Here is a 57,077-nt window from a genome sequence, read left to right as displayed (position 1 = left end):
CGTCGTAGACGATCTGGTCGTAGATCTCGTCGGCGAGGACCATCAGGCCGTGGCGCCGGGCGAGTTCGAAGATGCCGTCCAGGATCTCCTTCGGGTAGACGGCGCCGGTCGGGTTGTTCGGGTTGATGACGACGACGGCCTTGGTGCGGTCGGTGATCTTCGACGCCATGTCGTCGAGGTCCGGGTACCAGTCGGCGGCCTCGTCGCACAGGTAGTGCACGGGCTTGCCGCCGGCGAGCGTGACCACCGCCGTCCACAGCGGGTAGTCGGGGGCGGGTACGAGGACCTCGTCGCCGTCCTCGAGGAGGGCCTGGACGGCCATCGAGATCAGCTCGGACACGCCGTTGCCGAGGAAGACGTCGTCGACGTCCACGTCGGACAGGCCCATGGACTGGTAGCGCTGGGCGACCGCGCGGCGGGCGGAGAGGATGCCTCGGGAGTCGGTGTAGCCGTGGGCCTTCGGGAGCATCCGGATCATGTCCTGGACGATCTCCTCGGGCGCCTCGAAGCCGAAGAGCGCCGGGTTGCCGGTGTTGAGGCGCAGGACGCTGTGGCCCGCCTCCTCCAGCGCGTTGGCGTGCTCGATCACCGGGCCGCGGATCTCGTAGCAGACCTCGCTCAGCTTGCTCGACTGCCGGAACTCCATGTCCGACCTCCCCAGGTCCCCGAAATCAGTGTTGCTTGGTTTTACCAAGTTCGAGCTTGGAAAGTCCAACAACATGTCTAGACTGCGTCGCATGCCACGTCAGCCACGCCGCCGCAGCTACGACCAGCACTGCGCCGCAGCGCGCGCCCTCGACCTCGTCGGCGACCGCTGGACCCTGCTCGTCGTCCGCGAACTCCTCGCCGGGCCGCGCCGCTACACCGACCTCCACGCCGATCTCCCGGGCGTCAGCACCGACATGCTCGCCGGGCGCCTCAAGGACATGGAGGGTGCCGAGCTCGTCACCCGCCGCCGACTGCCGCCGCCCGCCTCGGCGTTCGTGTACGAACTCACCCCCCGCGGCCGGGACCTGCTGCCCGTGCTGCGCTCGCTCGCCGCGTGGGGGGCGCCCGAGCTGGGCGAACCGCGGCCGACCGACGCCGTCCGCGCGCACTGGTACGCGATCCCGCTCCTGGGACCGCTCGCGGAACTGGGCCCGGGGGTCGTGCAGGTGAGCCTGGACGAGGGGGAGTTCCACGTGCGGATCGGCGGCGAGGGCGGTGCGGAGTACGGCGACGGGGTCTACGGCGGGTCGTACGACGGCGGTACGGCCGCCGGTCCCGACGTCCTGCTGCGGACCGACGCGGCGACCTGCCGGGCCCTCGCGGAAGGCGAGTTGACGCTCGCGGCGGCGGTCGGTTCGGGGCGCGCCGTCGTCACGTCGGGCGCGGCCTCGGCGTCCCCCGCGTGACCTGACCGCTGCCCGAGGGGGCGCCGGCCGGGACGGGCGACACATCGGGGTACGACTCCGCCAGGGCCGCCGCGAGCCGGTTCCGGGCCTCCGTCTGCGCCGCGATCCGCGCGTCGAGGACGGCCAGCCGCTCGCGGGCGATCTCCAGCCCTCGGGCGGACGGCGCGGCCGACGCGACGTCCCCGTCCAGGCACGAGCGGAAGGCGGACACGTCGTCGAGAGTGAGTCCGGCGGCCAGCAGGTGCCGGATGTTCGCGACGCGCGCGACGGCACCCTCCCCGTACACCCGGTACCCGTTGTCCGCCCGGGCGGACGCGATCAGGCCCGCCTGCTCGTAGTGGCGCAGCGCGCGCGGCGACACCCCTGTCCGCCGGGCCAGTTCACCGATGCGCAAGGACGCCACCTCCGGACGCAGTCGTATCACGTGACCAGTCCACCCCCGTCGACGGGCAGGACGGCGCCGGTCACGAACGCGGCGTCGGGCGCGGCCAGCGAGGTGATCACCCGAGCGACCTCCTCGGGCCTGCCGAGGCGGCCCAGCGGGGTGTGCGCGAGCTGCCACGCCCGCAGCGCCGCCAAGCGGTCGGGGGACAGGCCCATGTGCTCGGCGATCGGGGTGTCGATGGCGCCGGGCGCGACGGCCACCACGCGGACCCCGGCGGGCGCGAGCTCCAGCGCCCAGCACCCGGTCAGGGTCTCCAAAGCGCTCTTGGTCGCCGGATACACGGAGTTGGCGGGCCAGCCGCGCTGCCCGACCGCCGTCGACACGTTCACCACCACGCCCCGGGACTCCTTGAGCGCGGGCACGGCGGCCTGGGTGAGGAGGACGGGGGCGACGAGGTTCGTCTCCAGGAGCGGGGTGATCACCGAGCGGTCGAGCGTGCCGAGCGGGCCTCCGGAGGCGATCCCGGCGTTGTTGACGAGGACGTCGAGGCGCCCGTGGACGGTCACGGCCGCCGCGACGATCTCCTCGGCGGCGCCCTCCGCCGTCACGTCCGCGACGAACGGACGGATCCCGGGGTGCCCCTCGGCGGCCTCTCGCAGCGGCTCCTCCCTGCGTCCGACGGCGACGACCGTCGCCCCCTGCCGGGCGAAGGCGCGCGCGGCGGCCCGGCCGATGCCGGTGCCCGCGCCGGTGACGACGACAATCCTGGTGTCTGTGGTGTCCATGAATCCGATGGTCGAACAGTGACGCCAGTGACAAGGTCAAGCCGTGACGGCGCGGAATGCGCCGGGACGCGGGGGAACGGCGGGCAGGATGAGTGGGATGCGATACGAGGCGATCACCTGGGAACGGCTGGCCGGCACGCTCGCCGGGCACCTGGACGCGGCCACGCCCGGTGACGGCGGGCCGTGGCTCAAGGTCGGCATCGACGGGCCGCCGGCCGCACCCGGCGGCGAGCTGGCCGGGCTCCTCACCGAGGCGCTCCGGGCGCGCGGCCGGGCCGTGCACGTCGCCGGGACCGGCGGCTTCCTGCGTCCGGCCTCACTCCGGTACGAGTACGGGAAGCAGGACCCCGACGCGTACTACGACGGGTGGACCGACGTCGGGGCCCTCTGGCGCGAGGTGTTCACGCCGCTGGAGCCCGGCGGCACCGGACGCGTGCTGCCCGACCTGTGGGACCCGGCCACGGACCGGGCGACCCGCAGCCCGTACGTCACGCTGCCGCCCGGCGGTGTGCTGCTGCTCCACGGGCCGTTCCTCCTCGGCCACTGGTTCCCCTTCGACCTCACCGTCCACCTGCGCCTCTCGGTCGGCGCCCTGGCCCGGCGCACCGAGGAGTCCTGGACGCTGCCCGCCTTCGCGCGGTACGAGACGGAGGTCGACCCCACCGCGACCGCCGATGTGGTCGTCCGCGCCGACGACCCGCGCCACCCGGCCTGGACCGGGCTGGGCGGCGGCGACGGGGAGTGACGCCGGTCGACGCGGGGACGGGCGCGGGCGGCCGGGCCTGAACGAGCAGGCGGGGCAGGGCGGCGCCCAGGGCGTGTTGCGAAAGTCCCGCCTGCCCGACGGCGTCTGGCACGCACGCTCGCCGCGTTGTCGGGATCACCCTGATACATCCAGTATCGGGGTGACCCTCCGCCTTGCGATCGCACGCACCAGACGCCGTCGGGCCCGCCCTTCGGGCGGCCGGCGCTACTTTCGCAACACGCCCTAAGAAGACTCCGAAGGTCGGCCTCCCACGAGGCCGACGGCCTCCGCGCCCGCGCGGCAGCCGGCCTCGGCCGCCTTCGCGGCGTCCGCGCCGGCGAGCCGGGCCGCCAGGAACGCCCCGGTGAACGCGTCGCCCGCGCCCGTCGAGTCCACCCGCAGCGCCGCGGGGACCGGGGGCGCCGCCACGCGTGCCGTGACCGCGCCGTCCTCGGCGATCAGCGCGCCCGCAGCGCCGAGGGTGACCACGACCAGGGGATGACGTCGGCTCAGCTCCGCGGCCGCCGCCTCCGGTTCACGGCCCCCGGCCAGCAGCCGGGCCTCGTCGGCGTTGGGCAGGAGCACGTCGGCGCCCGCGGCCGCCGTCAGGAACTCCTCCACCCCCAGCTCCGCGAGGAACCCCGCCGAGGCCGGGTCCACGCTCACCGGGACGCCCGCCTCCCGCGCGTCCCGCAGCGCCCTCCGGGCCGTCTCGCGGCTCGTCGGGGCGAAGAACAGGTAGCCCGACAGGTGCAGTGCGGCCACGCCGTCGAGCAGGCCGGCCGTCCAGTCGGCGGGGGAGAGGCGCAGGGCGGCGCCGCTGTCGGTGAGGAAGGTCCGCTCGGCCGAGGCGTCGACGAGCGCGATCACGGTGGCCGTCGCCGCCTCCGGGTCCTGGACGAGCAGCGGGCGCACCCCGGCACGTCTCAGCGCCCGCTCGTGCCAGTCCGCCGCGTCCGTCCCGACCCGGCCGAGCAGCCGCACGTCCGGGCAGCCGGAACGCACCGCCCAGCAGGCGGCGTTGGCGCCGGCGCCGCCCGGGAGGGTCCTGATCTCCGCCGCCGTGTCGGTCGCGGCTGCGAGGGGTGTCCGGTGCCGGGCGACGACGTCCGTCACCACGTCCCCGACGACCAGCAGCGCGCGCCCCGGCGGCCTCACCGGCCGCCCGCGACGCCGGGCGCTCCCGGTCCGGGCGCCCCCGCGTCCGGTGACCCCTCGTCTCGTGCCCCCGCGTCCGGTGACCCCTCGTCCCGTGCCTCCGCGTCCGGTGACCCTGCCTTCCGTGCTCCCCCTCCCGGTGTCCCCGCGCCGTACGCCTTCGCGATCCGGGCCGCGAGCCGGACGTTGCCCCGGACCGCCGCGAGGTTCGCCTCCAGGGACGCGCCCTCCGTGTGCACCGTCAGGTATTCGAGCAGGAACGGCGTCACCGCCTGGCCCGTGATCGCCTTCTCCTTCGCCGTCGCGAGCCCTCTCGCGAGGACCCGGTCGTGGAGCGCGGGGTCCAGCTGCTCCGCCTCCGGCACCGGGTTGGCCACGACGAGCGCGGACTGCCGTCCGCCGAGCGCGTCCTGGGCGCGTATGACCGCCGCCACCTCCTCGGGGCTCCGCAGGGTCCAGTCGACGGGCTCGCCCGAGGAGGTCAGGTAGAACCCGGGGAAGTGCTCCGTGCCGTACCCGACGACCGTGACCCCCAGCGTCTCCAGGCGCTGCAGCGTCGCCGGCACGTCGAGGATCGACTTCACCCCGGCGCACACCACGGTGATCCCGACCTCGGCGAGCAGCCGCAGGTCGGCCGATTCGTCCTGCGTCTCGCCCCACTCGCGGTGCACACCGCCGAGGCCGCCGGTCGCGAACACCCGTATGCCCGCCGAGTCCGCGAGCCACGCCGTCGCCGAGACCGTCGTCGCGCCCGTCACCCCGGTCGCCAGGGCGGGGGCCAGATCGCGGTGGCCCAGCTTCCGTACCGACGGGTCTTCCGCGATCCGGACCAGTGCCGCGTGCTCCAGGCCCACCCGGGCGGTGCCGTCGATCACGGCGACGGTGGCCGGGACGGCGCCCCCGGCCCGTACGAGCCCCTCCAGCTCCAGGGCGACGGCGAGGTTGCGCGGGCGGGGCAGACCGTGGGCGATGATCGTCGATTCCAGCGCGACGACGGGACGGCCCTCGTGGAGCGCCTCCCGTACCTCTTCGGACACCTGTGTGGACATGTCCCATTCCTGGCGCGACCACGGGCCCCGCAAACCTCGGTGGCGAGCTCCTGCCACACACCGCACCACCGTCGGCCACGGCTGCGGAATCCGTCACGGCGGCTCCGCTCCGGCGGCCGGGCACCGGCGAGGCGCCCCGGCACGCCTCGCCGGGGGCGTGGTGCGGAATTCGTCGCCGTCGTCGCATTCGGGTAAGTCGCCTGGTAGGAGCCGAAGCGGAGTGATCTGTTCCATCCGGTCCCGGTCCCTGAGCGGCTCCGGACCCCCGCTACAGTCACCGCCCATGACGACACATGACGCGCCTTCCTTCGCCGTGCACATCCCCGACGCGGAGCTCGAGGCGGACCCGCTCGACCCCGCCCAGATCGTCTCCGGCACGCCCGAGGTGACGGGCAAGGTGCTGTGGGAGTCCGCCGACGGAAAGCAGGTGCGGGGCATCTGGCAGATCACGCCCGGCGTCGTCACCGACACCGAGGCCAACGAGCTCTTCGTGGTGGTCAGCGGCCGGGCGACCGTCGCCGTCGAGGGCGGGGAGACGCTGGAGATCGGCCCCGGTGACGCGTGCGTGCTCCGCGAGGGCGACCGGACGACCTGGACCGTGCACGAGACCCTCCGCAAGGCGTACCACATCAGCCTCTGAGGACTCCCGGGGTGCCGGCGGAGGGGGCTCCGACGCCCGTGGGCGGCAGGGCAGTTCGAGGTCTGGTAGGAAACCTTCCTATCCGCTAGCATCCCGGCCAGCGGCTTGGCGCGGCGCCCGACCACACGGGCGTGACGCGCTCAGCGAGAGCTCTGACCCGGCCGCCGAGCACCACCCTGCCGCCCGGCGCCCGAATCGCCGCGCGGCAGGGCCCTCGTGCTCCGCACCGGTGTCCAGCTCTCGCCGACCCCTCAGGCCAGGGAGCCCAGGAATGCGCCTGCCCGCCTCCACACCACCGCGCAGCACCCCCGCCACCACCCTCACGCCCCCGCTCACCACCACCCGGCTGACCTTCGTCCTCACCGCCGTCCTGCTGCTCGTCGGCGGACTCCTGCTCGCCCTCCCGGACCGGGCCGGCGCCGCCGCCGACACCCTGATCTCCCAGGGCCGACCGGCCACCTCCTCCTCCGTCGAGGACAGCACGTTCGGCCCGGAGAAGGCCTTCGACGGCGTGTCCACCACCCGCTGGGCCAGCGCCGAGGGCGTCGACCCGCAGTGGATCCGCGTCGACCTCGGCGCCGGGGCCACCGTCTCCCGCGTCAAGCTCGTCTGGGAGGCCGCCTACGCCAAGGCCTACCGCGTCGAGATCTCCGCCGACGGCACCACCTGGACCCGCCTCGCCACCGAGACCGCCGGGAACGGCGGCACGGACGACTGGACCGGACTCACCGGCCAGGGCCGTCACCTGCGCGTCTACGGGACCGCCCGCGGCACCTCGTACGGCTACTCCCTCTTCACGGTCGAGGTCTACGGCACGACCAGCACCACGCCCCCGCCCGCCGGCGCCTTCACCGTCGTCGCGGCCGGGGACATCGCCGCCCAGTGCACGGCCTCCAGCAGCTCCTGCGCCCACCCCAAAACGGCGGCCCTGGCGCAGCGGATCGCCCCGTCCTTCTACCTGACCATGGGCGACAACCAGTACGACGACGCCCTGCTCTCCGACTTCCGCGCCTACTACGACAAGACCTGGGGCGCCTTCAAGGCGAAGACCCGGCCCGTGCCCGGCAACCACGAGACCTACGACCCGGCCGGCCCGCTCGCCGGCTACAAGTCGTACTTCGGGTCGATCGCCTACCCCCAGGGCAAGCCCTACTACAGCTACGACCAGGGCAACTGGCACTTCGTCGCCCTCGACTCCAACTCCTTCGACGACCCCGCGCAGATCCAGTGGCTCAAGGACGACCTCGCACGGAACACCAAGGGCTGCCTCGCCGCCTACTTCCACCACCCGCTGTACTCCTCCGGCGGCCACGGCAACGACCCGGTCTCCAAGCCTGTCTGGAAGATCCTCTACGGCGCCAAGGCCGACCTCGTGCTCAACGGCCACGACCACCACTACGAGCGCTTCGCCCCGCAGGACCCCGAAGGGCGGGCCACCGCCGACGGCATCGTCGAGATCGTCGGCGGCATGGGCGGGGCCGAGCCCTACGACATCGAGACGGTCCAGCCGAACAGCCAGAAGCGCATCAGCGGCCCGTACGGCGTCCTGAAGCTGGACCTCACCGACACCACCTACACCTGGCAGTACGTCGGCACCGACAACCAGGTGAAGGACTCCGGCCCGACCTACACCTGCCACTGATGTACCTCGCGACCACCGGTCGCCGCGACGCGCCGCCCGCCCCCTCGCGGGGCGGTCGGCGCGTCCCGGGCACCGTCCTCGCCCTCGGCGCGGTCAGCCTGGTCACCGACGTCTCCTCGGAGATGGTGACCGCCGTGCTGCCGCTCTACCTCGTCGTCGGACTCGGCCTCTCCCCGCTCCAGTTCGGCCTGCTCGACGGCCTCTCCACCGGCGCCACCGCGCTCGTACGGATCCTCGGCGGCGCCACCGCCGACCGCGGAGGACGCCACAAGCAGGTCGGCGGGGTCGGCTACGCCCTCTCGGCCTGCTCCCGCCTCGGCCTCCTCCTCGCGGGCGGCACGGCCGGCGGGATCGCCGCGGCCATCACCGCCGACCTGCTCGGCAAGGGCGTCCGCACGGCCCCGCGCGACGCGCTCATCACCCTGCACAGCCCACCCGAGGAGCTGGGCCGGGCCTTCGGCACCCACCGGGCCATGGACACCACCGGGGCCCTCCTGGGCCCGTTGGCCGCCTTCGCCCTGCTGTGGGCCACGGCGGAGGCGTACGAGGCGGTCTTCGCCGTCAGCTTCTGCGTCGGGCTGCTCGGCGTCCTGCTGTGGGTGCTGTTCGTCCCGGGGCGCCGGCGGACCCCGAAGGCGCCGCAACGGCCGACCGTGTCGGAACGGCCGACCTTGCGGGGGCGGCCGACCGTGCCGCAACGGCCGACCGCGCCGGGCCGGTCCGACGCGCCGGCGCCGCCGTCGGCCGTGCCGGGTCCCCGCCCCACCGCCGAACCGGCGCCACGCGCGCGGGGAGGGGTCTTCACCGCGCTGCGCTCGCCCGCGTTCCGCCGGATCCTCCTCTGCGCCGCCCTCCTCGGCGCGACCACGATCGGCGACGCGTTCCTCTACCTGCTGCTCCAGCAGCGGCTCGAACTCGACGCCACCTGGTTCCCGTTCCTGCCGCTCGGCGCCGCCGTCGTCTACCTGCTGCTCGCCGTCCCGGCGGGCCGCCTCGCCGACCGGGTCGGCCGCCGCAGGCCGTTCCTGTACGGGCACGGGGCCCTGCTCCTCGCGTACGGGCTGCTCCTCGCCCCCGTGACGGACGCCCTCCTCCTCGGAGGGGTCCTCGTGCTCATCGGCACCTTCTACGCGGCCACCGACGGCGTCCTGATGGCCCTGACCGGCCCCTTTCTCACCGAGGGGCGCCAGGCGGGCGGGCTCGCGCTCGTGCAGACCGCACAGGCGCTGGCCCGACTCGGCGCCGCCGTCGCGTTCGGCGCCGTCTGGACGGCGAGCGGGCCGCGCACGGCCCTCGTGGCGGCGGTCCTGGCCCTCGCCGCGGCCCTGTGCTGCGCCGCCAGGTTCCTTCCCACGAGCGGACCGCCGGCCCCGGGTCCGCGGCAGACCGCGAGCGGCCCGCCGGCCCCGCGGCCCCGGCAGACCGCGAGCCCGCCCGCCGCACCCACGCCCCTCCGAGAGGACTGACCCATGCACGCCGAGACCGATGACGTCCGCCTGTCCCGCCACGCGCGCGTGTGGATCCTCGCCCTCGCGCTCGTGCTGCTGGGCGGCGGCGCGACCGCCTACACCCTCCGCGCGGCCTCCGGGCGGCAGGCGGCGGCCACCGTCGTCCCGGAGGCGGGCTTCACCCTCGACGGGGGCCGCCCCGGCGCGCTCCACGTCCGGGACACCGCGACCGGGCGCGTCGCGCGCGTGGACCCGTCCGCGCCCGGCGGCCGGGTCACCGGCGGGCCGGCCTGCGACCGCTTCCACGCGGCCGGGCCCACCGCGCTCTGCCTCGTGCGCCGGCCGGGCGTCCCGGCCCGCTCGTACGCCCTGGTGCTCGACGACCGGCTGCGCGAGACGCGCCGGATCGCGCTCCCGGGCATCCCGAGCCGGGCGCGCGTCTCCGCCTCGGGGCGGATGCTCGCCTGGACGATGTTCGCGACCGGCGACTCCTACGCGCGCTCGTCCTTCTCCACCCGCACCTCGGTCCTCGACCTGCGCACGGGATACCTGGTGAAGAACATCGAGCAGATTCCGCTGACCCTCGACGGGCGCCGGTACCACGCCCCCGACGTCAACTACTGGGGCGTCTCCTTCGCCGCCGACGACAACCGCTTCTACGCCACCGTCTCGACGGGCGGGCGCACGCGTCTCGTCGAGGGAGACATGGCGAACTGGTCGGCCCGGACCCTGCGGGAGAACGTCGAATGCCCGTCGCTCTCCCCGGACGGGACCCGTCTCGCCTTCAAGAAGCGGGTCTCCGCAGGCCCGCGCGAGCCGTGGCGGCTGTACGTGTACGACCTGCGCTCCGGGCGGGAGCATCCCGTCGCCGAGCGGCGCGGCATCGACGACCAGGCCCTGTGGACGGATTCGGGGACCCTCGCGTACGCCTACGGGGGAGCGGTCTGGTCCGTACCGGCCGACGGCACGGGGGAGCCACGGCGGCTGGCGAGCGGGGCCTCGTCACCGGCGGTGCCGCGCTGACCGGGTGTGCCCGGCCCGGTCCCGGTGCCGACCCCGGTCACGGCTTCGGCTTCGGTTCAGGCCCTGCGGAGGGCGCCGCGGACCGCCAGCGCCGCCATCGGCAGCAGCAGGCACGCGGCGATCGCGTTGAGCGGCCCGTAACCGGCCTGCGAGACGATCAGGCCCGCCACGAGCCCGCCGAGTCCGGCTGCCGTGTTCATCACGAAGTCGGAGAGCCCCTGGACGGCCGCCCGCGCGGCCTGCGGCACCGAGTCGGTGAGCAGCGCCGAGCCGGAGACCAGACCGGCGGACCAGCCGAGGCCCAGGACGAACAGCCCCAGGGCCGTCCGGCCGTGGCTCGGTCCCGCCGTGCCCGCGATGAGCGCCGCCAGGGAGATCAGCCCGACGGCGAGCCCGATCACCGAGAGCCGGCCCAGCCGGTCGGACAGCCAGCCCATCAGGGGCGAGAAGGCGTACATGCCCGCGATGTGCCCGCTGATGACGAGACCGATCAGCTGGATGTCGGCGCCGTGGTGGGTCAGCGCGACCGGCGTCATCGACATGATCGAGACCATTGCGGTGTGCGAGCCGGCGACGGTGACCAGGGCGAGCCGGGCCTGCGGCGACTCCCGCACCGCCCGCAGCCCGGCGCGCAGGGAGCGGTCCTCCGGCCGCTCGCCCACTCCGGGATCCGCGAGCGCCCGGGCGGTGAGCAGCGGGTCCGGCCGCAGGAGGACGGCGACGACCGCCGCCGAGACGACGAAGACGCCGGCGGCCCAGACGAAGGGGCCCGCCGTCGCGGGGATGCCCAGACCGGAGACGCTCTTCCCGGCGGGCGCGGCGATGTTCGGCCCGAGCACCGCCCCGATCGTGGTCGCCCACACCACGGTGGAGATGGCCCGGGCCCGGTGGTCGGGCTCGGCGAGGTCGGCGGCGGCGAAGCGGGCCGCCAGGTTGGCCGAGGAGCCGGCACCGAAGCCGACGAGTCCGAGCAGGAGCACCGGGAAGCTCCCGACGGCCGCGCCGAGCACCACCACCACGGCGCCGAGCGCCCCGAGCAGGTAGGCGAGGACGAGCCCCGCGCGTCGCCCTCGCGAGGCCATCAGTGCGGCCAGCGGCATGGCGAGCAGCGCGGGACCGGCCACGGTCGCCGTGGAGGCGAGCCCGGACAGCGCCTCCGTGCCGCTGACGTCCTTGGCCAGGACGGCGGCGAGCGCGACGCCGATGGCGATCCCGAGGCCACCGAGGATCTGGGTGGCGATGAGGACGGCCTGAACCCGTCGGCGCAGCGCGGGAAGTTCGGCCGCGGTCACGGGGGCGGATATCCCGTCGGGCACGGTGACGTCAGGAGCGTCGGGCGAGTTGGTCACTTACGTGAGTGTGCCAGCCGTCCCATCCGATGGGAACGTCCGCCTCAGAACAGCGGCGCGGGCAGCACGCCCTCCAGCGCCAGCAGCTGCCGCTTCGTCTCCAGACCGCCCCCGAACCCCCCGAGCCCGCCGTCGCTCCCCACCACACGGTGGCACGGCACCACCACGGGCAGCGGATTGGCGCCCATCGCCGCTCCGACCGCCTGCGCCGCTCCCGGCTGCCCCACGCGCCGCGCCAGCTCCCCGTACCCCACGACCGTGCCGTACGGGACGCCGGTCGCCAGCTCGCGCAGCACCTGCCGGTTGAAGCCGGACGTCAGGCTCCAGTCCAGCGGCAGGTCGAAGGCGCGCGGGTCGCCCGCGAAGTACGCGTCCAGCCGGCGGCTCGCCTCGGCGAGCCGCCCCGAGGCGCACTCCACCGGCTCCGCGCCGAACCGCGCGCCCAGCCGGTCGAGCATCCGCGCCCGCCGCTCCGCGTCGGCGTGGAACTCGACCCGCACCAGACCCCGCCCGGTCGCGGCGAGGAAGAGCGGACCGATGTCGCTCTCCACGACCGTCCACTCCACCGCGACGGACGGCTCGCCGCCCGTCGGCTCCGCTTCGATGTCCATGCCGCCACGGTACGACCCGCCACCGACAACCGACCGGAGCAGGCCAAAACGGCGACGGAGCGGACTCCGGCCCGCCATGAAGATCACGGACCGGTCTCGCTCCGGTCTCACGAGTGGAAATTCCCCGGTCACATGGTCGCGAGGCCCCCGGCGCGCCATAATCTCGCCCCGGTAGTACTACCCAGCGGTACCGACTGTTTTCGGACGACGTGGCACCAGGGGTGGAGGACACACGCTCATGCAGGGCACGGTCGACGGATTCAGCTACGGGCTCGTCACTCCGGTGGCCGCTTTCATCATGGCCTGCCTCGGCGGCGCCCTCGGTCTGAGGTGCACCACGAGGTCGCTCCGCCACCGCGACACCTTCAAGGCGGGCTGGCTCGCCCTCGGCGCCACCTCCATCGGCACCGGCATCTGGACGATGCACTTCATCGCGATGATGGGCTTCTCGGTCCAGCAGGCGCCGATCAGCTACGACCGCCCCATCACCTTCGCCAGCCTGGGCGTCGCCGTCCTCATGGTCGGCATCGGGATCTTCATCGTCGGGTACCGCGGGGCGACCGCCCTCACCCTCGTCACCGGCGGCACGATCACCGGACTCGGCGTCGCGACCATGCACTACCTCGGCATGGCCGGGATGCGCCTGCACGGCCGCATCGAGTACGACACGCCCACCGTCGCCCTCTCCGTGGTCATCGCCGTCGTGGCCGCCACCGCGGCCCTCTGGGCGGCCGTCTCCGTCCATGGATTTCTGGCCAGCCTCGGCGCGAGCCTGGTGATGGGCGGAGCCGTCAGTGGCATGCACTACACGGCCATGGCGGCCGTCAGCGTCCACGTCCAGGGCGCCGAGCGGCCCGCCGGCACCGGCGACACCGCGACCTCGCTGCTCCTGCCGATGCTGATCGGCCCCGCGGTCTTCCTGATCCTGGCCGCCGTCGTCGTCATGTTCGACCCGCTCCTCGTGATGGGCGACCCGGACTGGCAGCGGCCCGCCGCCCAGAGCGTCCACCGCCCCGGCGTGCCCGCCCCGCGCCACGTGCCCTCCTACGGGGAGCCCGCCAACTGGTCGGCGCGCCCCGTCGGCCGAGCCGCCCGCAGGAGCGTCCCCCGCGGCGGCCACCGCTCCCAGGACTGGTGACGGGACACCCCCGGGACGGGCGGTGAGCCGATCACCGCCCGAGTGTCAGTGCCGGGTCGTACGGTGGTTGCATGCGGCCCGTTTCCAAGATCGAACGTTCGGTGGCGCCCTTCGAGGTCGTCAGCTCCTACCAGCCCAGCGGCGACCAGCCGACGGCCATCGCCGACCTCGAGCGGCGCATCCGCGCGGGCGAGAAGGACGTCGTGCTCCTCGGCGCCACCGGCACCGGCAAGTCGGCCACCACCGCGTGGATGATCGAGAAGCTCCAGCGCCCCACCCTGGTGATGGCGCCGAACAAGACCCTGGCCGCCCAGCTGGCGAACGAGTTCCGCGAGCTCCTGCCGAACAACGCGGTCGAGTACTTCGTCTCGTACTACGACTACTACCAGCCCGAGGCGTACGTCCCCCAGTCGGACACGTACATCGAGAAGGACTCCTCGATCAACGAGGAGGTGGAGCGGCTCCGCCACTCCGCGACGAACTCCCTGCTCACCCGCAGGGACGTCGTCGTGGTCGCCTCCGTCTCCTGCATCTACGGCCTCGGCACGCCCCAGGAGTACGTGGACCGGATGGTCCCGCTCAAGGTCGGCGAGGAGATGGACCGCGACCAGCTGCTCCGCCGCTTCGTCGACATCCAGTACACGCGGAACGACCTGGCGTTCACCCGGGGCACCTTCCGGGTCCGCGGCGACACCATCGAGATCTTCCCGGTCTACGAGGAGCTGGCCGTCCGCATCGAGATGTTCGGCGACGAGATCGAGGCGCTCTCCACCCTCCACCCGCTCACCGGCGAGGTCATCAGCGAGGACCGCGAGCTGTACGTCTTCCCCGCCAGCCACTACGTCGCGGGCCCCGAGCGCATGGAGCGCGCGGTCAACGACATCGAGCGCGAGCTGGAGGTCCGCCTCGCCGAACTCGACAAGCAGGGAAAGCACCTGGAGTCCCAGCGCCTGCGCATGCGGACCACGTACGACATCGAGATGATGCGCCAGATCGGCTCCTGCTCCGGCATCGAGAACTACTCGATGCACTTCGACGGCCGCGAGCCCGGCTCCGCGCCGAACACCCTCCTCGACTACTTCCCCGAGGACTTCCTGCTCGTCATCGACGAGTCGCACGTCACCGTGCCGCAGATCGGCGCCATGTACGAGGGAGACGCCTCCCGCAAGCGGACCCTCGTCGACCACGGCTTCCGGCTCCCCTCCGCCCTGGACAACCGCCCGCTGAAGTGGGAGGAGTTCCAGCAGCGCATCGGTCAGACCGTCTACCTCTCGGCGACCCCCGGCACCTACGAACTCTCCCGCGGCGACGGCTTCGTCGAGCAGATCATCCGCCCCACCGGGCTCGTCGACCCCGAGGTCGTCGTCAAGCCGACCGAGGGCCAGATCGACGACCTCGTGCACGAGATCCGGCTGCGCACCGAGCGGGACGAGCGGGTCCTCGTCACCACCCTCACCAAGAAGATGGCCGAGGACCTCACCGACTACTTCCTGGAGCTCGGCATCCAGGTGCGCTACCTCCACAGCGACGTCGACACCCTGCGCCGCATCGAGCTGCTGCGCGAGCTGCGCGCCGGGGAGTACGACGTCCTCGTCGGCATCAACCTCCTCCGGGAGGGCCTCGACCTTCCCGAGGTCTCCCTCGTCGCCATCCTCGACGCCGACAAACAGGGCTTCCTGCGCTCCGGGACCTCTCTCATCCAGACCATCGGCCGTGCCGCGCGAAACGTCTCGGGCCAGGTCCACATGTACGCGGACCGGATCACCCCGGCGATGGAGCAGGCCATCGACGAGACCAACCGGCGCCGCGAGAAGCAGGTCGCGTACAACACGGCCCACGGCATCGACCCGCAGCCGCTGCGCAAGAAGATCAACGACATCGTCGCGACCATCGCGCGTGAGGAGGTCGACACCGAGGAGCTCCTCGGCAGCGGCTACCGCCAGACGAAGGACGGGAAGGCGGCCAAGGCGCCCGTGCCCTCGCTCGCCGCGCACGGCCCCGCGGGCCGGGGCAAGGGCGGCAAGTCCGGTGCGGCGGGTTCGACGGTCCAGCTCGGGGACCAGCCGGCCACCGAACTGGCCGCGATCATCGAGGAGATGACCGACCGGATGCGCGCCGCAGCGGCCGAGCTGCAGTTCGAGGTCGCCGCCCGGCTCCGCGACGAAGTGGGAGAACTGAAGAAGGAGTTGCGCCAGATGAAGGAGGCGGGTCTCGCCTGACCACTCGCGGTCCGGTGTGTTGCAAGACCGACACAAATCCGGACCGCGGCTCTGCGGTGTCAGTGGCGCTGCGTAAGGTGCTGGACAACCGCACGCACCGGACAGCGGGCGCGGGGAACGCTAACGAGAGGGGCAAGCGCGTGACGGTCAACATGACCAAGGGTCAGGCCATCAGCCTGGAGAAGCAGGGCGGAGGCAGCCTCAGCCAGGTGCGGATGGGGCTCGGCTGGCAGGCGGCACCGCGCCGCGGTCTCTTCGGCAAGCGCACGCAGGAGATCGACCTGGACGCCTCGGCCGTCCTCTTCGCGGACAAGCAGCCGGTCGACGTGGTCTTCTTCCGTCACCTGGTCAGCGACGACGGCTCGGTCAAGCACACCGGTGACAACCTCGTCGGCGGTGCGGGCCAGGGCGGGGACGACGAGGCGATCCTCGTCGACCTCCAGCGGGTCCCGGTCCACATCGACACGGTGGTGTTCACCGTGAACTCCTTCACCGGTCAGACGTTCCAGGAGGTGCAGAACGCCTTCTGCCGGATCGTCGACGAGACGAACGGCCAGGAGCTCGCGCGCTACACCCTGGACGGCGGCGGCAACTACACCGCGCAGATCATGGCGAAGGTGCACCGCGTCGGCTCCGGCTGGCAGATGACCGCCCTGGGCAACCCGGCCAACGGCCGGACGTTCCAGGACCTCATGCCGGCGATCCTGCCCCACCTGTAATCAGGGCCGAGCAGGACGCACCCACAGCTCCCGGAGGCACCAGGCCGCCGGGAGCTGTCCCGCACCACCGCACGTCCGCGCCACCGCACGTCCGCGCCACCGCACGTCGGCGCCACCGCACGTCCGCACCACTTCGTACCGGGAACCGCTGAGGGGAAAGAGCCGATGACGGCCGAGCTGGTCCGGGGGCAGAACCACCCCCTGCCCGACACGCGACTGGAGATCAGGGTGTCGGCCGGTCACCCGGTCGTCGCCGGAGCCGCCCTCGGCGACGAACGGGGCCGCGTCCCAAGCGTGGAGTGGGTCGCCCACCCCGTCGCCCCCTCGCTCCCCGGTGTGGACGTCCCCCGGCAGATCGCGGCCGACCAGCGCCTCGCCGTCGACCTGGCGGCCGTGCCGGACGCCGTCCACCGGGTCTCCGTCCTCCTGGCGCTGCCCGTCGGCTCCGGCGGGCCGACCTCCTTCGGGAAGGCCGCCGCCCCCTTCGTCGCCGTCAGCGGCTCCGACGGCACGGAGATCGCCAGCTACACGATCACGGGGCTCGACAGCGAGTCCGCCGTCGTCGCCCTGGAGCTCTACCGCCGCCAGGGCGCCTGGAAGGTCCGTGCCATGGGCCAGGGGTACGAGGGCGGTCTCGCCGACCTCCTCGGCGACCAGGGCCTGGAGCGCCCCGCCGACCTGGCCGCGTCTATCCTGGCGCCCGCGCCCGCACCGGCCGCCACCTCCGAGCCCACCCCCGCGGTTCCCGCTCCGGCGGCCCCGGGCGGCCCGATCAGCTACACCCACCCCCGGCGCCGGACCGCCACCCCGGAGCCCGCGCCCGCACCCACGCCCGCTCCCACCCATGCCCCTGCCGCGCAGGCTTCGCAGGGGACGTCCGCCCCCGTGCCCGTCGCCGGGGACGCGGCCGGCTGGTCCATGGACGAGCGCCTGTACAACCAGGTGTGGGGGATGTTCGAGGACCTGGCCCGTACCGCCGCCGCCTACCGCAGCGCCTGCGAGTTCGCCGAGTCCCGACTCGACCGCGAGCTCGACGAGACGCTCTCCGACTACCGCTCCCGGGTCGGCGGCGCGAACGACGCCGCGCGGTCGGCCGCCCGTGCCCGGCACGACGAGCTCGTGGAGCGGGCGCGTGAGGTCCTGGACCGGGACCTCGCCCAGCTCGCCGTCGAGTCCGAGGTGGTCGAGCCGGCCCTGCCGCCCGCCTACGCCCGCTGGGACAACCCGGTCTGGCACGCCTACCGCCCGCCGGCGGAGGAGCCGATGGCCGTGCGCCTGGGCGACCTCCACCTGCCCGAGCGCACCGAACTGCGGATCCCCATGCTCGTCCGGCTCCCGCTGGAGCGCGGGCTCTGGGTGGACAGCGGGCGCGGCCGCTCGGAGGCGGCCGGCCTCCTCGACGAGACGGAGCTGCGCCGGCTCGCCCTCGACAGCGCCGTCGCGCACGCGGCCCGGCTCCTCGCCGTCCACCCGCCGGGCGGCTTCGCGCTCCACGTCGTGGACGCGGCCGGTGCCGGCGCCGCGGCGCTCGCGCCGCTCGTGGACACCAATGTGCTCGCCGCCCCGCCCGCCCGGGGCGCGGCGGGCGTCACGGCCGTCCTCGACCAGCTCACCGAGCGGGTCGACCTGCTCCAGATGGCGCTGCGGAGCGGCGCCGCCGACGCCCTGCCGCCCGGTATGGACGAGGCCCGGCAGCTCCTGATCGTGCACGACTTCCCGCACGGCTTCGACGACCGGGCGGTGACCCGGCTCCGGTACCTGGCCGACGAGGGCCCCGGGGTCGGCGTCCATCTACTGATCGTGGCCGACCGGGAGGACGCCGCCGCGTACGGGCCCGTGCTCGACCCGCTCTGGCGCTCCCTGCTGCGGCTCACCCCCGTCCCCGACGACCACCTCGCCGATCCCTGGGTCGGTCACGCCTGGTCGTACGAGCCCCCGCTGCTTCCGCCGGGCAGCCGGATCCTCCGGCAGGTGCTCGCCCAGGTCGCGGAGGCCCGCCCGGCAAAGAGACCCTGATGCGGCCCTGACCTGGCCTTTTGGCGGCTCTTTACCCTGCCCTTTACCTTCTCTTGGTCTTTCGGGTAGTGTTCATGGTGCGGAGGGGAGTACTCCCCATGCGCGGCGTACCCGTCAATACGGACGGATCCTCAGTGGTCCGATCCCGGGGCGTCGGCCCGGTCGTGGTGCGAGCCGCCCGGGTGGAAGAGACCTCCGGCAGCGACGACGCTGATCAAGTAGCCGTACGACGCCGGAGGCGCAGTGGACGTTTCAATGACCCTGTGGGTGCTGACCATTCTCGGTCTGAGCGCCCTCATCGGAGCCGACTTCTTCATCGGGCGGAAGCCCCATGACGTCTCGGTCAAGGAAGCCGGAATCTGGACGATCGTCTGGGTCGTGCTGGCGGTGCTCTTCGGACTCGGCCTGCTGTTCTTCGGCAACAGCCAGGCGTCCGGCGAGTTCTTCGCGGGCTACGTCACCGAGAAGTCGCTCAGTGTCGACAACCTCTTCGTCTTCATCCTGATCATGGCGAAGTTCGCGGTCCCCTCCCACCTCCAGCAGCGCGTGCTGCTCGTGGGTGTGGTGATCGCCCTGGTCCTCCGCACGATCTTCATCGCCGCGGGCGCCGCGGTCATCGCGAACTTCTCGTGGGTCTTCTACATCTTCGGCGCGTTCCTGATCTACACCGCCTGGAAGCTCATCCAGGAGGCGCGTGCCGACGAGGACGAGGAGGACTGGGAGGAGAACCGCCTCCTCAAGTCCGTCGAGAAGAGGTTCGGCGTCGCCGACAAGTACCACGGCACCAAGCTCTTCATCCGCGTCAACGGCAAGCGCGTCCTGACCCCGCTGATGGTCGTCATGATCGCCATCGGCACCACGGACATCCTCTTCGCCCTCGACTCGATCCCGGCGATCTTCGGCCTGACCCAGGACCCGTACATCGTCTTCACCGCCAACGCCTTCGCCCTGATGGGTCTGCGGCAGCTGTACTTCCTGATCGGCGGTCTGCTGAAGAAGCTGGTCCACCTCAGCTACGGCCTCTCGGTGATCCTCGGCTTCATCGGCGTGAAGCTCGTCCTGCACGCCCTGCACGAGTCCGGGGTGCACGTCCCGGAGATCTCCATCGGGTTCTCGCTGGCGGTCATCGGCGGTGTCCTGGTCATCACCACGATCACCAGCCTGATCGCCTCCAAGAAGCAGGCGGAGCGGGAAGCCGCCGAGAGCGTGGCCGGCACCGACGGTGCCGCGGACGCGGACGGCGTCGAGAAGGACAGCGTCGGCGCCTGACGCGTCACCCACGGCGACGGCCGGCCCGGGGCACCCGCCCCGGGCCGGCCGTCGCCTTCGTGTTCCCCGCCTTCAGGCCGTCGCGCCCTGCACCGCCTCGCCCTCCAGCGCCTCGGCGGCGGGCTCCGGCAGCGTCTCCGGGAGCAGGGCGAAGCAGCCCAGGCTGATCAGCGCCACCACGGTCAGATAGGCCGCGACGCCCCAGGGCGGGCCCGAGCCGCCGTCCGCCGAGAGGGCGGTGGCGACGATGGGCGTGAGGGCGCCGCCGAGGACGCCCGCGAGGTTGTAGCCGACGGCCGCGCCGGTGCAGCGGACGCGGGGCTCGTAGAGCTCCGGGAGGTACGCGGCGATCACCGCGAACATCGTGATGAAGGCCAGCAGCGAACCCAGGAAGCCGAGGAACATCAGGAACGGCTCCGCGGTGTGCAGCAGGGCCACCATCGGGAACATCCAGAGCGCCGAGGCCGCGCAGCCCGCGAGGCACAGCGGGCGGCGGCCCCAGCGGTCGGCGAGGAGGGCCACGAAGGGCGTGGCCGCGCCCTTGACCGCCACGGCGGCCATCACACAGGTCAGCATGACGGTGCTGCTCACCCCGAGCCGCTCGGTGCCGTAGGTCAGGGCCCAGGTGGAGACCGTGTAGAACACCGCGTACCCGACGGCGAGAGCCCCGGCCGTCAGCACCACGAGACGCCAGTGGTCGCGCGCCACCTCGGCCAGCGGGGCGCTCGCCCGCCGTCCCGACGCGGACAGCTCCTCGAACTGCGGGGTCTCCGCCAGCGAGGAGCGCAGCAGCAGCCCGGCCGCCGCGAGGACCCCCGCCGCCCAGAACGGCACCCGCCAGCCCCAGGAGCGGAAGTCAGCGTCGCTCAGGCCCGCCGTGAGCGCCAGCATCACCCCGTTCGCGAGGAGGAAGCCGACCGCCGGGCCGATCTGCGGGAAGCTCGCCCACAGCGCGCGCCGGTTCGGCGGCGCGTGCTCGGCCGTCAGCAGGACGGCGCCGCCCCACTCGCCGCCGAGGCCGAGGCCCTGGAGGAAGCGGAGGGCGAGCAGGAGCAGCGGCGCGGCGATGCCGAGCGTCTCGTACGTGGGGACGCAGCCGACCGCGACGGTGGCGCAGCCGGTCAGGAGCAGGGAGGCGAAGAGGACCGGCCGGCGGCCGTACCGGTCGCCGACGTGCCCGAAGAGGACCGAGCCCAGCGGGCGGGCGACGAAGCCGATGGCGAAGGTGCCGAAGGCGGCCAGGGTCCCGGCGAGCGGGGAGAAGGTCGGGAAGAAGAGCGGCCCGAGGACGAGGGCGGCGGCGGTCCCGTAGACGAAGAAGTCGAAGAACTCGATGGCGGTGCCGACGAGCGAGGCGGTGGCGAGCCGCGCCATCGAGGGCGGAGCGGGTGGAACCGGGGGAGCGGGTGGGGACGGAGCGTGACTGGGGCGCATGTGGCGCCAACTACCCGGCGGCCGTCCCGGTTACGGGGGCGTACGGTAGCGCGCGGCCGGTGAGCCGCGCGCTGTCGGTACGAGGGGCGGTCACCAGCCTCGCGCGCGCCACTCCGCGAGGTGGGGCCGCTCCTTGCCGAGGGTGGTGTCGTTACCGTGACCCGGGTAGACCCAGGTCTCATCCGGCAGGGCGCCGAAGACCTTTGCCTCCAGGTCGTCCATCAGGCTGTTGAACTCCTCGGGCTGTGTTGTCCGTCCAGGACCCCCCGGGAAGAGGCAGTCGCCGGTGAAGACGTGCGGGTGGCCGTGCGGGTCGTCGAAGACGAGGGCGATCGAGCCCGGGGTGTGCCCGACCAGCCTGCGGGCGGTCAGCTCGATCCGGCCCACCCGGATGGTGTCGCCGTCCGCGACCGGCACGTCGGTGGCGACCGGGATGCCCTCCGCGTCGTACGCCCCCGCGTAGGTCCGGGCGCCGGTCGCGGCGACGACCTCGGCCAGGGCCTGCCAGTGGTCGCCGTGCCGGTGGGTGGTGACGACGGCGGTGATGCCGTCGTCACCGATCAGCGTGAGCAGTGTGCCGGCGTCGTTGGCCGCGTCGATCAGCAGCTGCTCGCCGGTCGCCCGGCAGCGCAGCAGGTACGCGTTGTTGTCCATCGGGCCGACCGCGACCTTCGAGATCATCAGGTCCGTCAGCTCGTGCACGTCCGCCGGTCCGCCGACCTTCACACTTCCGCTGTACGTCATGGGCTCAGCCTAGCTCCGCCCACCGACAACAGGGGGTGCTACAGCGGCGGGAGCGCCGGGAGCGGGCCGCCCTCGGTCTTGAGCGCGGAGCCGTCGCGGCGGCCGGCGAGCCAGCCGAGGAGCTCGGGGGCGGGGCCCGTCACGGTCACCTCGGAGCCCTCGGGGGCGCCGGTGGTCCAGCTGCCCGTGCCCTCCGTCGCCACGATCCGGGTCGGCGGCACGGTCGCGTTGCCCGTGAAGCGCTCGGCGAGGAAGTCGATCTCGCGGCGGACGAACTCCTCGGGCAGGTCCTCGAGCTCGTAGCCGACGCCCAGGTCGACGTGGTGCAGGGCGACCTCCACCCAGCGGCGGAAGGGGATCCGGGAGGCGCTGTCCGTGACGCCGTTGCGGAGCTCGACGGTGCGGCTCCAGTCGGCGGGCTCGGCGCCGGCGGTCTGGAAGCCCTCGCCGCTCTCGCGCACGTCGGCGAGCTGGACGGCGAGCGGCCGGTCCGCGTCGCGCTCGATGTCGGCGTCGCGGGTGGCGGCGTCGGCATACATGGGACGGCCCTGCAGGACGTTCACCAGAGCGTCGGCGTTCCGGGCGATGTGCGCGAGGACATGGCCGCGCGTCCAGCCGGGAAGCCGTGACGGCTCGGCCGTCGCCGCGTTGTCCCAGGAGGCGGCGTCGTCCAGGAGTCGGTCGGTGGCCGCGCGGACAGAGGCGAGATCAGATTCGTGGTCGATCATGGCGCCGACCCTAGCGCCGCCACTCGTTCGGGTGAAGCGGTCTCCACGCGGCCGGAAATCGAATGTGCGTGCTATAGGCTCGGTGGAAGCATCCGGCATCCTTGGTTGTTGGGTGTGTCAGGACATCCGCTCTCTCAAGAAAGGTGCGGACCGGCGTGGCCGACCGTCTCATCGTCCGTGGCGCTCGCGAGCACAATCTCAAGAACGTCTCGCTCGACCTCCCGCGTGACTCCCTCATCGTCTTCACCGGGCTCTCGGGATCGGGCAAGTCCTCCCTCGCGTTCGACACGATCTTCGCCGAGGGGCAGCGCCGCTACGTCGAGTCGCTCTCCTCCTACGCCCGGCAGTTCCTCGGTCAGATGGACAAGCCGGACGTCGACTTCATCGAAGGTCTGTCGCCCGCTGTCTCCATCGACCAGAAGTCGACCTCGCGCAACCCGCGCTCGACGGTCGGCACCATCACGGAGGTCTACGACTACCTCCGCCTGCTCTTCGCCCGCATCGGCAAGCCGCACTGTCCCGAGTGCCGCAGGCCGATCTCCCGCCAGTCGCCGCAGGCCATCGTCGACAAGGTCCTCGACCTCCCCGAGGGCAGCCGCTTCCAGGTCCTCTCGCCGCTCGTGCGCGAGCGGAAGGGCGAGTTCGTCGACCTCTTCGCCGACCTCCAGACCAAGGGCTACAGCCGCGCCCGGGTCGACGGCGTCACCGTGCAGCTGAGCGAGCCGCCGACGCTGAAGAAGCAGGAGAAGCACACGATCGAGGTGGTCATCGACCGCCTCACGGTGAAGGACAGCGCCAAGCGCCGCCTCACCGACTCCGTCGAGACCGCGCTCGGACTCTCCGGCGGCATGGTCGTGCTCGACTTCGTCGACCTCCCCGAGGACGACCCCGAGCGCGAGCGGATGTACTCGGAGCACCTCTACTGCCCGTACGACGACCTCTCCTTCGAGGAGCTGGAGCCGCGCTCCTTCTCCTTCAACTCGCCCTTCGGCGCCTGCCCCGACTGCACCGGCATCGGCACGCGCATGGAGGTCGACCCCGAGCTGATCGTCCCGGACGAGGACAGGTCGCTCGACGAGGGCGCCATCCACCCCTGGTCGCACGGCCACACCAAGGAGTACTTCGGCCGGCTCATCGGCGGTCTCTCCCAGGCCCTCGGCTTCCGCACGGACATCCCGTACGCGGGGCTTCCGCAGCGCGCCAAGAAGGCCCTGATGTACGGGCACAAGACCCAGGTCGAGGTCCGCTACCGCAACCGGTACGGCCGCGAGCGGGCGTACACCACCCCGGCCTTCGAAGGGGCCGTCTCCTTCGTCAAGCGGCGCCACACCGAGGCCGAGAGCGACTCCAGCCGCGAGCGCTTCGAGGGCTACATGCGCGAGGTGCCCTGCCCCACCTGCGAGGGCAGCCGCCTCAAGCCGATCGTCCTCGCGGTCACGGTCATGGACAGGTCCATCGCCGAGGTCTCCGCGATGTCCATCAGCGACTGCGCCGAGTTCCTCTCCCGGCTGAAGCTCAACGCCCGCGACAAGAAGATCGCCGAGCGGGTCCTCAAGGAGGTCAACGAGCGGCTGCGCTTCCTCGTCGACGTCGGCCTCGACTACCTCTCCCTCAACCGGGCGGCGGGCACGCTCTCCGGCGGCGAGGCCCAGCGCATCCGGCTCGCCACCCAGATCGGCTCCGGCCTGGTCGGCGTGCTGTACGTGCTCGACGAGCCGTCCATCGGCCTCCACCAGCGCGACAACCACCGGCTCATCGAGACCCTGGTCCGGCTCCGGGACATGGGCAACACGCTCATCGTCGTCGAGCACGACGAGGACACCATCAAAGTCGCCGACTGGGTCGTCGACATCGGCCCCGGCGCCGGCGAGCACGGCGGCAAGGTCGTCCACTCCGGCTCCCTGAAGGAGCTCCTCGCCAACGAGGAGTCGATGACCGGGCAGTACCTGTCCGGCCGCCGGTCCATCGCCACCCCGGACATCCGCCGCCCGGTCGACCCCGGGCGCCGGCTCACCGTCCACGGGGCCCGCGAGAACAACCTGCGGGACATCGACGTCTCCTTCCCGCTGGGCGTCCTCACCGCCGTCACGGGCGTCTCGGGGTCCGGCAAGTCGACCCTGGTCAACGACATCCTCTACACCCATCTGGCGCGCGAGCTGAACGGCGCCAAGTCGGTGCCCGGGCGCCACACGCGTGTGGACGGCGACGACCTCGTCGACAAGGTCGTGCACGTCGACCAGTCCCCGATCGGCCGGACCCCCCGGTCGAACCCGGCGACCTACACCGGCGTCTTCGACCACGTCCGCAAGCTCTTCGCCGAGACGATGGAGGCCAAGGTCCGGGGCTACCTGCCCGGCCGGTTCTCCTTCAACGTCAAGGGCGGCCGCTGCGAGAACTGCTCCGGCGACGGCACGATCAAGATCGAGATGAACTTCCTCCCGGACGTCTACGTCCCGTGCGAGGTCTGCCACGGCGACCGGTACAACCGGGAGACCCTGGAGGTCCACTACAAGGGCAAGTCCATCGCCGAGGTCCTGAACATGCCGATCGAGGAGGCCCTCGACTTCTTCGAGGCCGTCCCGACGATCGCGCGCCACCTCCGCACGCTCAACGAGGTCGGCCTCGGCTACGTCCGACTCGGGCAGTCCGCCCCGACGCTCTCCGGCGGCGAGGCCCAGCGCGTGAAGCTCGCCTCCGAGCTCCAGAAGCGCTCGACGGGCCGCACGGTCTACGTCCTGGACGAGCCGACCACGGGTCTGCACTTCGAGGACATCTCGAAGCTGATCAAGGTCCTCTCCGGCCTGGTCGACAAGGGCAACTCGGTGATCGTCATCGAGCACAACCTCGATGTCATCAAGACCGCCGACTGGGTCGTCGACATGGGCCCTGAAGGCGGCAGCGGCGGCGGCCTGGTGATCGCCGAGGGCACACCGGAGGAGGTCGCCTCGGTCCCGGCGAGCCACACCGGCAAGTTCCTCCGCGAGATCCTCGACGCCGACCGGATCAGCGACGCCGGCGCGACCGTCCCGGCGGCGCGGGGAACGAAGAAGGCGGCGGCGAAGAAGGCCCCCGCCAAGAAGACCGCGGCTCCTGCGAAGAAGGCCGCCACGAAGGCGGCGGCCACGAAGGCGGCGGCCACGAAGGCCACCGCCAAGAAGGCGACGGCCCGGGCCCGCAAGGCCTGACCCGGAGGTGGGGCCCAGCCGGGCCCCGCCTCCCCGGTCCGGCCCGGGGAGGTTGCCTGTCGGGTCCGGCCCGGGAGATCGCCCGTCGGGTCCGGCCCGGGAGAACGCCCGTCGGGTCCGGCCCGGGGAGGTCAGCCCTCAGGTCCGGCCCGGGGAGGTCGCCCCTCGGGTCCGGCCCGGCCGACGGTCCGCGGAGGCCCGCCGGTATCGTCGGTTCGGTCACGCCTTGCCCCGATCGCACCGTGGAGCGCCCATGTCCGGCCAGTCCAGCCGCCGCACCGTACTGAAGGGCGCCGCCCTCGCCGGCGCCGCCGGGCTGGGAGTCGCCGCCTGCTCCACCGAGTCGAAGCTCGGCCACGCCGTGGTCCCCACCCCGACCGCCCCCGTCGCGCTCGGCGCCCCGGACGAGGTCCCGGTCGGCGGCGCCAAGCTCTACCGCGAGCAGCGGCTCCTGGTGAGCTGCCCGGCCAAGGGCCAGTACAAGGCCTTCAGCGCCCAGTGCACCCACGCCGGCTGCGTCCTCGACAAGATCGAGGACAACGAGGGCAACTGCCCCTGCCACGGCAGCCGCTTCGACGTGACGACCGGCAAGGCGCTCAAGGGCCCGGCCACGGTCCCGCTCCCCGAGGTCCCGGTCCGCGTCGAGAACGGCGAACTGGTCGCCGGCCCCGAGGCGTAGGCGCCCCGGTCGAGCCGTTCGTCGGCCGCGAGGCGCGAGCACCGGGAAGGCGCTGGCCGATCGGCCGGCACGTCCCCTAGGGCGTGTTGCGAAAGTCCCGCCTGCCCGACGGCGTCTGGCACGCACGCTCGCCGCGTTGTCGGGATCACCCCGATACATCCAGTATCGGGGCGACCCTCCGCCTTGCGATCGCACGCACCAGACGCCGTCGGGCCCGCCCTTCGGGCGGCCGGCGCTACTTTCGCAACACGCCCTAGGACCAGTCCCAGTCGATCCCCAGGATCCCCGGGCGCACCCCCTGCTCCACGACGTGCACCGTGCGGTGCCGGCCGCTCAGCGTCAGCTCCGCACGGCCGCCGCGCGGCGCGCCCGCCGAGCTCTGCGCGAACCTCCGGCACCGCACCGGAAGCGCCGCCTCGTCGAAGTGCACCTGGAGCACGTACTGTCCGCCGGCGAAGCTGAACCCGCGCACGTACTCCCCGCTCGGCCCCCCGGTGCCGTCCTCGAAGCCGTACGAGAACAGGTGCGTGTCCCCGGCCCGCAGCCGCGCGTCGAAGAGCAGCTCCGCGACCACCACGCCCGTCTCGGCGTGCCACCGCACCCGCCCGGTCCGGCAGTTCTCCACGGCCCGCACCACCACCTGCGACGGATCGCACCCCGGATCCCCGTGGTGGATGGCCAGATAGCGGTCGACCCCGTCCCGGTGCGCGCGCACGACGTGCTGCGACTCGCGCCCCACCAGCTCCCGCGCCGCCCCGATCCGGACCCGCTCGTGGTGCCCCACCGTGTGCAGCCCGCCGTCCGACGGGCACTCCAGCTGCGCGAGCAGCTCCTCGACCGAGCCGGACACCTCCACGAGTGAGCGGTACGAGCGGGCCGCCGGGCGCTCTACCTCGGCCCGGCCGGCCGCGTCGCCCGACAGGAGCCGCAGCAGCGAGTTGCCGGGCAGCTGGAGCACCTCCTCCAGGGCGCGTACGGCCTTCAGGGACTCCGGCCGCTGCGGGCGCCGGGCGCCCTGCTGCCAGTAGCTCAGGCTCGTCACCCCGACCCTGACGCCCCGATGCGCCAGATGGTGCTGGACCCGCTGGAGCGGCAGCCCGCGCACGGCCAGCGCGGTGCGCAGCGCCAGATGGAAGGGTCCGGTGTGCAGCAGCTGCACCAGATCGGCCTCGGTGTGGCTCACGAGGGCTCCTCAGTGAACGTTCACGGTGGGGGAGCGGACCGACGCGCCGCGTGGGGTGGGCGGGCAGGTGGACCGAGGGCGTCCGTTCACACCCGGGTCAGACCGTTCACAGTCCGATGTCACCCCGCATTGAAGCGTGTTGACCCGCTCCCGACAACGGCCGATGCTCCTGACCAGCGTCCGGACGCGCTCCTCCACTCCCCACACATCCCCACCCCCCTCCACGGGAGGAACGCGATGCGCAGCAGGAAACTGTCCTTCGCGGCACTCGCCGCAGCCGCCCTCTTCCTCGTCCCCACCACCTCGGCGTCCGCCGCGCCGGCGGGTGAGGACGTCTCCGCCCTCGCCTCCAAGCGGCTGAACATCACCATGCAGGCCCAGCAGAAGACCAACTGGTGCTGGGCGGCGGGCGGCAACACCATCGCCACCTGGTTCGGCCGCAACTACAGCCAGAACCAGTTCTGCAACGCCGCCTTCAACCGGCAGCAGGGCTACGACTGCCCGAACAACCAGGCCACCCTCGGCAACGTCCAGACCGGCCTCAGGTGGGCGGGCGTCAACCCCGGTTCGTACGTGACCGGCTGGCTGCGCTACTCGACCGTGCAGACCGAGATCAACGCCGACCGGCCGATCGAGACCCGCATCCAGTGGGCGAGCGGCGGCGGCCACATGCACGTGGTCTACGGCTACGACGACGCCGACAGCTGGGTCTACTGGGGCGACCCCTGGCCCTCCAGCGACCGCTACAACTGGGCCTCGCACGCCTGGTACGTCAACAACAACTCCTTCTCCTGGACCCACTCGCTCTACCGGATCGGGGCGTGACGACGATGAACGGACGTGCCATCGGCGCCGGTCTCCTGACCGCCGCCGCCCTCGTCGCTCTCGGGGCGCTCCCGGCCGCCGCCGCGGAGGGCCTGCCGGCCGCGCCGACCCCCGAGCAGGCCGCCTCCGCACCGCAGACCCTGGACACCCTGTCCCGGTTCTTCGCCCGGGACGGGGCCCTCGCCCGCTCGGCGGCCGCCCCGCGCGTCGAGGGCGGGTCCGTGCCGGTCCGGATCCTCTCCCCGGACTTCGTCGCCGGGAAGCCGGGCGCACCCGTCGCCCGCGTCGAGTTCCGGGCCAGCAGAGCCGTCGCCTCCGACGGGCAGAAGGCCTCGCTGTGGACGGTGAAGCAGCCGGGCGGCTGGCAGGTCGTGAACATCGCGACCGGGGACGACGAGATCCGGTACGCCGAGCACGGCCGGCGCGTGCTGCCCGGCGGCCTCGTCTTCCGGGAGCCGCAGATCGACGCCTGGTACGTCCAGAAGGGCGCGAAGGTGCTGCCCCTGGACGAGGACGCGGTCCGGGCCGTCGGGATGAACGGGACGAGCCTGGCCGCCTACCGGGAGCGGGTCGCCGAGGCGTACGGGGACAAGCTCCCCGGCTCGGCGTACGCGAAGAAGGGCGCGGCGGGCGGGTACGCCCCGCAGTCGGCGGCACCGGCACCGGCGGCCGCACCCCGTGCGGCGGCGGCCGAGACGGAGCCGGCGGTCACCGTCGCCTCCGCCGCGGCGGGCGCGGGCGCGTTGCTGGTCCTCGGACTGACCGGCACGGTGCTGATACGCCGAAGGAACGGGGCCGGCGAGGCCTGAGCCGCGTCGGCGGTGCGGGCGGGCGCCTGGAGCGGAGGCGCCCGCCGAGGCGCCGTCCCGTGCGCCCACCCGTCCCGGCCCGGCGGGACGACTGCCCCCACGGGCGAGGGGCGGCGCCCGCCCGCAGGCGGGCCCGTACCGGGACGGCCGTCAGCGCGCCAGGTACCCGCCGTCGACCGGGAGGATCGCGCCCGTGACGAACGAGGCCTCGTCGGAGGCGAGGAACAGGATGGCGGACGCCACCTCCTCCGGGGTGCCGAAGCGGCCCATCGGGTGGGCCCCGAGTACCTCCCCCAGGTACTCGGGGCCGCCGGGCTCCACGCGCGCGGCGGCGACCCGTTCCGTCTCGATCGTGCCGGGCGCCACCGCGTTCACCCGGATCCCGCGGTCCGCCCACTCCACCGCCAGGTGCTTGGTCAGCCCGCTCGCGACGAACTTCGCCGGGCCGTAGACCGCCTGCCGTGCCTGCCCGGCGACCCCCGAGATCGACGAGGTGCACACGATCGCCCCGCCCCCCGAGCCGAGCATCGCCTCGATCGCGTACTTGCAGGTCAGGAACATGCCGCGGCCGTCGACGGCCATGACCGTGTCCCAGTCCGCCGGCTCCGCCTCGGTGATGTCGAGCAGCGGGATGACGCCGGCGTTGGCCACGAGCACATCGAGCCGTCCGAAGCGCTCGACCGCCGTGTCGATCATCCGCCGGGCGTCCTCCGCCACGGAGACGTCCCCGATCACGGGCACGGCGCCCTCCAGCGTCGCCAGCCGCTTCCCGTCGAGGTCCGCGGCCACCACCCTCGCCCCTTCGGCGAGGAACCGTTCGGCCGTCGCCCGGCCGATCCCGCTCGCCGCACCCGTGATCACGCACACCCGGTCCGCCAGCCGCCCCGCGGCCCGTCCCGTCACCTGATTCGCCATGCTCCGCCAACGAGCGCGCGCGGTCGGAGTGTCGGTCCCCGCCAGTAGGGTGGGGACCATGGCAGACCCCTCCAGCTACCGCCCCAAGCCGGGGCAGATCCCCGACTCGCCGGGGGTCTACAAATTCCGCGACGAGCACCGCCGGGTGATCTACGTGGGGAAGGCGAAGTCCCTGCGTCAGCGGCTGGCGAACTACTTCCAGCCGCTCGTGAGCCTGCACCCGCGCACGGCCACGATGGTGACGACCGCCGCCTCCGTGGAGTGGACCGTCGTCTCGACCGAGGTCGAGGCGCTCCAGCTGGAGTACTCCTGGATCAAGGAGTACGACCCCCGGTTCAACGTGAAGTACCGGGACGACAAGAGCTACCCGTACCTCGCGGTCACGCTCAACGAGGAGTTCCCGCGCGTCCAGGTGCTGCGCGGCCACAAGAAGAAGGGCGTGCGCTACTTCGGGCCGTACGCGCACGCGTGGGCGATCCGCGAGACCGTCGACCTGATGCTGCGGGTCTTCCCCGTCCGTACGTGCTCGGCCGGCGTCTTCCGGAACGCGGCCTCGGCGGGCCGCCCCTGCCTCCTCGGCTACATCGGCAAGTGCTCGGCACCCTGCGTCGGCCGGGTCACCCCCGACGAGCACCGCGAACTGGCCGAGGAGTTCTGCGACTTCATGGCCGGCCGCACCGGCACGTACATCCGGCGCCTCGAGAAGCAGATGATGATCGCCGCCGAGGACATGGAGTACGAGAAGGCCGCCCGGCTCCGCGACGACATAGGGGCCCTGCGCCGGGCCATGGAGAAGAGCGCGGTCGTCCTCGCCGACGCCACCGACGCCGACCTGATCGCCCTCGCCGAGGACGAGCTGGAGGCCGCCGTCCAGATCTTCCACGTGCGCGGCGGGCGCGTGCGCGGCCAGCGCGGCTGGGTCACGGACAAGGTCGAGGCCGTCGACACGGCCGGGCTCGTCGAGCACGCGATCCAGCAGCTGTACGGGGAGGAGAGCGGCGACACGGTCCCCAAGGAGGTCCTCGTCCCGGCCCTGCCGGAGGACGCGGAGGCCGTCACCGCCTGGCTCGCCGGCCGCCGCGGCTCCAACGTCTCGCTGCGGATCCCGCAGCGCGGCGACAAGAAGGACCTGATGGAGACGGTCGCGCGCAACGCGCAGCAGGCACTCGTCCTGCACAAGACCAAGCGCGCCAGCGACCTGACCACCCGCTCCCGGGCACTGGAGGAGATCGCCGAGGCGCTGGACCTGGACTCGGCGCCGCTGCGCATCGAGTGCTTCGACGTCTCGCACCTCCAGGGCGAGGACGTCGTGGCCTCGATGGTCGTCTTCGAGGACGGGCTGCCCCGCAAGAGCGAGTACCGCCGCTTCCAGATCAAGGGCTTCGAGGGGCAGGACGACGTCCGCTCGATGCACGAGGTGATCAGCCGCCGCTTCAAGCGCTACCTCGCCGAGAAGGAGAAGACCGGCGAGTGGAGTCTCCCCGCCGAGGGCGGGGGAGAGGCCGACGGGAACGGGGAGGTCCCGGCGGACGACCCCCAGGACGACGGCAGGCCCAAGCGCTTCGCGTACCCGCCCCAGCTCGTCGTGGTCGACGGCGGGCAGCCGCAGGTCGCCGCCGCCCGGCGCGCCCTCGACGAGCTCGGCATCGACGACGTCGCCGTCTGCGGGCTCGCCAAGCGCCTGGAGGAGGTCTGGCTCCCCGGCGACGACGACCCGGTGGTGCTGCCCCGCTCCAGCGAGGGCCTCTACCTCCTCCAGCGGGTACGTGACACGGCTCACGACTTCGCCATCCGCTACCAGCGCTCCAAGCGGACGAAACGCATCCGGACCAGCCCTCTCGACGCCGTCCCGGGTCTCGGCGAGACGCGGAAACAGGCCTTGATCAAGCATTTCGGCTCGGTGAAGCGGCTCCGGCAGGCGACAATCGAGCAGATCCGTGAGGTCCCCGGCATGGGCCTGAAGACCGCGGAGGCGGTCGTCGTGGCCCTCGCCCAGGCGGCCCCGGCCGCACCCGCCGTGAACACGGCAACAGGAGAGATCATGGAAGACGACGGGGGCGGCACGGCATGACCGCGCAAGAACAGCACGACGAGCACGAACCGCACCAGCAGCACGAGCAGGACCGAGAAGACGGAGCAGGACACGTGAGTACGGGCACGAAGGAGACCCCCGGCGACAACGGCGCCGAGGCGGCCATTCCCGAGCTGGTGATCATCTCCGGCATGTCCGGAGCCGGCCGCTCCACCGCGGCGAAGTGTCTGGAGGACCTCGGCTGGTTCGTCGTGGACAACCTGCCGCCCGCGCTGATCCCCACCATGGTGGAGCTCGGCGCCCGCTCCCAGGGGAACGTCGCCCGGATCGCCGTCGTCGTGGACGTCCGCGGCCGGCAGTTCTTCGACAACCTCCGGGAGTCCCTCGCCGACCTCGACGCCAAGCAGGTCACCCGCCGGATCGTCTTCCTGGAGTCCTCCGACGAGGCCCTGGTCCGGCGCTTCGAGTCGGTCCGCAGGCCCCACCCCCTCCAGGGCGACGGCCGCATCACCGACGGCATCGCCGCCGAGCGCGACCTGCTGCGCGAGCTGCGCGGGGACGCCGACCTGGTGATCGACACCTCCAGCCTCAACGTCCACGAGCTGCGCGCCAAGATGGACGCCCAGTTCGCCGGGGACGAGGAGCCCGAGCTCCGGGCCACCGTCATGTCCTTCGGCTTCAAGTACGGCCTGCCGGTCGACGCCGACCTCGTCGTCGACATGCGCTTCCTGCCGAACCCGCACTGGGTCCCCGAGCTGCGCCCCTTCACCGGCCTCAACGAGGAGGTGTCGAACTACGTCTACAACCAGCCCGGCGCCAAGGAGTTCCTGGACCGCTACACGGAGCTCCTCCAGCTGATCGCCGCGGGCTACCGCCGCGAGGGCAAGCGGTACGTGACCATCGCCGTGGGCTGCACGGGCGGCAAGCACCGCTCCGTGGCCACCGCCGAGCGGCTCGCCGCCCGCATCGCCGCCGAAGGGGTCGAGACCGTCGTCGTGCACCGGGACATGGGGCGCGAGTGAAGCCTTACCGTCGCCGCGCCTCCACCCTCACGGCACGGCGCACGCTCCGCAGACGCGGCGCGCAGCCGAAGGTCGTCGCGCTGGGCGGTGGCATGGGCCTGTCGGCCTCGCTGGCCGCCCTCCGCCGGATCACCGGCGACCTCACCGCCGTCGTCACCGTCGCCGACGACGGGGGCTCCAGCGGCCGGCTCCGGGAGGAGCTCGGCGTGCTGCCCCCGGGCGACCTGCGCAAGGCGCTCGCCGCGCTCTGCGGGGACGACGACTGGGGCCAGACCTGGGCACGGGTCATCCAGCACCGCTTCCAGTCCAAGGGCGAGATCAACGGCCACGCCGTCGGCAACCTGCTGATCGTCGCCCTCTGGGAGCAGCTCGGCGACCCCGTCCAGGCCCTGGACCTGGTGGGCCGGCTGCTCGGCGCCCAGGGCCGGGTGCTGCCCATGTCCGCCGTACCGCTGGAGCTCCAGGCCCTGGTCAAGGGGCACGACCCGGAGCGGCCGGAGGACGTGGACACCGTCCGCGGCCAGGCGACGGTGGCGCTCACCCCGGGCGACGTGCAGTCCGTGCACCTCGTGCCGCACGACCCGCCGGCCGTGCCCGAGGCGGTCGCCGCCGTGCTCGACGCGGACTGGGTGGTCGTGGGCCCCGGCTCGTGGTTCTCCTCCGTGATCCCGCACCTCCTCGTGCCCGAGCTCCTCGACGCCCTCGTGCAGACGAAGGCCCGGAAGGTGCTCTCGCTGAACCTCGCGCCGCAACCCGGAGAAACAGAGGGCTTCTCTCCGCAGCGTCATTTGGAGGTTTTGGGACGACACGCCCCTAAACTCGCCCTGGACGTGGTGCTCGCCGACGAGGCAGCCGTGCCCGACCGCGAGTCCCTCGCCGATGCCGCCAAGCGGCTCGGTGCCGCGGTCGAGCTGGCGCCGGTGGCCGGGCCCGACGGCTCCGCGAAGCATGACCCGGAGCTGTTGGCCGCCGCGTACGACCGTATTTTTCGGATGCATGGAAGGATCGGCCCATGGCGATGACGGCAGCGGTGAAGGACGAGATCTCCCGGCTTCCCGTCACCCGGACCTGCTGCAGGAAGGCAGAGGTCTCGTCGATCCTGCGGTTCGCGGGCGGGCTGCACCTGGTCAGCGGCCGCATCGTGATCGAGGCGGAGCTGGACACGGCGATGGCGGCGCGCCGCCTGAAGCGGGACATCCTGGAGATCTTCGGGCACAGCTCCGAACTGATCGTGATGGCCCCCGGCGGACTGCGGCGCGGCTCGCGCTTCGTGGTGCGCGTGGTGGCCGGCGGCGACCAGCTGGCCCGCCAGACGGGCCTCGTCGACGGGCGGGGCCGCCCCATCCGGGGACTCCCCCCGCAGGTGGTCTCCGGCGCGACCTGTGACGCGGAGGCGGCCTGGCGCGGTGCCTTCCTGGCCCACGGCTCGCTGACCGAGCCCGGCCGGTCCTCCTCCCTGGAGGTCACCTGCCCGGGACCGGAGGCGGCGCTCGCCCTGGTCGGCGCGGCCCGTCGGCTCTCCATCGCGGCCAAGGCCCGCGAGGTGCGGGGCGTGGACCGGGTCGTCGTCCGCGACGGCGACGCGATCGGCGCCCTGCTCACCCGGCTCGGCGCGCACGAGTCGGTACTGGCCTGGGAGGAGCGGCGGATGCGGCGCGAGGTCCGCGCCACCGCCAACCGCCTGGCCAACTTCGACGACGCCAACCTGCGCCGTTCCGCGCGCGCCGCGGTCGCCGCGGGTGCCCGGGTGCAGCGCGCCCTGGAGATCCTCGCCGAGGAGGTGCCCGAGCACCTCGCCGCCGCGGGGCGGCTCCGCATGGAGCACAAGCAGGCCTCCCTGGAGGAGCTGGGCGCGCTCGCCGACCCGCCGCTCACGAAGGACGCCGTGGCCGGGCGGATCCGCCGGCTGCTCGCGATGGCCGACAAGCGGGCGCAGGACCTGGGCATCCCCGGGACCGAGTCCAACCTGACCGAGGAGCTCGACGACAGCCTGGTCGGCTGACGGGCCGACGGAATACCGAACTCCGAGCTGCCGGTGCCTTTCTGAGGCACCGGCAGCTTTCTCGTACACCCGCGAGGCACCCTTGACAGGCCCATGAGCGCCCATGAGCCTGGCGTCTGTTCACCTTCGTGGCAGGCAACAGCAAGGGGGGCTCATGAGACGCAGAGCGAGATCGATCCTCGCCGCGGCTTCACTGCTGATCGCGGGAGTGGCGGCGGCACCCGTCGCCGGAGCACAGCCGAACGACCGGGACGGCGGCGACGCCCTCTCCGTATGGCGCGCCGAGGTCACCAAGGAGCAGGTCCCGCTGCTCCTCGAAGCCGGTGCCGACGCGCACGAGATGACCGAGCAGGTGCCCGACAAGGGCTCCGCGACGGTAGAGCTCTTCCTCACCGACCGGCAGGCCGGACAGCTGCGCGGCCAGGGCGTCGAACTCGCCGAGCACGACCTGACCGCCCAGGCGGAGAAGCGGGTCGCCGCCGCGGGCGACGGCGTCTTCCGCCCGTACGGCGGCCCGAACGGCCTCAAGCAGGAGATCCTGGACACCGCCCGGGCCAACCCCGGCATCACCAAGGTCGTCTCCATCGGCAAGACCCGCAAGGGCCAGGACATCCTCGCCCTGAAGGTCAGCAAGGGCGCCCAGCGCGCCAAGGACGGCTCCAAGCCCGCCACGCTGTACCTGTCCAACCAGCACGCGCGCGAGTGGATCACCCCCGAGATGACCCGGCGGCTGCTCCACCACTACGTCGACGGCTACGGCAAGGACGAGCGGATCACCCGGATCGTCGACACCACCGAGGTCTGGTTCGTGCTCTCCGCCAACCCGGACGGCTACGACTTCACCCATGCCGCCCCCGAGAACCGGCAGTGGCGCAAGAACCTTCGGGACAACGACGGCGACGGACGGATCACGCCGGGCGACGGCGTCGACCTCAACCGCAACTTCGCCTACAAGTGGGGCTACGACAACGAGGGTTCGTCCCCCGACCCGGCCGACGAGACCTTCCGCGGCACCGGCCCCATGTCGGAGCCCGAGACCAAGGCCCTGGACGCCTTCCAGAAGCGGATCGGCTTCTCGTACGGCATCAACTACCACTCGGCCGCCCAGCTCATCCTGTACGGCGTCGGCTGGCAGGTCGCCACGGACACCCCCGACGACGTCGCCCTCAAGGCGCTCGCCGGCACCCCGCAGAAGTCGGCCGTGCCCGGCTACCGGCCGCAGGTCTCCTCGGAGCTGTACATCACCAACGGCGAGGCCGACGGACACGCGGCCAACGTCAACGGCATGCAGATGTTCACCCCCGAGATGTCGACCTGCGCCACCGCCTCCCGGGTCGACCCGAACGACGCCTGGAACCCGGCCGACTGCGCCTCCGTCTTCACCTTCCCGGACGACGAGAAGCTGATCCAGGCCGAGTTCGCCAAGAACATCCCCTTCGCGCTCGCCGTCGCCGAGAGCGCCGCCCGCCCGGACACGCCCGTCTCCCCGGTCGGCACGCCGGCCCCCGACTTCACCCCGGCCACCTTCACCACCTCCTACGCCCGCGGCGGGGAGCAGGAGGTCGCCGTCACGGCGCGCAAGTCCCTCCGCGACAAGACCCTCACCTACCGCGTCAACGGCGGCCGCACCCACCGCGAGAAGCTCGACGCCTGGAAGGGCGGCGAGACCTACGGCGGCGAGGACAACCTCTACTTCGACGAGTACCGCGCGGAGGTCGAGGGCGCCGAGCCCGGCGACACCGTCGAGGTCCGCTTCACCGCCCGCACCCGCGAGGGCCGGGCCACCGCCTCCGCCCCGTTCACCTACAAGGTGGCCGAGCGGCCCCGCGGCGACGTCCTCGTCCTCGCCGACGAGGGCGGTACCACCGCCGCGAAGCACGCCGCCGCCTATGTGAAGGCGCTCGCCGACAACGGCCGCAAGGCCGCGGTCTGGGACGTCGCCACCCAGGGCACCCCGGACGCCCTCGGCGTGCTCTCCCACTTCCGCACCGTCGTCTGGTACACCGGCGCCGAGCGGCCCTCCGGGCCCACCCAACTCGCCGTCCGCGCCTACCTCAACGAGGGCGGCAAGCTGATCAACGCCGGTGAGAAGTCCGGCGGACTCACCGTCGTCGGCCGGGCCGAGACCAACGACTTCGCCCAGTACTACCTCGGCGCCTACCACCGGGCCGGCCTCGGACAGCCGCCCGCCTTCGCCGGCACCGGCGCCTTCGCGGGCGTCGGCGCGCGCCTCGGTGCCGCCGCCGACAACCCGCTGGACAACGCCGGCGCGTACACCGTCACCTCGGACACCCTCAAGCCGGACGAGTTCCCACAGTTCGCCGACAGCGCCTCCGCCGGTGACTACCCGGGCGTCCGGACCCCCTTCGAGCCCGCCGAGGGCGCGACCTTCGCGGCCGTCAAGCACGCCGACGGCACCTGGGCCCGCCTCAGCAGGACCGTCGACCTCACCGGCGTCCCCGCCGCCGTGTCGCCGCGCCTCGACTTCCAGGTCAGCTACGACACCGAGCCCGGCTACGACAACCTGATCGTCGAGGCCCACACCGTCGGCCAGGACGACTGGACGACGCTGCCCGACCGCAATGGCGGTACCTCCGCCGCGCCCCCGGCGGACTGCGGCGAGGGCTACTACGTCCGCGACCACCCCTTCCTCGCCCGCTACCTCACCGTCGGCGAGGACGGCTGCGCGCCCACCGGCACCAGCGGCTCCTGGAACGCCTTCACCGGCCCCTCCAACGGCTGGCGGCAGGCCTCCGTCGACCTGAGCGCCTGGGCCGGCAAGCGCGTCGAGCTCTCGATCTCGTACGTCTCCGACCCCGGCACCGGCGAGACCGGCGCCTTCGTCGACGACACCCGGCTCGTGACCACCACCACGGAGGCGGAGGGCTTCGAGACCGGCCTCGGCGCCTGGACCGTCCCCGGCGCGCCGGAGGGCAGCCCGGGCAACGGCACGGACTGGACGCGCTCCGCGGCGCTCTTCCACTCCCAGGCCGCGGTCACCACCCGTGACACCGTCCTCCTCGGCTACGGCCTGGAGCACGTGCCCGGCGCGAGCGAGCGGGGACGGCTCATCGGCCGCGCCCTCGGGGTTCTCCGGCGCTGACGGAGAGTAGTCGGGACAAAGGTCCCATGGCGGCCCGTACCCGTTGGTAGGTACGGGTCGTCGGCCAATTTCCCTCACTTTCCGGGCACGCGCGGATGCGCGCGATGTCACTCCGAGCTGGCTGGAGAGGTAGGGTCGTAAGCGGTCGGGGACATCCCTAAAAAACAAAAATCTCGCCGGCGTCGAGAACACCGGCGTAGCTAACGAGGAGATCGGTTCGTGACGATCCGCGTAGGCATCAACGGCTTTGGCCGCATCGGCCGGAACTACTTCCGCGCGCTCCTTGATCAGGGTGCTGACATCGAGATCGTGGCCGTCAACGACCTGGGTGACACCGAGACCACGGCACACCTCCTGAAGTACGACACCATCCTGGGACGCCTCAAGGCCGAGGTCACCCACACCGCCGACACCATCACCGTCGACGGCCACACCATCAAGGTGCTCTCCGAGCGCAACCCGGCCGACATCCCCTGGGGTCAGCTGGGCGTCGACATCGTCATCGAGTCGACCGGCATCTTCACGAAGAAGGCCGACGCCGAGAAGCACATCGCGGGCGGCGCCAAGAAGGTCCTCATCTCGGCTCCGGCCTCCGACGAGGACATCACCATCGTCATGGGTGTCAACCAGGACAAGTACGACGCGGCCAACCACCACGTCATCTCGAACGCGTCCTGCACCACCAACTGTGTCGCGCCGATGGCCAAGGTTCTCGACGAGAACTTCGGCATCGTCAAGGGCCTGATGACCACGGTCCACGCGTACACCAACGACCAGCGCATCCTGGACTTCCCGCACAAGGACCTGCGCCGCGCCCGCGCCGCCGCGGAGAACATCATCCCGACCACGACCGGTGCCGCGAAGGCCACCGCCCTGGTCCTCCCGCAGCTCAAGGGCAAGCTCGACGGCATCGCGATGCGCGTCCCGGTCCCGACCGGCTCCGCCACCGACCTGGTCGTCACCCTCGACCGCGAGGTCACCAAGGACGAGGTCAACGCCGCGTTCAAGAAGGCCGCCGACGACGGCGACCTGAAGGGCATCCTCTTCTACACCGAGGACCCGATCGTCTCCTCGGACATCGTCAGCGACCCGGCGTCCTGCACCTTCGACGCCTCCCTGACCATGGTCCAGGAAGGCAAGACGGTCAAGATCCTCGGCTGGTACGACAACGAGTGGGGCTACTCCAACCGTCTCGTCGACCTCACCGTCTTCGTCGGCGGCCAGCTCTAAGCTCTAGGGTTCAGGGCAGGCTTTCGATGTGAGCAGGGCTCGGGCAGCGCAATGCCGCGCTGTGCGAGCCCTGTTTGTGTGCTCCACCGCGTACCAAGGAGTCTGTGACAGATGAAGACGATCGACGAGCTTCTCGCCGAAGGCGTCTCCGGCAAGCGGGTGTTCGTCCGCGCCGACCTCAACGTGCCCCTCGAGGGCACGACCATCACCGACGACGGCCGCATCCGCGCCGTCGTCCCCACGGTGAAGGCGCTCGCCGACGCAGGCGCCCGCGTCGTGGTCGCCTCGCACCTGGGCCGCCCCAAGGGCGCCCCGGACCCGGCGTTCTCCCTCGCCCCGGCCGCCACGCGCCTCGGTGAGCTGCTCGGCGCCGAGGTGGCCTTCGCCACCGACACGGTCGGTGAGTCCGCCACCGCCACCGTCGCCGGCCTCGCCGACGGCCGGGTCGCCGTGGTCGAGAACCTCCGGTTCAACGCCGGCGAGACCTCGAAGGACGACGCCGAGCGCGGCGCCTTCGCGGACCAGCTGGCCGCCCTCGCCGACCTGTACGTCGGAGACGGCTTCGGTGCCGTGCACCGCAAGCACGCCTCGGTCTTCGACCTGCCGGCGCGCCTCCCGCACGCCGCGGGCTACCTCATCGCCACCGAGGTCGGCGTCCTGAGGAAGCTCACCGAGGACGTCCAGCGGCCGTACGTGGTCGTGCTCGGCGGTGCCAAGGTCTCCGACAAGCTCGGGGTCATCGACCACCTCCTGGAGAAGGCCGACCGCATCCTCATCGGCGGCGGCATGGCGTACACCTTCCTCAAGGCCCAGGGCCACGAGGTCGGCATCTCGCTGCTCCAGAAGGACCAGATCCCGGCCGTCCTGGACTACCTGAAGCGGGCCGAGGAGCGCGGCGTGGAGTTCGTCCTCCCCGTCGACGTCCTGGTCTCGCCCGAGTTCCCGGACCTCAAGACCAAGGCTCCGGCCAACCCGACCACGGTCGCCGCGGACGCCATCCCGGCGGACGAGGAGGGCCTGGACATCGGTCCGGAGACCCGTAAGCTCTACGCCTCGAAGCTCGCCGACGCCGGCACCGTCTTCTGGAACGGTCCGATGGGCGTCTTCGAGCACCCCGACTACGCCGAGGGCACCAAGGCCGTCGCCCAGGCACTCGTCGACTCCCCGGCCTTCACGGTCGTCGGTGGTGGCGACTCCGCCGCCGCCGTGCGCACGCTGGGCTTCGACGAGAACGCATTCGGCCACATTTCGACCGGCGGTGGCGCCTCCCTCGAGTACCTCGAGGGCAAGACGCTGCCCGGCCTCGCCGCACTGGAGGGCTGACCCCTAAATGACTGCATCTCTTTCGTCTGGCCGCACCCCGCTGATGGCGGGCAACTGGAAGATGAACCTCAACCACCTCGAGGCCATCGCCCACGTCCAGAAGCTCGCCTTCGCCCTGACCGAGAAGGACTACGACGCCTGTGAGGTCGCGGTCCTCGTCCCCTTCACCGACCTGCGGTCCGTCCAGACCCTGATCGACGGCGACAAGCTCAAGATCAAGTACGGCGCCCAGGACCTCTCGGCGCACGACTCCGGTGCCTACACCGGTGAGATCTCGGGCTCCATGCTGGCCAAGTTCAAGTGCGCCTACGTGGCCGTCGGCCACTCCGAGCGCCGCCAGTACCACGCCGAGAACGACGAGGTCTGCAACGCCAAGGTGAAGGCCGCCTTCAAGCACGGCGTGACCCCGATCCTCTGCGTCGGAGAGGGCCTGGACATCCGCAAGGCGGGCAACCAGGTCGAGTACACCCTCGCGCAGATCGACGGCGGCCTGAAGGACGTCCCGGCCGAGCAGGCCGAGACCATCGTCATCGCGTACGAGCCCGTGTGGGCCATCGGCACCGGCGAGGTCGCCACCCCCGAGGACGCGCAGGAGGTCTGCGGGGCGATCCGCGGCCGTCTCGCGGAGCTGTACTCGCAGGAGCTGGCCGACAAGGTCCGCATCCAGTACGGCGGCTCGGTCAAGGCCGGCAACGTCGCCGCGATCATGGCGCAGCCGGATGTCGACGGCGCCCTGGTGGGCGGCGCGGCGCTGGACGCCGACGAGTTCGTCAAGATCGTGCGCTTCCGCGACCAGTGACCTCACCGGTGAGTATGCGGTAGCGGAGTTACGTCGTACCCTTGCGGGGGTCGGGCAGGTGCCCGGCCCCCGTCCGTATAAGTCCGAGGAAGTTGGTCCAGCCGTGGTTATGGGGTTCTCGATCGCCCTGATCGTCTTCAGCGCGCTGCTGATGCTGCTCGTGCTGATGCACAAGGGGAAGGGCGGCGGCCTCTCCGACATGTTCGGTGGCGGCATGCAGTCGTCCGTCGGCGGCTCCTCGGTCGCCGAGCGCAACCTGGACCGGATCACGGTTGTGGTCGGTCTGCTCTGGTTCGCGTGCATTGTCGTACTTGGCCTTCTGATGAAGTTGGACGGGTAACTCCAATCACTGGACGCGCGTTGGGCCTTACGTAGACTGGGGCATCTTCGAGCACCATCACGCAGGGAGTTACGACCGTGGCAAGTGGCAACGCGATCCGGGGAAGCCGGGTCGGAGCGGGGCCGATGGGCGAGGCCGAGCGGGGCGAATCGGCGCCGCGCGCCCGCATCTCCTTCTGGTGCTCGAACGGGCACGAGACGCAGCCGAGCTTCGCGAGTGACGCGGCGATCCCGGAGACGTGGGACTGCCCACGGTGCGGCTTCCCGGCCGGTCAGGACCGGGACAACCCGCCGGACCCGCCGCGCACGGAGCCGTACAAGACCCACCTCGCCTATGTGCGGGAGCGGCGCAGCGACGCGGACGGCGAGGCGATCCTCGCCGAGGCGCTGGCCAAACTGCGCGGCGAGATCTGAGCGTGGTGTGACGATGTGACGAACGGGCCTTGCCCGCGAACCAGGTTCGCGGACAAGGCCCGTTCGCCGTCTCCGCACCGCCGGCCGGGGACCGCACACACCCACCTTCGTGGCGGCGGCGCTGTTCGCGCTCGCCGTAGCGTCGTCCGCCCCTCTGATCAATTAGGTTGGAGGGGCAGCGGGGCAGACATACGAGAAGAAGTGGGCGATGTCCGAGATGAAGAACGAAGGCCGCACCAGGCTGAACCGGCTGCCCGAGTGGGCCGCCCTCGGCAAGCACCGTGAGCAGCTGGGCGACACCCACCTGCGCGAGCTGTTCGCCGCGGACCCGGCCCGCGGCACCGACCACACCCTGCGGGTCGGCGACCTCTACCTGGACTACTCCAAGCACCTCGTCACCGACGAGACGCTGACCCTGCTGCGCGAACTCGCCGCCGCCACCGGCGTGGCCGAGCTCCGCGACGCCATGTTCCGCGGCGAGAAGATCAACACCACCGAGGACCGCGCGGTCCTCCACACCGCCCTGCGCGCCCCGCGCGAGGCCGTGATCGACGTCGACGGGGAGAACGTCGTCCCCGGCGTCCACGCCGTCCTCGACAAGATGGCCGCCTTCTCCGAGAAGGTCCGGGCGGGCGAGTGGATCGGCCACACCGGCAAGCCCGTCAAGAACATCGTGAACATCGGCATCGGCGGCTCCGACCTCGGCCCCGCCATGGCCTACGAGGTCCTGCGCTCCTTCACCCAGCGGGACCTGACGCTGCGTTTCGTCTCCAACGTGGACGGCGCCGACCTCCACGAGGCCGTCCGCGACCTCGACCCGGCCGAGACCCTCTTCGTCATCGCCTCGAAGACCTTCACCACCATCGAGACGATCACCAACGCCACCTCCGCCCGCGACTGGCTCCTCAGCAACCTCGGGGCCGGCCAGGAGGCCGTCGCCAAGCACTTCGTGGCCCTCTCGACCAACGCAGAGAAGGTCGAGGAGTTCGGCATCGACACCACGAACATGTTCGAGTTCTGGGACTGGGTCGGCGGCCGCTACTCCTACGACTCCGCCATCGGCCTCTCCCTGATGGTCGCCATCGGCCCGGACCGCTTCCGCGAGATGCTCGACGGCTTCCACCTCGTCGACGAGCACTTCCGCACGGCCCCGCCCGAGGAGAACGCACCGCTGCTCCTCGGCCTGCTCGGCGTCTGGTACGGTGCGTTCTTCGACGCCCAGTCGCACGCCGTCCTGCCGTACTCCCACTACCTGTCCAAGTTCACCGCCTACCTCCAGCAGCTCGACATGGAGTCCAACGGCAAGTCGGTGGACCGCGAGGGCAACCCGGTCGACTGGCAGACCGGCCCGGTCGTCTGGGGCACCCCCGGCACCAACGGGCAGCACGCCTACTACCAGTTGATCCACCAGGGCACCAAGGTCATCCCTGCCGACTTCATCGGCTTCGCCCGGCCCGTCGCCGACCTGCTCCCCGGCCTCGTCGCCCAGCACGACCTGCTGATGGCCAACTTCTTCGCCCAGACCCAGGCACTCGCCTTCGGCAAGACGCCCGAGGAGGTCCGTGCCGAGGGCGTCCCCGAGGAGCTCGTCCCGCACAAGACCTTCCAGGGCAACCACCCGACCACCACGATCCTCGCCGACGAGCTCACCCCGTCCGTCCTCGGCCAGCTGATCGCGCTCTACGAGCACAAGGTCTTCGTCCAGGGCGCGATCTGGAACATCGACTCCTTCGACCAGTGGGGCGTCGAACTGGGCAAGGTCCTCGCCAAGAAGATCGAGCCGGTCCTGACGGACGCCGACGGGGTCAAGGGCGGCGAGCAGCTCGACAGTTCGACCGCCGGGCTCGTCTCCGCCTACCGCGCCCTGCGCGACCGGGGCTGATCGCATGACGGGGGAGAACGCGGTGCGGCTGCGGCCGCCCAGGAACGCCGTGGACGAGCGGGCCGTCGCCTGGTGGCGCAGCCAGCTCCTGGTGACCACCGCCGTGCCGGTGGTGATCCTCGCCGTCCTCGGCGCGCTCATCGGGCCCGCCCGGTTCTGGCTGCTGCTCTCGGCCGGGACCGTCGCGGCCCTCGGCCTCGGCTGCACCGCGTTCTTCCCCTCCTGGTGGTACCGGGTGCACCGCTGGGAGGTCACCGACGAGGCCGTCTACGTCCGCACCGGGGCCCTCTGGAAGGAGTGGCGGATCGCCCCGATGTCCCGGATCCAGACGGTCGACACCGTCCGTGGCCCGCTGGAGCAGCTCTTCCGGCTCGGCACGGTCACGGTGACCACCGCCTCCTCGAAGGGCGCCCTCCGGATCGAGGGCCTCGACCACGAACTCGCCGCCGAACTCGGCGAGCGGCTCACGGCCCTCACCCAGGCCACCCCCGGGGACGCCACGTGACCGGGGCCGGCCCCGGGCAGGACGGGCCCCCCGGCGCAGCGGGCGCGGCCGACGGCGAGATAGGTGTCGCCGGCCGGCCGCGCCCGGCCGGACCCGGGGAGGAGTGGCGCCGCCTCGACCTGCGTATGCTCCTGGCCACCGCCGCCGTCCTGTGCGGCGTGGCCGGCGGCGCCGGACTGCCCACGGCCGTCGGCCTCGCCGGCTCCAGGCCGCTGTGGCAGGCCCTCTCCTGGGTCCTCGCCGGGGCGCTCCTCCTCGTCCTCGGCGGCACCGCCGCCGACTACGTCCGCTGGCGCCGCACCCGCTACCGGATCGGCCCCGAGCGGGTCGAACTCCACACCGGGCTCCTCCTGATAAAGCGCCGCTCCCTGGCCCGCGAGCGCATCCGCAGCGTCGACCTCACCGCCAACCCCCTCCAGCGCCTCCTCGGCCTCGTCAAGGTCCGCATCGGCACCGGCGAGAGCACCGGCGGCAGCGAGTCCACGCTCGAACTCGACCTGGTCACCCGCGCCGAGGGCGAGCTGCTCCGCCAGGAACTCCTCGCCCGCGCCGCCACCGGCCCCGACGGCCTCACCGACGAGGGCACCCTCGCCACCGTCGACCCGCGATGGATCCGCTACGCGCCGCTCTCCTTCGTCGCCCCGGCCCTCGGCGGCGCGGCCGCCGGATCCGTCATGCAGGTCAGCGAGTGGTTCGGCGCCCAGGCCGAGGTCATCGACTGGATAGGGGACCGCTTCCGGGACGTCTCCCTCGCCTGGATGATCGTCGACCTCGTCCTCATCGCCGTCGTCGTCGGCGCCGCCGCCTCCCTCGGGCTCTGGGTGGAGATGTGGTGGAACTACCGCCTGGAGCGCGAGCCCGGCGGCACCCTGCACGTCCGCCGCGGCCTCCTCACGGCCCGCTCGGTCTCCATCGAGGAGCGCCGGCTGCGCGGGATCGAGGTCGTCGAGCCGCTCGGGGTGCGCCTGGCCGGGGCCGCCCGCGTCGACGCCGTCGCCACCGGCCTCGCCGAGGACGACGGGGACAAGCACACCGACCTCAAGACCCTGGTGCCGGCCGTGCCCCGGCAGCTCGCCGACCGCGTCGCCGCCCAGGTCCTGGGCGAGCCGGAGCCGCCCACCGGGACGCCGCTCGCCGCCCACCCCCGCGCCGCCCGTACCCGTCGGCTGCGCTGGGCCCTGTGGTCCGCGGCCGTCCCAGTCGTGCTCCTCGCCGGCCTCGGGCTGCTCCTCACCCCGGTCCTGCTGTACGTGGCGGCGGGCTGTGCCGTGGTCCTCACCCCGCTCGCCGTGCTCCTCGCCCTCGACGCGTACCGCGGTCTCGGACACGGAGTCAGCGGCGACTATCTGGTCACCCGTTCAGGCACGGTCCGGCGCGCCACGGTCGCCCTCCAGCGCTCCGGCGTCATCGGCTGGACCGTCAAGCAGTCGTACTTCCAGCGCCGCGCGGGCGTCCTGACGCTGACCGCGACGACGGCGGCCGGCGCCGGCGCGTACGACATCTACGACGCGGGCGAGAGCCAGGGCCTGACCTTCGCGGTCGAGGCCGTACCCGACCTCCTCGCGCCCTTCGTCGAGCCCGTACCGACGCCGGAGGCCCGGTCCACCGAGAAGTGAACCGGGCCTCCGGGGCGTGCGGTCGAGCAAGCGGGCCTCGTCAGGCGGAAGCCGGCGGGTACAGGCTCCGCGGCAGCTCCGAGGCGGCCGCCGCGTCGAGCAGCCACAGGGTGCGCGAGCGGCCGTAGGCGCCCGCCGCCGGGGCCTGCACCTCGCCCGCGCCCGACAGCGCGATCGCCGCGGCCTTCGCCTTGTCCTCGCCGGCCGCGAGCAGCCAGACCTCCTTGGCCGCCCTGATCGCCGGAAGCGTCAGGGAGACCCGGAGCGGCGGCGGCTTGGGAGCGCCGTGCACGCCGACCACCGTCCGCTCGGTCTCACGGACCGCCGGCAGCTCGGGGAAGAGCGAGGCCACGTGCGTGTCCGGGCCGACGCCGAGCATCAGCACGTCGAAGGTCGGCACCCCGGCATGGTCACCGGGACCCGCGGCGGCGGCCAGCTCCTCCGCGTACGCGGCGGCGGCGGCGTCGACATCGGGGCCGTGGGGACCGTCCGAGGCCGGCATGGCGTGCACCCGCGCCGGGTCGAGAGGCACCCGGTCGAGCAGCGCCTCACGGGCCTGGGTGACGTTCCGCTCGGGATCTCCTGAAGGCAGGAAGCGCTCGTCGCCCCACCACAGGTCGAGCCGCGACCAGTCGATCGCGTCCCGCGCGGGCGCCGTGCCCAGCGCCGCCAGCAGACCGTTGCCGTTGCGTCCGCCGGTCAGCACCACCGAGGCGGAGCCGCGGGCGGCCTGCGCGTCGACGATCTTCGTGATCAGCCGGGCCGCGGCGGCCTGCGCCATCAGCTCCTTGTCACGGTGCACGACCAGCTGAGGGGTGCTCACTTGGCCGCCTTCTTCGCCGGGGCCTTCTTCGCGGCGGGCTTGGCCGGGGCCGGCGCGGGGGCCGACTCCACGACCGCGACCGCCTCGGGCGCGGCCGGCTCGGCGGCGACGGGCTCGGGAGCGATGATCGCCGCCTCCTCGTCGAGCCGTTCGAGACCGAACTTGAGCGCCGTCGCGTAGGTGTCGTCCGGGTCGAGCCGGCGCAGCTCCTCCGCGATCAGCTCGGCCGTCTCGCGGCGCTTGAGCGCCACGCCGCGGTCCGGCTGCCCCTGGATGGAGAGCGTCGCGAGCGAGCCGTCGGGCCGGTCCAGCACGATCGGCCCGGAGCTGGTCTCCATCCGTACGGAGGTGAGACCGGGCCCCGTCGACCTCGCGCGCCGCACCGGCACCTTCAGCCGCTCGGCCAGCCACATCGCGAGCAGCTCGACGCTCGGGTTGAACTCCTCGCCCTCGACCTCGGCCGAGGTGACCTCGCACGCGACCTGGTCGAGCGCGGCGGCCAGCATCGAGCGCCACGGGGTGATCCGGGTCCACGAGAGGTCCGTGTCGCCCGGGGTGTACGTCTCCGCCCGCGCCGTCAGCTCCTGGATGGGCTGCTCGGCGGCGTACGTGTCGGTGACCCGGCGCTGGGCGAGCGCGCCCAGCGGGTCGTTCGCCGGGTCGGTCGGCGCGTTCACCGGCCACCAGACGACGACGGGCGCGTCCGGGAGGAGCAGCGGCAGCACCACCGACTGGGCGTGGTCGACGACCTCGCCGTACAGCCGGAGGACAACCGTTTCGCCGGTGCTGGCGTCGGCGCCGAGGCGGACCTCGGCGTCGAGCCGCGCCTGGGCGCGGTCCCGCGGGGAGCGCGAGACCCGCTTGATCACGACGAGCGTCCGCGAGGGGTGCTCGCGGGACGCGTCGTTGGCCGCCTTCAGGGCGTCGTAGGCGTTCTCCTCGTCGGTGACGATGACGAGGGTGAGCACCATGCCGACGGCCGGCGTGCCGATCGCCCGCCGCCCGAGCACCAGCGCCTTGTTGATCTTGGAGGACGTGGTGTCCGTCAGGTCGGTCTTCATGGCCGGCGCCAGCTCCGTCCGTCTCGTGCGAGCATCTCGTCCGCCTCGACCGGACCCCAGGTCCCGGACTGGTACTGCGCGGGCTTGCCGTGCTTGTCCCAGAACTGCTCGATCGGGTCGAGGATCTTCCAGGACAGCTCGACCTCCTCGACGCGCGGGAAGAGGTTCGAGTCGCCGAGCAGGACGTCGAGGATGAGCCGCTCGTACGCCTCGGGGCTGGACTCCGTGAAGGACTCGCCGTACGCGAAGTCCATGGACACGTCCCGGATCTCCATCTGGGTGCCGGGCACCTTGGAGCCGAACCGCATCGTCACGCCCTCGTCGGGCTGGACCCGGATCACGATGGCGTTGCGCCCGAGTTCCTCGGTCGCCGTGTGGTCGAAGATGGAGTGCGGGGCGCGCTGGAAGACGACCGCGATCTCCGTGACGCGACGGCCCAGACGCTTGCCGGTGCGCAGGTAGAAGGGGACGCCCGCCCAGCGGCGGTTGTCGATCTCCAGCTTGATCGCCGCGTAGGTGTCGGTCTTCGACCGGGGGTCGATGCCGTCTTCCTCCAGGTAGCCGACGGCCTTCGCGCCGCCCTGCCACCCGGCCGCGTACTGGCCGCGGACCGTGGACGCGCCCAGGTCCTTCGGCAGCTTCACCGCGCCGAGGACCTTGGTCTTCTCGGCGGCGAGCGCGTCGGCGTCGAAGGAGGCGGGCTCCTCCATCGCGGTCAGCGCGAGCAGCTGGAGCAGGTGGTTCTGGATGACGTCACGGGCCGCGCCGATGCCGTCGTAGTACCCGGCCCGGCCGCCGATGCCGATGTCCTCGGCCATGGTGATCTGCACGTGGTCGACGAAGGACCGGTTCCAGATCGGCTCGAAGAGGGTGTTGGCGAAGCGGAGCGCCAGGATGTTCTGGACGGTCTCCTTGCCGAGGTAGTGGTCGATCCGGAAGACGGCCTCGGGCGGGAAGACGTCGTGGACGACCTCGTTGAGCTCCTTGGCGGAGACCAGGTCGTGGCCGAAGGGCTTCTCGATGACCGCGCGGCGCCAGGAGCCGTTCTTCTGGTCGGCCAGACCGTGCTTCTTCAGCTGCTGGACGACCAGCGGGAAGAACTTGGGCGGCACGGAGAGGTAGAAGGCGAAGTTGCCGCCGGTGCCCTGCGCCTTGTCCAGCTCCTCGACGGTGGACTTCAGCTTCTCGAAGGCCTCGTCGTCGTCGAAGTCGCCCTGGACGAACCGCATGCCCTGGATCAGCTGCTGCCACACCTCCTCGCGGAACGGGGTGCGCGCGTGCTGCTTGACGGCCTCGTAGACCTCCTGCGCGAAGTCCTCGTCCTGCCACTCGCGGCGGGCGAAGCCGATGAGCGAGAAGCCCGGCGGCAGCAGGCCGCGGTTGGCCAGGTCGTAGACGGCAGGCATCAGCTTCTTACGGGACAAATCGCCCGTGACGCCGAAGATCACCAGACCCGACGGCCCCGCGATACGCGGGAGCCGTCGGTCTGCGGCGTCACGGAGCGGGTTGGCTCCGTGGACTGCGCTCAAAGTGCTTACGCCTCCGAAGGTGCGAGGCGCGAGAGCTCCGCCTCGGTGGACTTGAGCAGGTCGTTCCAGGACGCCTCGAACTTGTCGACGCCCTCGTCCTCCAGGAGCTGCACGACCTCGTCGTAGCTGATGCCCAGCTCCGCGATGGCCGCCAGCTCCGCGCGGGACTGGTCGTACGTGCCGCGCACGGTGTCACCGGCGACCTCGCCGTGGTCGGCGGTGGCCTCCAGCGTCGCCTCCGGCATGGTGTTGACCGTGCCGGGGGCGACCAGGTCCACGACGTACAGGGTGTCCTTGTACGCCGGGTCCTTGACGCCGGTCGAGGCCCACAGCGGACGCTGCTTGTTGGCCTGCGCCTTGTCCAGGGCGGTCCAGCGGTCGGAGGAGAAGACCTCCTCGTACGCCTCGTAGGCCAGGCGGGCGTTGGCCAGAGCGGCCTTGCCCTTGAGCGCCTTGGCCTCGTCGGTGCCGATGCCGTCCAGGCGCTTGTCGATCTCCGAGTCCACACGGGACACGAAGAAGGACGCCACGGAGTGGATCTTCGAGAGGTCCAGGCCGCGCTCGCGGGCCTTCTCGAGACCCGCCAGGTAGGCGTCCATGACCGCGCGGTAGCGCTCCAGCGAGAAGATCAGCGTCACGTTGACGCTGATGCCGAGGCCGATGACCTCGGTGATCGCCGGCAGACCCGCCTTGGTGGCCGGAATCTTGATCAGGGTGTTGGGGCGGTCCACCAGCCAGGCCAGCTGCTTGGCCTCGGCGACGGTGGCGACCGTCTCGTGGGCGAGACGGGGGTCGACCTCGATGGAGACCCGGCCGTCCTGGCCGTCGGTCGCCTCGAAGACCGGCCGCAGGATGTCGGCGGCGTCGCGGACGTCCGCCGTCGTGATCATGCGGATGGCCTCGTCGACCGTCACCTTGCGGGCGGCGAGATCGGCGAGCTGCTGCTCGTAACCGTCACCCGAGGAGATGGCCTTCTGGAAGATCGACGGGTTCGTGGTCACACCGACCACGTGGCTCTGGTCGATGAGCTCGGCCAGGTTGCCGGACGTGATCCGCTTGCGCGAGAGGTCGTCCAGCCAGATCGCGACGCCTTCGTCGGAGAGGCGCTTGAGAGCGTCTGTCATGAGAGTTGCATCTCCATTAAGTCGTACGTATGGGCGTCAGCGCGCGGCGGCGTCGAGAGATTCCCGCGCGGCGGCGACGACCGCCTCCGGCGTGAACCCGAACTCGCGGAAGAGGACCTTCGCGTCGGCCGAGGCACCGAAGTGCTCCAGCGAGACGATCCGGCCGGCGTCCCCGACGTACCGGTGCCAGGTGAGACCGATGCCGGCCTCGACCGCGACACGGGCCTTGACCGACGGCGGCAGGACGGAGTCCTTGTACGCCTGGTCCTGCTCCTCGAACCACTCGACGGACGGCATCGAGACCACCCGGGTCGGGACACCCGCGGCCTGGAGCTGCTCGCGGGCCTCGACGGCCAGGTGCACCTCGGAGCCGGTCGCGATCAGCACGAGTTCGGCGGCGCCGCCCTCGGCCTCGAAGAGCACGTAGCCGCCCTTGGCCGCGTCCTCGTTCGGCGCGTACGTCGGCACACCCTGGCGGGTGAGGGCGAGACCGTGCGGGGCGCCCTTGCCGAAGACCTTGGTGTGCCGCTTCATGATCTCGCGCCAGGCGATCGCCGTCTCGTTGGCGTCGGCGGGACGGACCACGTTCAGGCCCGGGATCGCGCGCAGCGAGGCGAGGTGCTCCACCGGCTGGTGGGTCGGGCCGTCCTCGCCCAGACCGATCGAGTCGTGCGTCCAGACGTACGTCACCGGCAGGTGCATCAGGGCCGACAGACGCACGGCGTTGCGCATGTAGTCGGAGAACACCAGGAAGGTGCCGCCGTAGATCCGCGTGTTGCCGTGCAGCGCGATGCCGTTCATCTCCGCGGCCATCGAGTGCTCGCGGATGCCGAAGTGGATCGTGCGGCCGTACTTGTCGGCCTCCGGCAGCGGGTTGCCCTCGGGCAGGAACGACGAGGTCTTGTCGATCGTCGTGTTGTTCGAGCCGGCCAGGTCGGCCGAGCCGCCCCACAGCTCCGGGATGACCGCGCCGAGCGCCTGCAGGACCTTGCCCGAGGCCGCGCGCGTCGCGACGCCCTTGCCGGGCTCGAAGACGGGGAGCTTCTCCTCCCAGCCGGCCGGCAGCTCGTTCGCCTGGATGCGGTCGAACTCGGCGGCGCGCTCCGGGTTGGCCGTACGCCACTCGGCGAGCGACTTCTCCCAGGCGGCGCGGTCCTCACGGCCCCGGTCGCCCAGCGCGCGGGTGTGCGCGATGACCTCGTCGGAGACCTCGAAGGTCTGCTCCGGGTCGAAGCCCAGGACGCGCTTGGTGGCCGCGATCTCCTCGTCGCCGAGCGCCGAGCCGTGCGAGGCCTCGGTGTTCTGCGCGTTCGGGGCGGGCCAGGCGATGATCGAGCGCATCGCGATGAACGACGGGCGCTCGGTCTCCGCCTCGGCGGCACGGACCGCCGCGTACAGCGCGGCCGGGTCCAGGTCGCCGTTGGACTTCGGCTCGACGCGCTGGACGTGCCAGCCGTACGCCTCGTACCGCTTCATCGTGTCCTCGGACACGGCGGTCTCGGTGTCGCCCTCGATCGAGATGTGGTTGTCGTCCCACAGCAGGATCAGGTTGCCGAGCTTCTGGTGGCCGGCGAGCGAGGACGCCTCGGCGGAGATGCCCTCCTGGAGGCAGCCGTCGCCGGCGATCGCGTAGATGCGGTGGTCGAACGGGGAGGTGCCGGGGGCCGCCTCCGGGTCGAACAGACCGCGCTCGTAGCGGGCGGCCATCGCCATGCCCACGGCGTTGGCGACACCCTGGCCCAGCGGACCCGTGGTCGTCTCGACGGCGGCCGTGTGGCCGTACTCCGGGTGACCGGGGGTCTTGGAGCCCCAGGTGCGGAAGGCCTTCAGGTCGTCCAGCTCAAGACCGAAGCCACCCAGGTACAGCTGGGTGTAGAGGGTCAGGGACGAGTGGCCGGCGGAGAGGACGAACCGGTCGCGCCCGACCCACTCGGGGTCGGCCGGGTCGTGCCGCATCACCTTCTGGAAGAGGGTGTACGCGGCGGGCGCCAGGCTCATCGCCGTACCAGGATGGCCGTTGCCGACCTTCTGTACGGCGTCCGCGGCCAGGATGCGGGCGGTGTCGACGGCCCGCTGGTCCAATTCGGTCCACTCGAGGTCTGTGGTGGTCGGCTTAGTGCTCACCCTGGGTCAGGGCTCCTCTCCACATGTTCTGAAGCCGGTGACTGAGGGTGTACCGGCGGTGTCGAGCCTACCCCCGAAGAAGCCCCCTCTTTTCGTGTGCGGGCCCCTCATATGAGCGGACAGAGCAAGACTGCCGGTGGCCGTGTGAGTTCGCCTCCCGAGCGGTGTCCACGCCTTGGGACACACCCCTCCAACACGACCCCACCCCCGCGAAGATCGGCGTCTGGGCAACGTCTACAGTGGCGTGGTACGCGCAAGCTTCACCCCGTCTTCATACGGGAAGCTTGCTGGGAATTTCTCTGTCAGGGGTGTGCGTGACGGCCGTCGAGTCCCGACCCGCAGGGGTCGTCTTGACTCCCAGCCCGGGGGGCCATCGGCCGTTCGGGGCCCGCGTCAAGGCATACGTGGCGCTGACCAAGCCGCGGATCATCGAACTGCTGCTCATCACGACCGTTCCGGTGATGTTCCTCGCCGAACAGGGCGTGCCGAACCTGTGGCTGGTGCTCGCCACCTGCTTCGGCGGCTACCTGTCGGCGGGCGGCGCCAACGCGCTGAACATGTACATCGACCGCGACATCGACGCGCTGATGGACCGGACCTCGCAGCGTCCGCTGGTCACCGGTGTGCTCACACCGCGTGAGGGCCTCGTCTTCGGCCTCAGCCTCGCGGTGATCTCCACGATGTGGTTCGGCCTGCTGGTCAACTGGCTCTCCGCCGCGCTCTCGCTCGGCGCGCTCCTCTTCTACGTGGTCGTCTACACGATGATCCTCAAGCGGCGGACCGCGCAGAACATCGTCTGGGGCGGCATCGCCGGCTGCCTGCCGGTGCTCATCGGCTGGTCGGCCGTCACCAACTCGATGTCGTGGGCCGCGATCATCCTCTTCCTCGTCATCTTCTTCTGGACGCCGCCGCACTACTGGCCGCTGTCGATGAAGGTCAAGGAGGACTACGCCCGCGCCGGCGTGCCGATGCTCCCGGTCCTCGCCTCCAACAAGGTCGTGGCCAAGCAGATCGTCGCCTACAGCTGGGTGATGGTCGCCGTCTCGCTGCTGCTGACCCCGCTCGGCTACACCGGCTGGTTCTACACGGCCGTGGCGCTGCTCACCGGCGGCTGGTGGCTGTGGGAGGCGCACGGGCTGCTCAACCGCGCGAAGGCGGGCGCGACCGGCGCGAAGCTCAAGGAGATGCGCCTCTTCCACTGGTCCATCACCTACGTCTCGCTGCTCTTCGTGGCGGTCGCGGTGGACCCCTTCCTCCGCTAGGTCCTGTCGTCGAACTCCCGTCGTCCGCCCGAAGGGCGGGCCCTGCGGCGGCAGGCGGGAGTTCGACGACAGGGCCTAGGACCCCTCCGGAGGCGGATTCCGCTCAGATGATTCGCTCGGCCGACGGCCGGGTCACGTGGGATAGGCCACGTGACCCGGCCGTCGCCAGTAGATCTACCCCTCGGTAGCATCATTTTCATGGCAGAAACGAAGCAGGAAGAGCGCAAGGCGGCCCGGCTCGCCAAGGAGATCAAGGCCTTCTCCAAGGAGCACGGCGGCACCGAGGGACACCTCGCGCACATCGGTCAGGCGGGCACCCGGATCGTCCTCGTCGGCACCGACGGCGGCTGGGGCGACCTCGTCGCGCCGACCTACGAGATCGCGAAGCAGGCCGCCGAGAAGGCCGGCCTCACGCTCCACGAGGAGTTCGACGGCGAGTTCGCCGCCAAGGTCGTCACCGGCCCGTACGAGTGGAGCCGGATGGCCGGTATCCAGATCGGCGGCCCCTCCAACAGCTGAGGCAACAACCTCGCGCGGGGCTCACCCGTTAGGACGTGTGGAGACACGGCCGCACAGGGAGCCCCCCGAGATGATCGACACGCCCAGCCTGGTGGACCAGTACTGCCACGGAGTGCTCCGTACGGAGCTCGGCCTGGGCACCTTCGAGACGCACCTCGGCGCGCACCTCGGCGACCGGCGAGGCGGTCCCTCCGGGCTGCCCGCCGCCGGGACCACCTTCTTCGACACACAGACCGGTTTCGCGGTACGGCGCTGGTGCCCGCCGCTCCTCGGCCTCGAACCGCACTGCCCGCCCGCCCGCTACCTCGCCCGCCGTCGTGAGCTCGGCGTCGTCGAGGCGGGCCGACGGCTGCTCAGGGCCTCCGGGATCTCCACGTTCCTCGTGGACACCGGGCCCGCCGGCGATCTGACCCGGCCGGCCGAGATCGCCGCCACGGCCGACGCCGAGGCCCACGAGATCGTCCGCCTCGAACCCCTCGCCGAACAGGTCGCCGACACCTCGGGCACCGTCGACGCCTTCCTCGCCAACCTCGCCGAGGCCGTCCACGGCGCCGCCGTACACGCCGTGGCCTTCACCTCGGTGGAAGGCGTTCACCGAGGCCTCGCGACGGCGACCGAGCCACCGGGACCGGGGGAGGTGCGCGGGGCCGCCGGACGCTGGCTGGCCGGACGCCCGGCGGGCGGGCCGCTCACCGACCCCGTCCTGCTGCGGCACCTCCTCTGGATCGCCGTCACCGCCGGACGCCCGCTCCAGCTCCACGCACGGGACCTGGACCCGGCCGTCCTCGGCGCCTTCGCCACCGCCACCGCCGGACTCGGCACCGACCTCGTCCTCCTGCACGCCTACCCCCACCACCGCGCGGCGGCCCGCCTGACCGTCGTCCACCCGCACGTGTACGCGGACCTGGGACCGGCCCTCGCGCACACCGGGGCCCGGGCGGCGGCCGTCCTCGCCGAGGTCCTGGAATCGGCGCCGTTCGGCAAGCTGCTGTTCTCCAGCGGCGCCCACGGACTGCCCGAGCTCCACGTGGTCGCGGCGGGCGTCTTCCGCTCGGCGCTCACCCGGGTGCTGGGGGAGTGGGTGGTGGACGGCGCCTGGTCGGCCGCGGACGCCCGGCGGGTCGCCACGATGATCGCGGCGGGGAACGCCCGCCGTGTGTACCGCCTGGGACCCGCTGTCAGTCCCGCTTGGTAGCGTGCGCAGCAGATGGAAACGATCATGGGGGAGAAGACAGCCATGGCAGAGACGACCGTGCACGAGGTCGACGGGGCGAGGACCGAGCAGGCGCTCGACGGCATCAGGAGCCGGATCTTCAGCCGCTGGCACGACCTCCGGTACGGCGGCGGCATGTCGCAGACCGGCCTCCGGGAGACCCTCGAAGAACTCCTCGACCACGTCGGGGCCCGCACCCTGGAGGACCCCGACCTCGCCGCGGAGCCGTCCCGCGCCGCGCTGCTCACCGCCGCCGAGTGCGCCCTCGGCGTCCTGGGCCTCGGCTGCTTCCCCGAGGGGGACTGGGACGTCCCGCTGCCCCTCGTCGACGAGACCCTGAGCAGCGGCGACCAGCTCTTCGACGAGGACTGGGACCCGGGACACCGGGTGCCCACCGCCCGGACCTGGACGGACGCCTTCGCGCTCTGCCTGATCAGCGGGCTCGCCTGGGAGCGCCGCCGGGTGATCGGGCCGCTGCTCCACGAGGACTACGCGCCCGCGATCCGCTCCGGCGTGCCGTACTCGCGCTTCGACTCGGTCTCGGAGCCCGCGGACCTCGCCGAGATGGACGCCCTCTGCGCCTACCTGACGATCCAGCACGGCCCGATTCCCGGTGCCGTGCCCGGCGACGTACCGGTGCGCCGGCCCGGAGCGGAGGAGCTGGCGGCCGCGGCGGCGCGACTCGACGCGGCCGGTGAGCTGAGCCCGGACCAGCGGCTGCTGCGCGTCCTGCTCGACGACGACCGCGAGGCCTTCGAGCGGGCCCTCGTGGAGCGGCTCGACGCGCACCGCGCGGGCGTCGGCGCCGATCCCGCGCCGAGGAGCCTGCTCCCGGTGGGGGCCGTCGCCCTGGCCGCCCTCGCCCACCTGGCGCACGGCTGGGAGCCGACGGTCCGCTCCGGCTACCTGCCCGGGGCGCTGCTCCGCGCACCGGTCGCCGCATAGCGGGACCGCCCGGACCCCCGGCCCCGTGGGGCGGAGGGTCCGGGCGGTCCGGGGCGTTCTCAGGCGCTCGCGAGCGCGGAATCCGTCTGGGCCGGGATCTCCGGGCTCGGGACCGGGC

The 57,077-nt window shown here is 72.2% G+C and carries 49 protein-coding genes and 1 pseudogene (2 of these 50 running past the window's edge); 32 read left to right on the top strand and 18 right to left on the bottom strand.

What is annotated here, in order from left to right:
• A protein-coding gene (locus tag ACF08F_RS03860) for a pyridoxal phosphate-dependent aminotransferase (RefSeq protein WP_392296891.1) crosses the window boundary here: on the bottom strand, positions 1 to 646 show its 5' portion. The gene continues 566 nt to the left of window position 1, outside the view; 646 of the gene's 1,212 nt are visible here — the first part of the coding sequence; it begins with the start codon at positions 644 to 646; the stop codon falls past the left edge of the window.
• A gap of 91 nt (positions 647 to 737) precedes the next feature.
• On the opposite strand from ACF08F_RS03860, the gene ACF08F_RS03855 reads away from it, so the two are divergent.
• Positions 738 to 1,394, top strand: coding sequence for a winged helix-turn-helix transcriptional regulator (locus tag ACF08F_RS03855; RefSeq protein ID WP_392296890.1), 657 nt, complete (start codon positions 738 to 740; stop codon positions 1,392 to 1,394).
• Here the strand turns inward: ACF08F_RS03855 and ACF08F_RS03850 are convergent.
• On the bottom strand, positions 1,360 to 1,788 hold the full coding sequence (locus ACF08F_RS03850) for a MerR family transcriptional regulator (protein ID WP_392296889.1): 429 nt from the start codon (positions 1,786 to 1,788) through the stop codon (positions 1,360 to 1,362). The two genes, ACF08F_RS03855 and ACF08F_RS03850, sit on opposite strands and share 35 nt — an antisense overlap.
• Positions 1,789 to 1,814: 26 nt before the next feature.
• Complete coding sequence (locus tag ACF08F_RS03845; RefSeq protein WP_392296888.1) at positions 1,815 to 2,564, bottom strand: SDR family NAD(P)-dependent oxidoreductase; 750 nt, start codon at positions 2,562 to 2,564, stop codon at positions 1,815 to 1,817.
• A 97-nt stretch (positions 2,565 to 2,661) separates the two neighbouring features.
• Here ACF08F_RS03845 and ACF08F_RS03840 point away from each other — a divergent pair, with 97 nt between their 5' ends.
• On the top strand, positions 2,662 to 3,309 hold the full coding sequence (locus ACF08F_RS03840) for a uridine kinase (protein WP_392297317.1): 648 nt from the start codon (positions 2,662 to 2,664) through the stop codon (positions 3,307 to 3,309).
• Positions 3,310 to 3,552: 243 nt separating this feature from the next.
• Here the strand turns inward: ACF08F_RS03840 and ACF08F_RS03835 are convergent, their stop codons facing one another.
• Both ACF08F_RS03835 and ACF08F_RS03830 read right to left on the bottom strand, forming a co-directional pair.
• Complete coding sequence (locus tag ACF08F_RS03835; RefSeq protein WP_392296887.1) at positions 3,553 to 4,467, bottom strand: carbohydrate kinase family protein; 915 nt, start codon at positions 4,465 to 4,467, stop codon at positions 3,553 to 3,555.
• Between the two features lie 146 nt (positions 4,468 to 4,613).
• Positions 4,614 to 5,516 (bottom strand): annotated as a pseudogene (locus ACF08F_RS03830) (pseudouridine-5'-phosphate glycosidase); the annotation flags it as partial.
• A gap of 283 nt (positions 5,517 to 5,799) precedes the next feature.
• On the opposite strand from ACF08F_RS03830, the gene ACF08F_RS03825 reads away from it, so the two are divergent.
• The 4 genes from ACF08F_RS03825 (at position 5,800) to ACF08F_RS03810 (ending at position 10,269) form a co-directional block, all read left to right on the top strand.
• Positions 5,800 to 6,156 carry a cupin domain-containing protein gene (locus ACF08F_RS03825; RefSeq protein WP_024761994.1) on the top strand — a complete coding sequence of 119 codons (357 nt, stop codon included), beginning with the start codon at positions 5,800 to 5,802 and terminating at the stop codon, positions 6,154 to 6,156.
• Between the two features lie 271 nt (positions 6,157 to 6,427).
• Positions 6,428 to 7,798, top strand: coding sequence for a discoidin domain-containing protein (locus ACF08F_RS03820; RefSeq protein WP_392296886.1), 1,371 nt, complete (start codon positions 6,428 to 6,430; stop codon positions 7,796 to 7,798).
• A complete protein-coding gene (locus tag ACF08F_RS03815) occupies positions 7,798 to 9,264 on the top strand; it encodes an MFS transporter (RefSeq protein ID WP_392296885.1) in 1,467 nt (488 codons plus the stop codon). Before ACF08F_RS03820 ends, ACF08F_RS03815 begins: the two co-directional genes overlap by 1 nt.
• A 3-nt stretch (positions 9,265 to 9,267) precedes the next feature.
• On the top strand, positions 9,268 to 10,269 hold the full coding sequence (locus tag ACF08F_RS03810; RefSeq protein WP_392296884.1) for a TolB family protein: 1,002 nt from the start codon (positions 9,268 to 9,270) through the stop codon (positions 10,267 to 10,269).
• Positions 10,270 to 10,325: 56 nt separating this feature from the next.
• Here the strand turns inward: ACF08F_RS03810 and ACF08F_RS03805 are convergent, their stop codons facing one another.
• Complete coding sequence (locus ACF08F_RS03805; protein WP_392296883.1) at positions 10,326 to 11,618, bottom strand: MFS transporter; 1,293 nt, start codon at positions 11,616 to 11,618, stop codon at positions 10,326 to 10,328.
• A 44-nt stretch (positions 11,619 to 11,662) separates the two neighbouring features.
• A complete protein-coding gene (locus tag ACF08F_RS03800; RefSeq protein ID WP_392296882.1) occupies positions 11,663 to 12,229 on the bottom strand; it encodes a methylated-DNA--[protein]-cysteine S-methyltransferase in 567 nt (188 codons plus the stop codon).
• A gap of 238 nt (positions 12,230 to 12,467) precedes the next feature.
• Between ACF08F_RS03800 and ACF08F_RS03795 the strand changes: the two genes are divergently transcribed.
• The 5 genes from ACF08F_RS03795 (at position 12,468) to ACF08F_RS03775 (ending at position 19,590) form a co-directional block, all read left to right on the top strand.
• Positions 12,468 to 13,367, top strand: a complete 900-nt coding sequence (locus tag ACF08F_RS03795) for an MHYT domain-containing protein (RefSeq protein WP_392296881.1) — start codon at positions 12,468 to 12,470, stop codon at positions 13,365 to 13,367.
• A 71-nt stretch (positions 13,368 to 13,438) separates the two neighbouring features.
• The gene (gene uvrB / locus ACF08F_RS03790) at positions 13,439 to 15,586 is read left to right on the top strand and encodes an excinuclease ABC subunit UvrB (protein WP_392296880.1); all 2,148 of its coding nucleotides are present in this window, start codon (positions 13,439 to 13,441) and stop codon (positions 15,584 to 15,586) included.
• 140 nt (positions 15,587 to 15,726) lie between these two features.
• The gene (locus tag ACF08F_RS03785; protein ID WP_392296879.1) at positions 15,727 to 16,305 is read left to right on the top strand and encodes a TerD family protein; all 579 of its coding nucleotides are present in this window, start codon (positions 15,727 to 15,729) and stop codon (positions 16,303 to 16,305) included.
• Between the two features lie 165 nt (positions 16,306 to 16,470).
• Positions 16,471 to 18,321: a TerD family protein gene (locus tag ACF08F_RS03780; protein ID WP_392296878.1), complete on the top strand. Its 1,851-nt coding sequence runs from the start codon at positions 16,471 to 16,473 to the stop codon at positions 18,319 to 18,321.
• A 243-nt stretch (positions 18,322 to 18,564) separates the two neighbouring features.
• Complete coding sequence (locus ACF08F_RS03775; RefSeq protein WP_392296877.1) at positions 18,565 to 19,590, top strand: TerC family protein; 1,026 nt, start codon at positions 18,565 to 18,567, stop codon at positions 19,588 to 19,590.
• 72 nt (positions 19,591 to 19,662) lie between these two features.
• Here ACF08F_RS03775 and ACF08F_RS03770 read toward each other — a convergent pair whose 3' ends face one another.
• The 3 genes from ACF08F_RS03770 to ACF08F_RS03760 all read right to left on the bottom strand — a co-directional run bounded on the left by ACF08F_RS03770 (position 19,663) and on the right by ACF08F_RS03760 (position 22,496).
• Positions 19,663 to 20,964: an MFS transporter gene (locus ACF08F_RS03770; protein WP_392296876.1), complete on the bottom strand. Its 1,302-nt coding sequence runs from the start codon at positions 20,962 to 20,964 to the stop codon at positions 19,663 to 19,665.
• Between the two features lie 150 nt (positions 20,965 to 21,114).
• Positions 21,115 to 21,768, bottom strand: coding sequence for an MBL fold metallo-hydrolase (locus ACF08F_RS03765; RefSeq protein ID WP_392296875.1), 654 nt, complete (start codon positions 21,766 to 21,768; stop codon positions 21,115 to 21,117).
• A gap of 38 nt (positions 21,769 to 21,806) precedes the next feature.
• The gene (locus tag ACF08F_RS03760; protein WP_392296874.1) at positions 21,807 to 22,496 is read right to left on the bottom strand and encodes a maleylpyruvate isomerase family mycothiol-dependent enzyme; all 690 of its coding nucleotides are present in this window, start codon (positions 22,494 to 22,496) and stop codon (positions 21,807 to 21,809) included.
• 155 nt (positions 22,497 to 22,651) lie between these two features.
• On the opposite strand from ACF08F_RS03760, the gene uvrA reads away from it, so the two are divergent.
• Both uvrA and ACF08F_RS03750 read left to right on the top strand, forming a co-directional pair.
• On the top strand, positions 22,652 to 25,681 hold the full coding sequence (uvrA, locus tag ACF08F_RS03755; RefSeq protein WP_392296873.1) for an excinuclease ABC subunit UvrA: 3,030 nt from the start codon (positions 22,652 to 22,654) through the stop codon (positions 25,679 to 25,681).
• Positions 25,682 to 25,934: 253 nt separating this feature from the next.
• Positions 25,935 to 26,360: a Rieske (2Fe-2S) protein gene (locus ACF08F_RS03750; protein ID WP_150271389.1), complete on the top strand. Its 426-nt coding sequence runs from the start codon at positions 25,935 to 25,937 to the stop codon at positions 26,358 to 26,360.
• A gap of 253 nt (positions 26,361 to 26,613) precedes the next feature.
• Here ACF08F_RS03750 and ACF08F_RS03745 read toward each other — a convergent pair whose 3' ends face one another.
• Positions 26,614 to 27,543: a hypothetical protein gene (locus ACF08F_RS03745; protein WP_392296872.1), complete on the bottom strand. Its 930-nt coding sequence runs from the start codon at positions 27,541 to 27,543 to the stop codon at positions 26,614 to 26,616.
• 237 nt (positions 27,544 to 27,780) lie between these two features.
• On the opposite strand from ACF08F_RS03745, the gene ACF08F_RS03740 reads away from it, so the two are divergent.
• Together ACF08F_RS03740 and ACF08F_RS03735 are read left to right on the top strand one after the other, a co-directional pair.
• The gene (locus ACF08F_RS03740; protein WP_392296871.1) at positions 27,781 to 28,368 is read left to right on the top strand and encodes a papain-like cysteine protease family protein; all 588 of its coding nucleotides are present in this window, start codon (positions 27,781 to 27,783) and stop codon (positions 28,366 to 28,368) included.
• 5 nt (positions 28,369 to 28,373) lie between these two features.
• Positions 28,374 to 29,177: a hypothetical protein gene (locus ACF08F_RS03735; RefSeq protein ID WP_392297316.1), complete on the top strand. Its 804-nt coding sequence runs from the start codon at positions 28,374 to 28,376 to the stop codon at positions 29,175 to 29,177.
• 150 nt (positions 29,178 to 29,327) lie between these two features.
• Here ACF08F_RS03735 and ACF08F_RS03730 read toward each other — a convergent pair whose 3' ends face one another.
• On the bottom strand, positions 29,328 to 30,092 hold the full coding sequence (locus tag ACF08F_RS03730; protein ID WP_392296870.1) for an SDR family NAD(P)-dependent oxidoreductase: 765 nt from the start codon (positions 30,090 to 30,092) through the stop codon (positions 29,328 to 29,330).
• Positions 30,093 to 30,150: 58 nt separating this feature from the next.
• Here ACF08F_RS03730 and uvrC point away from each other — a divergent pair, with 58 nt between their 5' ends.
• The 13 genes from uvrC to ACF08F_RS03665 all read left to right on the top strand — a co-directional run bounded on the left by uvrC (position 30,151) and on the right by ACF08F_RS03665 (position 46,359).
• On the top strand, positions 30,151 to 32,163 hold the full coding sequence (gene uvrC / locus ACF08F_RS03725) for an excinuclease ABC subunit UvrC (protein WP_392296869.1): 2,013 nt from the start codon (positions 30,151 to 30,153) through the stop codon (positions 32,161 to 32,163).
• Positions 32,160 to 33,146 (top strand): RNase adapter RapZ, encoded by a 987-nt coding sequence (gene rapZ / locus ACF08F_RS03720; protein ID WP_392296868.1) that lies wholly within the window; start codon positions 32,160 to 32,162, stop codon positions 33,144 to 33,146. Before uvrC ends, rapZ begins: the two co-directional genes overlap by 4 nt.
• On the top strand, positions 33,143 to 34,168 hold the full coding sequence (gene yvcK, locus ACF08F_RS03715) for a uridine diphosphate-N-acetylglucosamine-binding protein YvcK (protein ID WP_392296867.1): 1,026 nt from the start codon (positions 33,143 to 33,145) through the stop codon (positions 34,166 to 34,168). Before rapZ ends, yvcK begins: the two co-directional genes overlap by 4 nt.
• Complete coding sequence (gene whiA / locus ACF08F_RS03710; protein ID WP_017238652.1) at positions 34,159 to 35,148, top strand: DNA-binding protein WhiA; 990 nt, start codon at positions 34,159 to 34,161, stop codon at positions 35,146 to 35,148. The genes yvcK and whiA overlap by 10 nt, the downstream gene beginning before the upstream one ends.
• A 154-nt stretch (positions 35,149 to 35,302) precedes the next feature.
• Complete coding sequence (locus ACF08F_RS03705; RefSeq protein ID WP_392296866.1) at positions 35,303 to 38,251, top strand: M14 family zinc carboxypeptidase; 2,949 nt, start codon at positions 35,303 to 35,305, stop codon at positions 38,249 to 38,251.
• Positions 38,252 to 38,470: 219 nt separating this feature from the next.
• A complete protein-coding gene (gene gap / locus ACF08F_RS03700; protein ID WP_392296865.1) occupies positions 38,471 to 39,481 on the top strand; it encodes a type I glyceraldehyde-3-phosphate dehydrogenase in 1,011 nt (336 codons plus the stop codon).
• Between the two features lie 111 nt (positions 39,482 to 39,592).
• Positions 39,593 to 40,804, top strand: a complete 1,212-nt coding sequence (locus ACF08F_RS03695; RefSeq protein ID WP_392296864.1) for a phosphoglycerate kinase — start codon at positions 39,593 to 39,595, stop codon at positions 40,802 to 40,804.
• Between the two features lie 7 nt (positions 40,805 to 40,811).
• Positions 40,812 to 41,603, top strand: a complete 792-nt coding sequence (tpiA, locus tag ACF08F_RS03690; protein WP_392296863.1) for a triose-phosphate isomerase — start codon at positions 40,812 to 40,814, stop codon at positions 41,601 to 41,603.
• A 109-nt stretch (positions 41,604 to 41,712) separates the two neighbouring features.
• Positions 41,713 to 41,943 (top strand): preprotein translocase subunit SecG, encoded by a 231-nt coding sequence (secG, locus tag ACF08F_RS03685; RefSeq protein ID WP_030205174.1) that lies wholly within the window; start codon positions 41,713 to 41,715, stop codon positions 41,941 to 41,943.
• 77 nt (positions 41,944 to 42,020) lie between these two features.
• Positions 42,021 to 42,356: an RNA polymerase-binding protein RbpA gene (locus ACF08F_RS03680; RefSeq protein ID WP_071891222.1), complete on the top strand. Its 336-nt coding sequence runs from the start codon at positions 42,021 to 42,023 to the stop codon at positions 42,354 to 42,356.
• Positions 42,357 to 42,564: 208 nt separating this feature from the next.
• Positions 42,565 to 44,238 (top strand): glucose-6-phosphate isomerase, encoded by a 1,674-nt coding sequence (gene pgi, locus ACF08F_RS03675; protein WP_392296862.1) that lies wholly within the window; start codon positions 42,565 to 42,567, stop codon positions 44,236 to 44,238.
• A 4-nt stretch (positions 44,239 to 44,242) separates the two neighbouring features.
• Positions 44,243 to 44,743 (top strand): PH domain-containing protein, encoded by a 501-nt coding sequence (locus tag ACF08F_RS03670; protein ID WP_392296861.1) that lies wholly within the window; start codon positions 44,243 to 44,245, stop codon positions 44,741 to 44,743.
• A 125-nt stretch (positions 44,744 to 44,868) separates the two neighbouring features.
• Positions 44,869 to 46,359, top strand: coding sequence for a PH domain-containing protein (locus ACF08F_RS03665; protein WP_392297315.1), 1,491 nt, complete (start codon positions 44,869 to 44,871; stop codon positions 46,357 to 46,359).
• A gap of 40 nt (positions 46,360 to 46,399) precedes the next feature.
• Here the strand turns inward: ACF08F_RS03665 and pgl are convergent, their stop codons facing one another.
• From pgl to tkt, 5 genes are read right to left on the bottom strand one after another with little or no spacing between them, the layout of a single operon-like run.
• Positions 46,400 to 47,182 carry a 6-phosphogluconolactonase gene (gene pgl, locus ACF08F_RS03660; protein WP_392296860.1) on the bottom strand — a complete coding sequence of 261 codons (783 nt, stop codon included), beginning with the start codon at positions 47,180 to 47,182 and terminating at the stop codon, positions 46,400 to 46,402.
• Positions 47,179 to 48,243, bottom strand: a complete 1,065-nt coding sequence (gene opcA / locus ACF08F_RS03655; RefSeq protein WP_392296859.1) for a glucose-6-phosphate dehydrogenase assembly protein OpcA — start codon at positions 48,241 to 48,243, stop codon at positions 47,179 to 47,181. The genes pgl and opcA overlap by 4 nt, the downstream gene beginning before the upstream one ends.
• Entirely contained in the window at positions 48,240 to 49,772 is a 1,533-nt protein-coding gene (gene zwf, locus ACF08F_RS03650; RefSeq protein ID WP_392296858.1) for a glucose-6-phosphate dehydrogenase, read from the bottom strand. The genes opcA and zwf overlap by 4 nt, the downstream gene beginning before the upstream one ends.
• Positions 49,773 to 49,777: 5 nt before the next feature.
• On the bottom strand, positions 49,778 to 50,896 hold the full coding sequence (gene tal / locus ACF08F_RS03645; protein WP_392296857.1) for a transaldolase: 1,119 nt from the start codon (positions 50,894 to 50,896) through the stop codon (positions 49,778 to 49,780).
• Positions 50,897 to 50,932: 36 nt separating this feature from the next.
• Entirely contained in the window at positions 50,933 to 53,020 is a 2,088-nt protein-coding gene (gene tkt / locus ACF08F_RS03640; RefSeq protein WP_392296856.1) for a transketolase, read from the bottom strand.
• A gap of 314 nt (positions 53,021 to 53,334) precedes the next feature.
• On the opposite strand from tkt, the gene ACF08F_RS03635 reads away from it, so the two are divergent.
• The 4 genes from ACF08F_RS03635 to ACF08F_RS03620 all read left to right on the top strand — a co-directional run bounded on the left by ACF08F_RS03635 (position 53,335) and on the right by ACF08F_RS03620 (position 56,959).
• Positions 53,335 to 54,282: a heme o synthase gene (locus ACF08F_RS03635; RefSeq protein ID WP_141298425.1), complete on the top strand. Its 948-nt coding sequence runs from the start codon at positions 53,335 to 53,337 to the stop codon at positions 54,280 to 54,282.
• Between the two features lie 198 nt (positions 54,283 to 54,480).
• The gene (locus ACF08F_RS03630) at positions 54,481 to 54,801 is read left to right on the top strand and encodes a hypothetical protein (protein WP_392296855.1); all 321 of its coding nucleotides are present in this window, start codon (positions 54,481 to 54,483) and stop codon (positions 54,799 to 54,801) included.
• A gap of 70 nt (positions 54,802 to 54,871) precedes the next feature.
• Entirely contained in the window at positions 54,872 to 55,996 is a 1,125-nt protein-coding gene (locus tag ACF08F_RS03625) for an amidohydrolase (protein WP_392296854.1), read from the top strand.
• Between the two features lie 42 nt (positions 55,997 to 56,038).
• Complete coding sequence (locus ACF08F_RS03620) at positions 56,039 to 56,959, top strand: immunity 49 family protein (protein ID WP_392296853.1); 921 nt, start codon at positions 56,039 to 56,041, stop codon at positions 56,957 to 56,959.
• Between the two features lie 59 nt (positions 56,960 to 57,018).
• On the opposite strand, the gene ACF08F_RS03615 is transcribed toward ACF08F_RS03620, so the two are convergent.
• On the bottom strand, positions 57,019 to 57,077 hold the final stretch of the coding sequence (locus ACF08F_RS03615) for a heme A synthase (RefSeq protein ID WP_392296852.1). 910 nt of this gene lie beyond the right edge of the window; only the last 59 of its 969 coding nucleotides appear in the window; the start codon falls outside the window, past its right edge; its stop codon occupies positions 57,019 to 57,021.

Source organism: Streptomyces sp. NPDC015130, from assembly GCF_043080005.1.
Taxonomy (GTDB): domain Bacteria; phylum Actinomycetota; class Actinomycetes; order Streptomycetales; family Streptomycetaceae; genus Streptomyces.
The sequence above is the reverse complement of the archived record's forward strand: the minus strand, read 5'-3'. Positions and strand labels throughout refer to the sequence as shown.

Bases quoted from the DNA above. Each gene is read 5' to 3' on its own strand.
- tal (WP_392296857.1), bottom strand. From the start codon at position 50,896: ATGACAGACGCTCTCAAGCGCCTCTCCGACGAAGGCGTCGCGATCTGG.
- pgi (WP_392296862.1), top strand. From the start codon at position 42,565: ATGTCCGAGATGAAGAACGAAGGCCGCACCAGGCTGAACCGGCTGCCC.
- ACF08F_RS03820 (WP_392296886.1), top strand. From the start codon at position 6,428: ATGCGCCTGCCCGCCTCCACACCACCGCGCAGCACCCCCGCCACCACC.
- ACF08F_RS03800 (WP_392296882.1), bottom strand. From the start codon at position 12,229: ATGGACATCGAAGCGGAGCCGACGGGCGGCGAGCCGTCCGTCGCGGTG.
- ACF08F_RS03735 (WP_392297316.1), top strand. From the start codon at position 28,374: ATGAACGGACGTGCCATCGGCGCCGGTCTCCTGACCGCCGCCGCCCTC.
- ACF08F_RS03670 (WP_392296861.1), top strand. From the start codon at position 44,243: ATGACGGGGGAGAACGCGGTGCGGCTGCGGCCGCCCAGGAACGCCGTG.
- ACF08F_RS03765 (WP_392296875.1), bottom strand. From the start codon at position 21,768: ATGACGTACAGCGGAAGTGTGAAGGTCGGCGGACCGGCGGACGTGCAC.
- uvrC (WP_392296869.1), top strand. From the start codon at position 30,151: ATGGCAGACCCCTCCAGCTACCGCCCCAAGCCGGGGCAGATCCCCGAC.
- ACF08F_RS03750 (WP_150271389.1), top strand. From the start codon at position 25,935: ATGTCCGGCCAGTCCAGCCGCCGCACCGTACTGAAGGGCGCCGCCCTC.
- whiA (WP_017238652.1), top strand. From the start codon at position 34,159: ATGGCGATGACGGCAGCGGTGAAGGACGAGATCTCCCGGCTTCCCGTC.
- ACF08F_RS03855 (WP_392296890.1), top strand. From the start codon at position 738: ATGCCACGTCAGCCACGCCGCCGCAGCTACGACCAGCACTGCGCCGCA.
- ACF08F_RS03840 (WP_392297317.1), top strand. From the start codon at position 2,662: ATGCGATACGAGGCGATCACCTGGGAACGGCTGGCCGGCACGCTCGCC.
- ACF08F_RS03845 (WP_392296888.1), bottom strand. From the start codon at position 2,564: ATGGACACCACAGACACCAGGATTGTCGTCGTCACCGGCGCGGGCACC.
- ACF08F_RS03620 (WP_392296853.1), top strand. From the start codon at position 56,039: ATGGCAGAGACGACCGTGCACGAGGTCGACGGGGCGAGGACCGAGCAG.
- secG (WP_030205174.1), top strand. From the start codon at position 41,713: ATGGGGTTCTCGATCGCCCTGATCGTCTTCAGCGCGCTGCTGATGCTG.
- ACF08F_RS03810 (WP_392296884.1), top strand. From the start codon at position 9,268: ATGCACGCCGAGACCGATGACGTCCGCCTGTCCCGCCACGCGCGCGTG.
- tpiA (WP_392296863.1), top strand. From the start codon at position 40,812: ATGACTGCATCTCTTTCGTCTGGCCGCACCCCGCTGATGGCGGGCAAC.
- ACF08F_RS03795 (WP_392296881.1), top strand. From the start codon at position 12,468: ATGCAGGGCACGGTCGACGGATTCAGCTACGGGCTCGTCACTCCGGTG.
- ACF08F_RS03740 (WP_392296871.1), top strand. From the start codon at position 27,781: ATGCGCAGCAGGAAACTGTCCTTCGCGGCACTCGCCGCAGCCGCCCTC.
- ACF08F_RS03825 (WP_024761994.1), top strand. From the start codon at position 5,800: ATGACGACACATGACGCGCCTTCCTTCGCCGTGCACATCCCCGACGCG.
- ACF08F_RS03705 (WP_392296866.1), top strand. From the start codon at position 35,303: ATGAGACGCAGAGCGAGATCGATCCTCGCCGCGGCTTCACTGCTGATC.
- ACF08F_RS03665 (WP_392297315.1), top strand. From the start codon at position 44,869: ATGCTCCTGGCCACCGCCGCCGTCCTGTGCGGCGTGGCCGGCGGCGCC.
- ACF08F_RS03625 (WP_392296854.1), top strand. From the start codon at position 54,872: ATGATCGACACGCCCAGCCTGGTGGACCAGTACTGCCACGGAGTGCTC.
- uvrB (WP_392296880.1), top strand. From the start codon at position 13,439: ATGCGGCCCGTTTCCAAGATCGAACGTTCGGTGGCGCCCTTCGAGGTC.
- ACF08F_RS03815 (WP_392296885.1), top strand. From the start codon at position 7,798: ATGTACCTCGCGACCACCGGTCGCCGCGACGCGCCGCCCGCCCCCTCG.
- ACF08F_RS03730 (WP_392296870.1), bottom strand. From the start codon at position 30,092: ATGGCGAATCAGGTGACGGGACGGGCCGCGGGGCGGCTGGCGGACCGG.
- ACF08F_RS03760 (WP_392296874.1), bottom strand. From the start codon at position 22,496: ATGATCGACCACGAATCTGATCTCGCCTCTGTCCGCGCGGCCACCGAC.
- rapZ (WP_392296868.1), top strand. From the start codon at position 32,160: ATGACCGCGCAAGAACAGCACGACGAGCACGAACCGCACCAGCAGCAC.
- opcA (WP_392296859.1), bottom strand. From the start codon at position 48,243: ATGAAGACCGACCTGACGGACACCACGTCCTCCAAGATCAACAAGGCG.
- ACF08F_RS03695 (WP_392296864.1), top strand. From the start codon at position 39,593: ATGAAGACGATCGACGAGCTTCTCGCCGAAGGCGTCTCCGGCAAGCGG.
- ACF08F_RS03630 (WP_392296855.1), top strand. From the start codon at position 54,481: ATGGCAGAAACGAAGCAGGAAGAGCGCAAGGCGGCCCGGCTCGCCAAG.
- ACF08F_RS03780 (WP_392296878.1), top strand. From the start codon at position 16,471: ATGACGGCCGAGCTGGTCCGGGGGCAGAACCACCCCCTGCCCGACACG.
- ACF08F_RS03770 (WP_392296876.1), bottom strand. From the start codon at position 20,964: ATGGCGCGGCTCGCCACCGCCTCGCTCGTCGGCACCGCCATCGAGTTC.